General features: G+C 71.6%; 48 protein-coding genes (1 of these 48 running past the window's edge). 30 read left to right on the top strand and 18 right to left on the bottom strand.

Features of this window, described 5'->3' with window-relative positions:
* The 4 genes in view from AB0D74_RS44555 to AB0D74_RS44540 are tightly spaced (at most 28 nt apart) and all read left to right on the top strand, a layout consistent with a single transcriptional unit that may run on beyond the window.
* Positions 1–325, top strand: partial view of an LPXTG cell wall anchor domain-containing protein gene (locus tag AB0D74_RS44555; protein ID WP_362600191.1) — the final stretch only. 359 nt of this gene lie to the left of the window's left edge; only the last 325 of its 684 coding nucleotides appear in the window; its start codon lies off the left edge, out of view; the stop codon is at positions 323–325.
* Between the two features lie 28 nt (positions 326–353).
* The gene (locus AB0D74_RS44550; RefSeq protein WP_362600189.1) at positions 354–1,220 is read left to right on the top strand and encodes a hypothetical protein; all 867 of its coding nucleotides are present in this window, start codon (positions 354–356) and stop codon (positions 1,218–1,220) included.
* A 17-nt stretch (positions 1,221–1,237) separates the two neighbouring features.
* On the top strand, positions 1,238–2,281 hold the full coding sequence (locus tag AB0D74_RS44545) for a hypothetical protein (RefSeq protein ID WP_362600252.1): 1,044 nt from the start codon (positions 1,238–1,240) through the stop codon (positions 2,279–2,281).
* A gap of 2 nt (positions 2,282–2,283) precedes the next feature.
* Positions 2,284–3,576 (top strand): hypothetical protein, encoded by a 1,293-nt coding sequence (locus tag AB0D74_RS44540; protein ID WP_362600187.1) that lies wholly within the window; start codon positions 2,284–2,286, stop codon positions 3,574–3,576.
* A gap of 141 nt (positions 3,577–3,717) precedes the next feature.
* Here the strand turns inward: AB0D74_RS44540 and AB0D74_RS44535 are convergent, their stop codons facing one another.
* Positions 3,718–5,214, bottom strand: coding sequence for an oligopeptide:H+ symporter (locus AB0D74_RS44535; RefSeq protein ID WP_362600185.1), 1,497 nt, complete (start codon positions 5,212–5,214; stop codon positions 3,718–3,720).
* Between the two features lie 490 nt (positions 5,215–5,704).
* Between AB0D74_RS44535 and AB0D74_RS44530 the strand changes: the two genes are divergently transcribed.
* Positions 5,705–6,382 (top strand): response regulator transcription factor, encoded by a 678-nt coding sequence (locus tag AB0D74_RS44530; protein ID WP_016436346.1) that lies wholly within the window; start codon positions 5,705–5,707, stop codon positions 6,380–6,382.
* A gap of 153 nt (positions 6,383–6,535) precedes the next feature.
* The gene (locus AB0D74_RS44525) at positions 6,536–7,807 is read left to right on the top strand and encodes an ATP-binding protein (protein ID WP_362600180.1); all 1,272 of its coding nucleotides are present in this window, start codon (positions 6,536–6,538) and stop codon (positions 7,805–7,807) included.
* A 29-nt stretch (positions 7,808–7,836) separates the two neighbouring features.
* Here AB0D74_RS44525 and AB0D74_RS44520 read toward each other — a convergent pair whose 3' ends face one another.
* Positions 7,837–8,340, bottom strand: a complete 504-nt coding sequence (locus tag AB0D74_RS44520; RefSeq protein WP_362600179.1) for a GtrA family protein — start codon at positions 8,338–8,340, stop codon at positions 7,837–7,839.
* Between the two features lie 217 nt (positions 8,341–8,557).
* On the opposite strand from AB0D74_RS44520, the gene AB0D74_RS44515 reads away from it, so the two are divergent.
* From AB0D74_RS44515 to AB0D74_RS44500, 4 genes are all read left to right on the top strand, one after another.
* The gene (locus AB0D74_RS44515; protein ID WP_362600177.1) at positions 8,558–9,697 is read left to right on the top strand and encodes a 5-(carboxyamino)imidazole ribonucleotide synthase; all 1,140 of its coding nucleotides are present in this window, start codon (positions 8,558–8,560) and stop codon (positions 9,695–9,697) included.
* Positions 9,694–10,227 (top strand): 5-(carboxyamino)imidazole ribonucleotide mutase, encoded by a 534-nt coding sequence (gene purE / locus AB0D74_RS44510; RefSeq protein WP_362600175.1) that lies wholly within the window; start codon positions 9,694–9,696, stop codon positions 10,225–10,227. The genes AB0D74_RS44515 and purE overlap by 4 nt, the downstream gene beginning before the upstream one ends.
* 21 nt (positions 10,228–10,248) lie before the next feature.
* Positions 10,249–11,427 (top strand): dipeptidase, encoded by a 1,179-nt coding sequence (locus AB0D74_RS44505; protein WP_362600173.1) that lies wholly within the window; start codon positions 10,249–10,251, stop codon positions 11,425–11,427.
* 185 nt (positions 11,428–11,612) lie between these two features.
* Positions 11,613–12,710, top strand: a complete 1,098-nt coding sequence (locus AB0D74_RS44500; protein ID WP_362600171.1) for a dipeptidase — start codon at positions 11,613–11,615, stop codon at positions 12,708–12,710.
* A 91-nt stretch (positions 12,711–12,801) separates the two neighbouring features.
* Here the strand turns inward: AB0D74_RS44500 and AB0D74_RS44495 are convergent, their stop codons facing one another.
* On the bottom strand, positions 12,802–13,191 hold the full coding sequence (locus AB0D74_RS44495; protein ID WP_362600169.1) for a VOC family protein: 390 nt from the start codon (positions 13,189–13,191) through the stop codon (positions 12,802–12,804).
* 35 nt (positions 13,192–13,226) lie between these two features.
* Positions 13,227–13,586 carry a VOC family protein gene (locus AB0D74_RS44490; RefSeq protein ID WP_362600167.1) on the bottom strand — a complete coding sequence of 120 codons (360 nt, stop codon included), beginning with the start codon at positions 13,584–13,586 and terminating at the stop codon, positions 13,227–13,229.
* A gap of 117 nt (positions 13,587–13,703) precedes the next feature.
* Between AB0D74_RS44490 and AB0D74_RS44485 the strand changes: the two genes are divergently transcribed.
* A complete protein-coding gene (locus AB0D74_RS44485; protein WP_362600165.1) occupies positions 13,704–14,210 on the top strand; it encodes a CGNR zinc finger domain-containing protein in 507 nt (168 codons plus the stop codon).
* Positions 14,211–14,407: 197 nt separating this feature from the next.
* On the opposite strand, the gene AB0D74_RS44480 is transcribed toward AB0D74_RS44485, so the two are convergent.
* A complete protein-coding gene (locus tag AB0D74_RS44480) occupies positions 14,408–15,751 on the bottom strand; it encodes a UDP-glucose/GDP-mannose dehydrogenase family protein (RefSeq protein WP_362600163.1) in 1,344 nt (447 codons plus the stop codon).
* A 178-nt stretch (positions 15,752–15,929) separates the two neighbouring features.
* Here AB0D74_RS44480 and AB0D74_RS44475 point away from each other — a divergent pair, with 178 nt between their 5' ends.
* A complete protein-coding gene (locus tag AB0D74_RS44475) occupies positions 15,930–17,087 on the top strand; it encodes an acyl-CoA dehydrogenase (RefSeq protein ID WP_362600161.1) in 1,158 nt (385 codons plus the stop codon).
* Positions 17,088–17,228: 141 nt separating this feature from the next.
* Positions 17,229–17,594, top strand: a complete 366-nt coding sequence (locus AB0D74_RS44470) for a four-helix bundle copper-binding protein (RefSeq protein ID WP_362600159.1) — start codon at positions 17,229–17,231, stop codon at positions 17,592–17,594.
* A gap of 66 nt (positions 17,595–17,660) precedes the next feature.
* Here the strand turns inward: AB0D74_RS44470 and AB0D74_RS44465 are convergent, their stop codons facing one another.
* Positions 17,661–18,959, bottom strand: coding sequence for an LCP family protein (locus AB0D74_RS44465; RefSeq protein WP_362600157.1), 1,299 nt, complete (start codon positions 18,957–18,959; stop codon positions 17,661–17,663).
* 119 nt (positions 18,960–19,078) lie between these two features.
* On the opposite strand from AB0D74_RS44465, the gene AB0D74_RS44460 reads away from it, so the two are divergent.
* Positions 19,079–19,627: an acyl-CoA thioesterase gene (locus tag AB0D74_RS44460; protein WP_362600155.1), complete on the top strand. Its 549-nt coding sequence runs from the start codon at positions 19,079–19,081 to the stop codon at positions 19,625–19,627.
* Positions 19,628–19,759: 132 nt separating this feature from the next.
* Here the strand turns inward: AB0D74_RS44460 and AB0D74_RS44455 are convergent, their stop codons facing one another.
* The gene (locus tag AB0D74_RS44455) at positions 19,760–21,157 is read right to left on the bottom strand and encodes an LCP family protein (RefSeq protein ID WP_362600153.1); all 1,398 of its coding nucleotides are present in this window, start codon (positions 21,155–21,157) and stop codon (positions 19,760–19,762) included.
* Positions 21,158–21,406: 249 nt separating this feature from the next.
* Between AB0D74_RS44455 and AB0D74_RS44450 the strand changes: the two genes are divergently transcribed.
* On the top strand, positions 21,407–22,444 hold the full coding sequence (locus AB0D74_RS44450; protein ID WP_362600151.1) for a glycosyltransferase family 2 protein: 1,038 nt from the start codon (positions 21,407–21,409) through the stop codon (positions 22,442–22,444).
* Positions 22,445–22,462: 18 nt separating this feature from the next.
* On the opposite strand, the gene AB0D74_RS44445 is transcribed toward AB0D74_RS44450, so the two are convergent.
* The 5 genes from AB0D74_RS44445 to AB0D74_RS44425 all read right to left on the bottom strand — a co-directional run bounded on the left by AB0D74_RS44445 (position 22,463) and on the right by AB0D74_RS44425 (position 30,038).
* On the bottom strand, positions 22,463–24,013 hold the full coding sequence (locus tag AB0D74_RS44445) for an LCP family protein (protein ID WP_362600249.1): 1,551 nt from the start codon (positions 24,011–24,013) through the stop codon (positions 22,463–22,465).
* Positions 24,014–24,195: 182 nt separating this feature from the next.
* Positions 24,196–25,815, bottom strand: a complete 1,620-nt coding sequence (locus AB0D74_RS44440) for an LCP family protein (protein WP_362600246.1) — start codon at positions 25,813–25,815, stop codon at positions 24,196–24,198.
* Between the two features lie 230 nt (positions 25,816–26,045).
* Positions 26,046–27,788, bottom strand: a complete 1,743-nt coding sequence (locus tag AB0D74_RS44435; protein ID WP_362600149.1) for an LCP family protein — start codon at positions 27,786–27,788, stop codon at positions 26,046–26,048.
* Between the two features lie 242 nt (positions 27,789–28,030).
* Positions 28,031–29,152, bottom strand: a complete 1,122-nt coding sequence (locus AB0D74_RS44430; protein WP_362600147.1) for an LCP family protein — start codon at positions 29,150–29,152, stop codon at positions 28,031–28,033.
* 130 nt (positions 29,153–29,282) lie between these two features.
* Entirely contained in the window at positions 29,283–30,038 is a 756-nt protein-coding gene (locus tag AB0D74_RS44425; protein WP_362600145.1) for a TIGR03089 family protein, read from the bottom strand.
* A 111-nt stretch (positions 30,039–30,149) separates the two neighbouring features.
* Here AB0D74_RS44425 and AB0D74_RS44420 point away from each other — a divergent pair, with 111 nt between their 5' ends.
* The gene (locus tag AB0D74_RS44420; protein WP_362600143.1) at positions 30,150–31,535 is read left to right on the top strand and encodes an N-acetylmuramoyl-L-alanine amidase; all 1,386 of its coding nucleotides are present in this window, start codon (positions 30,150–30,152) and stop codon (positions 31,533–31,535) included.
* A gap of 161 nt (positions 31,536–31,696) precedes the next feature.
* The gene (locus tag AB0D74_RS44415; RefSeq protein ID WP_362600141.1) at positions 31,697–32,779 is read left to right on the top strand and encodes an NDP-sugar synthase; all 1,083 of its coding nucleotides are present in this window, start codon (positions 31,697–31,699) and stop codon (positions 32,777–32,779) included.
* A 201-nt stretch (positions 32,780–32,980) separates the two neighbouring features.
* Here the strand turns inward: AB0D74_RS44415 and AB0D74_RS44410 are convergent, their stop codons facing one another.
* The 4 genes from AB0D74_RS44410 to AB0D74_RS44395 all read right to left on the bottom strand — a co-directional run bounded on the left by AB0D74_RS44410 (position 32,981) and on the right by AB0D74_RS44395 (position 37,011).
* Positions 32,981–33,994, bottom strand: a complete 1,014-nt coding sequence (locus tag AB0D74_RS44410) for a DNA-3-methyladenine glycosylase 2 family protein (RefSeq protein ID WP_362600140.1) — start codon at positions 33,992–33,994, stop codon at positions 32,981–32,983.
* A 119-nt stretch (positions 33,995–34,113) separates the two neighbouring features.
* The gene (locus AB0D74_RS44405; protein ID WP_362600138.1) at positions 34,114–35,508 is read right to left on the bottom strand and encodes a coenzyme F420-0:L-glutamate ligase; all 1,395 of its coding nucleotides are present in this window, start codon (positions 35,506–35,508) and stop codon (positions 34,114–34,116) included.
* Positions 35,505–36,464 carry a 2-phospho-L-lactate transferase gene (cofD, locus tag AB0D74_RS44400; protein WP_362600136.1) on the bottom strand — a complete coding sequence of 320 codons (960 nt, stop codon included), beginning with the start codon at positions 36,462–36,464 and terminating at the stop codon, positions 35,505–35,507. Before cofD ends, AB0D74_RS44405 begins: the two co-directional genes overlap by 4 nt.
* Positions 36,465–36,510: 46 nt before the next feature.
* Positions 36,511–37,011: a cysteine dioxygenase family protein gene (locus AB0D74_RS44395; protein WP_362600134.1), complete on the bottom strand. Its 501-nt coding sequence runs from the start codon at positions 37,009–37,011 to the stop codon at positions 36,511–36,513.
* A 629-nt stretch (positions 37,012–37,640) separates the two neighbouring features.
* Here AB0D74_RS44395 and AB0D74_RS44390 point away from each other — a divergent pair.
* The 3 genes from AB0D74_RS44390 to AB0D74_RS44380 all read left to right on the top strand — a co-directional run bounded on the left by AB0D74_RS44390 (position 37,641) and on the right by AB0D74_RS44380 (position 43,346).
* Positions 37,641–37,904, top strand: coding sequence for a WhiB family transcriptional regulator (locus tag AB0D74_RS44390; protein ID WP_003975777.1), 264 nt, complete (start codon positions 37,641–37,643; stop codon positions 37,902–37,904).
* Between the two features lie 214 nt (positions 37,905–38,118).
* Positions 38,119–41,856, top strand: coding sequence for a glycosyltransferase (locus AB0D74_RS44385; RefSeq protein WP_362600132.1), 3,738 nt, complete (start codon positions 38,119–38,121; stop codon positions 41,854–41,856).
* Entirely contained in the window at positions 41,853–43,346 is a 1,494-nt protein-coding gene (locus AB0D74_RS44380) for a DUF5719 family protein (protein WP_362600131.1), read from the top strand. Before AB0D74_RS44385 ends, AB0D74_RS44380 begins: the two co-directional genes overlap by 4 nt.
* A gap of 39 nt (positions 43,347–43,385) precedes the next feature.
* Here the strand turns inward: AB0D74_RS44380 and AB0D74_RS44375 are convergent, their stop codons facing one another.
* On the bottom strand, positions 43,386–43,838 hold the full coding sequence (locus AB0D74_RS44375; protein WP_362600243.1) for a metallopeptidase family protein: 453 nt from the start codon (positions 43,836–43,838) through the stop codon (positions 43,386–43,388).
* A gap of 329 nt (positions 43,839–44,167) precedes the next feature.
* Here AB0D74_RS44375 and AB0D74_RS44370 point away from each other — a divergent pair, with 329 nt between their 5' ends.
* The 9 genes from AB0D74_RS44370 to AB0D74_RS44330 all read left to right on the top strand — a co-directional run bounded on the left by AB0D74_RS44370 (position 44,168) and on the right by AB0D74_RS44330 (position 55,076).
* Positions 44,168–44,542, top strand: coding sequence for a DUF3499 domain-containing protein (locus AB0D74_RS44370; protein ID WP_359213081.1), 375 nt, complete (start codon positions 44,168–44,170; stop codon positions 44,540–44,542).
* Between the two features lie 182 nt (positions 44,543–44,724).
* Positions 44,725–46,341, top strand: a complete 1,617-nt coding sequence (locus tag AB0D74_RS44365; protein ID WP_362600241.1) for an L-lactate permease — start codon at positions 44,725–44,727, stop codon at positions 46,339–46,341.
* A 257-nt stretch (positions 46,342–46,598) separates the two neighbouring features.
* Positions 46,599–47,969, top strand: coding sequence for a phosphomannomutase/phosphoglucomutase (locus AB0D74_RS44360; RefSeq protein ID WP_362600130.1), 1,371 nt, complete (start codon positions 46,599–46,601; stop codon positions 47,967–47,969).
* A 682-nt stretch (positions 47,970–48,651) separates the two neighbouring features.
* Positions 48,652–48,822, top strand: a complete 171-nt coding sequence (locus tag AB0D74_RS44355) for a Trm112 family protein (RefSeq protein WP_089102354.1) — start codon at positions 48,652–48,654, stop codon at positions 48,820–48,822.
* Between the two features lie 68 nt (positions 48,823–48,890).
* On the top strand, positions 48,891–50,018 hold the full coding sequence (locus AB0D74_RS44350) for an SIS domain-containing protein (protein WP_362600128.1): 1,128 nt from the start codon (positions 48,891–48,893) through the stop codon (positions 50,016–50,018).
* A 231-nt stretch (positions 50,019–50,249) separates the two neighbouring features.
* Complete coding sequence (manA, locus tag AB0D74_RS44345) at positions 50,250–51,401, top strand: mannose-6-phosphate isomerase, class I (RefSeq protein WP_362600126.1); 1,152 nt, start codon at positions 50,250–50,252, stop codon at positions 51,399–51,401.
* Positions 51,402–51,560: 159 nt separating this feature from the next.
* Entirely contained in the window at positions 51,561–52,541 is a 981-nt protein-coding gene (locus AB0D74_RS44340; protein WP_362600124.1) for a cation diffusion facilitator family transporter, read from the top strand.
* 258 nt (positions 52,542–52,799) lie between these two features.
* Complete coding sequence (ahcY, locus tag AB0D74_RS44335; protein ID WP_362600122.1) at positions 52,800–54,257, top strand: adenosylhomocysteinase; 1,458 nt, start codon at positions 52,800–52,802, stop codon at positions 54,255–54,257.
* Positions 54,258–54,449: 192 nt separating this feature from the next.
* Positions 54,450–55,076 (top strand): hypothetical protein, encoded by a 627-nt coding sequence (locus AB0D74_RS44330; protein WP_362600120.1) that lies wholly within the window; start codon positions 54,450–54,452, stop codon positions 55,074–55,076.
* Positions 55,077–55,115: 39 nt separating this feature from the next.
* Here the strand turns inward: AB0D74_RS44330 and AB0D74_RS44325 are convergent, their stop codons facing one another.
* The gene (locus AB0D74_RS44325) at positions 55,116–56,057 is read right to left on the bottom strand and encodes an RDD family protein (RefSeq protein ID WP_362600118.1); all 942 of its coding nucleotides are present in this window, start codon (positions 56,055–56,057) and stop codon (positions 55,116–55,118) included.
* A 163-nt stretch (positions 56,058–56,220) separates the two neighbouring features.
* Between AB0D74_RS44325 and AB0D74_RS44320 the strand changes: the two genes are divergently transcribed.
* Complete coding sequence (locus AB0D74_RS44320; protein ID WP_362600116.1) at positions 56,221–57,228, top strand: stage II sporulation protein M; 1,008 nt, start codon at positions 56,221–56,223, stop codon at positions 57,226–57,228.
* The last annotated feature ends 443 nt before the right edge of the window (positions 57,229–57,671 follow it).

Genomic DNA, 57,671 nt, shown 5'->3' with positions numbered 1-57,671 from the left:
CCCGGAGAAGTCCGGCAAGGTGACGTTCACGGCGGGCACGCTCACCATCAAGGCGCTCGGTACGACGACCACCTGCACCCCCGCCAACAACCCCGGCCCGTCCCTCACCCTGGACGTGACCGCGGCGGGCGGCGGTTCGAGCAGCTCCGGCGGTTCGGGCTCGTCGTCGTCCGGCGGCACCGGCACCGACTCCGGCGGCACTCTCCCCAAGACCGGTCCCGAGGACTCGTTCGTCGCCCTCGGCACCCTCGGCGGCACCGTGCTCCTCGCGGGCGCGGCCGGCACCCTCTGGCTGACCCGGCGGAACCAGACCGTACGCCGCTGACCTCCGGGTCCGACCGCTGGAGCCGCCCATGCCGTCCGCCCAGTCCGCCGCCCGTGTCCTCGGCCTCGCCGCGCTGACCCTGCTCGCCACCGCCCCGCCCGCGTCGGCCGCCGAGGGCTGGTCCGTCGCGCCCGCGGGCGGCGGCCGGCCGTCCTTCTACGCCGAGGGCACCCCCGGGACGGTCCTCCAGGACACCGTGTCGGTGACCAACCCCGGCGGCCACCCCGTCACGGTACGGCTGACGGGCACCGGCACGGGCACGGGCACCGGTGTTCCGGTCGCCTTCGCCGAGCAGAGCGTGCGCGTCCCTGCCCGGACCCGGGCCGACGTCCCCTTCACCGTGACCGTCCCGGCGGGCGCCACGCCCGGGGACCGTGTCGGCGGGCTCGTCGCCGAGGACCGCGCCGGGCGCACCGCCACCGTCCGGATCCGGCTGCGCGTCGGCGGCCCCGCCCTGTCCGCGCTGACCGTCGAACACCTCGCCGTGCACGGCGACCGCATCACGTACGAGCTGGTCAACAGGGGCACGACCGCGCTCGTACCCAGGCTCGCGGTGCACGCCGACGGTGTCTTCGGCCGGGTCCTCCTGGACCGGTCCCCGCGCACCCTCCCGGTCCGTCTCGCCCCCGGTACCCGTACCCGGCTCAGCGAGCCCTGGCCCGGCCACCCCGCCCTGGACGCGGCCGACGTCCGGCTGACGGCGACGGCGGCGGGCGGCGCACAGGACACGGCGAGCACGCGGGCCCGGTTCGTGCCCTGGGGCGCGGTGGCGGGGACCGCGGGCGCACTGACGGCGGGGGCCGCCGTGACGGCCGTACGACTACGCAGGCGGCGTGCCCACCGGGCGGCCGAACCCACCTCCACGGAGGTCGAGTTGACGGGAGCGGTGAGGTGAGGGTGCGGGTGTTCCTGATGCTGACGGCGGTGTGCGCGCTGCTCCTGGCGGCGCCCATGGCGGCAGCCGCCGGCGGGCCGACCGTGAAGGTGTCCGAGTCCCAGGCGGGCACCGGCGGTTCGGTCGCCGTCAGCGGCACCGGCTGGCGACCGCACACCCTGCTGATGATGCTGGTCTGCGGTCAGTCCAGCCCGTCCCGGGGCGTGATCGGCGGCACCAACTCCTGTGCCAACGCCGACGGACGGGCCGTCACCACCGACGCGAACGGCTCCTTCAGCAAGCAGCTCCCGGTCGCCGAACCGCCGGTCCCCTGCCCCTGTGTGGTGCACGTGGCCACCGTGACCGGGGCCAGTGCCGACGCGGACGCCGCGTTCCAGGTCGCCGGACACCCCGTCAAGGCGCTGCCCCCCGCGTCCACCGGCGGCCGTCTGTCGATGCTCACCGACAGCCGACTCGACGGCTCCTCCGGCCTGCTGACCTGGTTCGGCGCACCTCCCTCCCGCACCCTCGTCTTCACCATCGGCAACGCGGGCACCTCCCCCCTGAAGGACCCCGTCTTCCAGGTCGGCACCGCGCACGGCGTGTTCGCCCCCGAGTGGGACGAGCAGCAGTGGCACGGCACCCTCGCACCCGGCAAGAAGGCGCAGGTCAAACTGCCCGTCGAACTCTCCGCCGGGGCACACGGCGACTACGCCGTCTCCCTGAGGTACGACGGCAAGGTCCTCGCCGAACAGCCCTGGGGCGTCGGCCGCCCCTGGGGCGTGACCCTGTTCTGGCTCCTGCTCTGCGTGGTCGTACCGGCGGCCGTCTTCCGCATCGGCATGGCGGTGGTGGACCGGGTACGGCCGCCCCGCGCCGGCGGCATCCGGCACCGGGGAGTGCCCCTGCCCACGGTCCGCCTGCCAGGCCTGCGCACCCCGGAGCCCGCACCCGCCCCGGCCACGACCCTGCCGTGGTTCACCCCCGACACCGACCCGGGCACGACGGCCGGTCGGCTCTCCGCACCGCACGACGACAGCCCGACGAGTCCTACGACTCCCACCACGAAGGGACCCACGTGATCATGCGAAGGAGAGTGACACCGGTCAGAGCGGGCGCGGCGGCGGCTGCCCTGGTCCTCGCCGGGGCGGGCGCCCTGCTCGGCACGGCCGCGGGGACCGCCCAGGCGGCCGAGGTGTCGTACGCGACGCACTGCGTACCGCCCGCCGGGGTCGCCGACCCGGTCGACGGGACCACCAAGGTCGAGATCACCGCGCCCGCCACGGCGAAGGTCGGCGACACCGTCGACATCACCTGGAAGTTCGTGCAGGCCGCGTCCAAGAACCCGGACATCGTCGTCATCGGCAAGGACCAGGTCCAGCCGTCCGGCACGCTCAAGGCGGCCGGGGCCCAGACCGCCGACATCGCCATGCAGGGGCCGCGCGAGAACCCGGAGATTCCCAAGGGCGGCGACATGGTGCTGTCCGACATGACCGGCACGCTGAAACTGACCTCGCCCGGCGAGGTGACGCTCACGCCGGACGCGTACACGGTCAACGCGTACACGACGGACACCGTGTGCACCCCGACGGAGACCGTGCCGAAGGCGGCGACCATCGAGGTGACGGCCGGGGACGGTTCGTCGAGCGGCTCGGCCTCGCCCTCGGACACCGGATCGGCGTCCCCGTCGGGCTCGGCGAGCCCCTCCGACTCGGCGTCCCCTTCCGATTCGGCGTCGGCCTCCGCGTCCGCCTCCGACGGCACGGGCAGCGACCAGACCGACTTCACCGGCAAGGAGGTCAAGATCCCCTACGCCTGCAAGACGCCCCTCGGTGACAAGAGCGCGACCTCGCCGGTGCAGATCAACGCCAAGAAGAACGGCGGCAGTTTCGACCTCACCGTGAAGTTCAACGGGTCGGTGATGGACAGCCCCGCCCCCATCCCGGCGGACTCGGTGAAGCCGTCGATGGAGGTCGTCCTGGGCGGCGCCGACAAGGGCACGGTCCATGTGGAGGGCCCGACCAACTCCTCGGCCATCAACACCGGCGACCCGATCACGATCCCCGACCTGACAGGCACCTACAAGCCGGGGGCGAGCGGCGAGTCGACCCTGTCACCGGGCGTCCTGACGGTCACGGCACTCGGTACGACGACGACGTGCACGCCGACGAAGACCGCGGTCTCGCTGACCCTGGACACGACGGAACAGGCGAGCGGGGCGTCGGGTTCGACGAGCGGTTCGAGCAGCAGCGGTGGCCTCGCGGAGACCGGTGACAACAGCAACGGCGCCCTGAAGGCGCTCGGCCTGGTGGCGGGCACCGCGATCCTGCTGGGCGGCGCCGTGTTCACCTTCATGCCTCGAAAGAGGACGAGGTGACCAACCTGCCTTCAGGGGCGCGAGGCTGTATCTGATGTGCGGCTCTGCCGCGTGGGCGCGACCGGCCCCCACCAACCGTTAGCCGAAACGCAAGAGGGCCACCCCATCCAGAAGATGCGGTGGCCCTCTGCAAAAAGACGATCAGTGAACGTCGCCCATGAGCTCGCGTACCTTCTTCCGGTACATCCACACCGCCACACCGGCCAGCACCGCCAACGCCGCCTGGAACGCGACGATCCCCGTCTTGTTCAGGTCGACACCCGCGATGGACAGCAGCCCGGTCGTCGCGTCACCCGCGGTGACCGCCAGGAACCACACGCCCATCATCTGGGACGCGTACTTCGCCGGAGCCATCTTGGTCGTGACCGACAGACCCACCGGGGACAGCATCAGCTCACCCACGGTCTGCACGAAGTAGATCCCGACCAGCCACATCGCCGCAGCCTTGTGCCCGCCGTCGGCGATCGACAGCGGTGCCAGGAACAGGAAGAACGACGCACCGATCAGCACCAGACCACCGGCGAACTTCACGGCGGTGCTCGGCTCCTTGCCGCGCCGCGCCATCGCCAGCCACGCCCAGGCGAAGACCGGCGCGAACGCCATGATCATGACCGGGTTGACGGACTGGTACCAGGAGACCGGGAACTTCCAGCCGAAGATCGTGTTCTTCGCGGAGGCGTCGGCGAACAGGGAGACGGTCGAACCGCCCTGGTCGTAGATCATCCAGAACACGGCGGCGGCCACGAAGAACCAGATGTACGCGCTCATCTTGGACTGCTCGGCGCGGTCCAGGTCCTTGTCCCGCTTGATGCGGCCGATGACGAGGACCGGGATCACCAGACCGGCGATCGTGATCGGGACCAGCAGCCAGTTCAGCGTGTAGACGCCGGAGACACCCACGACGACGTAGAACACCGCGGCGACGGCGGCCCAGAAGGCGGCCTTCGTCAGCGTCGCCTTCTTCTCCGCGTCGGACAGCGGGGTGGGGACGATGTCCGAACGCGAGCTCAGGTGACGCGTGCCGAGCAGGAACTGGGCGAGACCCAGCGCCATGCCGACCGCGGCCAGCGCGAAGCCCAGGTGCCAGTTGTAGTTCTCGCCGACCGTGCCGATGACCAGCGGCGCGGCGAACGCGCCCACGTTGATGCCGATGTAGAAGAGCGTGAAGCCACCGTCACGGCGCGGGTCGTCCGGACCCTCGTACAGGTGGCCGACCATCGTGGAGATGTTGGCCTTCAGCAGACCGGAACCTATGGCGACCAGGCCGAGGCCCGCGAAGAAGGTGCCGGAGCTAGGCAGCGCCAGCGTCAGGTGGCCGAGCATGATGATCGCGCCCGCGACGGCGACCGTCTTGCGGGGACCGAGGACACGGTCGGCGAACCAGCCGCCCGGCAGGGCGAGCAGGTACACGAGCGACAGGTACACGGAGTAGATCGCCGTCGCCGTGGCCGCGCTCATGTGCAGGCCGCCGGGAGCGACCAGGTACAGCGGGAGCAGGGCCTTCATGCCGTAGTAGGAGAACCGCTCCCACATCTCGGTCATGAAGAGAGTGGCCAGTCCGCGGGGGTGGCCGAAGAAGGTCTTCTCGGAACCGGGGGTGCCCGGTCGGACCGAGTCCTTCGTCAGGCTGGACGCCATGGTCGTTCCTTGCTGGTCGGAGCGCGCGGTGGGGCAGTGCGCGCCCGTGGGGGGAGCGGCCGGCACCGGCGGGTCGGACCGTCCACCCCACGCCCAGGGGGAGTCCGCCCCGGATCACGGGGCGGCGGACGGCGACCACCGGGATCCACGCCCCGTGACGCTGTGTCGCGTCCGGAGCCCGGCCAGAGGTCATTCCTTTCGAGGCTGGCAGGCCAGCCCGCACACAAAAGAGACCTTCAGCGTCAAGATGCCCACCAAAGGTCCCCGGGTGTACTACAGGCGTTCACGTCACTGTACGTCAGGACACTGCCGGATATGGAAGGACTTGAGACACGGATCACAGGTGTCGAGGGAACCTCGCACCCGGTTTCGAAGGTCCCCTCTACGATCGCACCTCGCGCCCACAGGTTCGTACCACTGTGCCCCAAGGTAAGAATCCCTGGTGCCGATCACACTCCAGTACTGCGCGTAATCGGACTACCATCACCCCATGACCCGTGTACTGCTCGCAGAGGACGACGCGTCCATCTCGGAGCCGCTGGCCCGCGCACTGCGCCGGGAAGGTTACGAGGTGGAGGTGCGCGAGGACGGACCCACCGCGCTCGACGCCGGAATGCAGGGCGGCGTCGACCTGGTCGTGCTGGACCTCGGGCTGCCCGGCATGGACGGCCTGGAGGTGGCGCGCCGGCTGCGTGCCGAGGGCCACGCCGTGCCGATCCTCATCCTGACCGCGCGGGCCGACGAGGTGGACACCGTCGTCGGCCTGGACGCGGGCGCCGACGACTACGTCACCAAGCCGTTCCGGCTCGCCGAACTGCTCGCCCGGGTCCGGGCGCTGCTGCGGCGCGGCGCCGCGGAGCCGGCGCAGCCGCCGGCCACGCACGGGGTGCGGATCGACGTCGAGTCGCACCGGGCGTGGATGGGTGACGAGGAACTCCAGCTCACCGCGAAGGAGTTCGACCTGCTGCGGGTGCTGGTGCGGGACGCGGGGCGGGTCGTCACGCGGGACCAGCTGATGCGGGAGGTCTGGGACACGACGTGGTGGTCGTCGACCAAGACGCTCGACATGCACATTTCGTGGCTGCGTAAGAAGCTCGGCGACGATGCGGCGAACCCGCGGTACATCGCTACCGTGCGTGGTGTCGGGTTCCGTTTCGAAAAGAGCTAGTCGGCTACGCGCGTTGCGCCGTGGGTGGCTGATGAGATTTGTGTGACCGGCCGTCGTCGTGGGCTGGTCGCGCAGTTCCTCCCCCAGCCTTCGGCCGGGGGGACCCCCAGCGCCCCTTTCGAGCGCTGAAGTGGCCGTTTCCCGGAGAGTGCTGTGCGTCGTCGTCTGATTCAGTCCACCCTCGCCGTCGTGCTCGTCGTCATCGCTGTCTTCGGTGTCTCTCTGGTCATCGTCGAGTCGCGGACCATCAGCAACAGCGCGCAGGAACGTGTCGACTCCGAGGCGTTGCGTCTCGCCAGCATCGTCGACAGCCGGATCCTCGGGGACGAGGACGTCACCGCCGAGATACTGCGCAGCCAGGTCGGCAAGGACCAGTACGCCGTCATCCGGATCCCGGGGAAGCCGGTGATCGAGCTCGGTGTGAAGCCCGAGGGCGATGTCATCCACTACACGGCCGACGGTGAGGAAGGCGAGACGGTCACCGTCCAGGAGCCGCGCTCGACCGTGACCCGGGAGGTCGGCCGTACGCTGCTGATCATCGGGGCCGTCGCGCTGCTCGCCGTGATCGCCGCCGTGCTGCTCGCGATCCGGCAGGCCAACCGGCTGGCCTCCCCGCTCACCGACCTCGCGGAGACCGCCGAGCGGCTGGGGTCCGGTGATCCGCGGCCCCGGCACAAGCGGTACGGCGTGCCCGAACTGGACCGGGTCGCCGATGTGCTGGACTCCTCCGCCGAGCGGATCGGGCGGATGCTCACCGCCGAGCGGCGCCTCGCCGCCGACGCCTCCCACCAGCTGCGCACCCCGCTGACCGCGCTGTCCATGCGTCTGGAGGAGATCACCCTCACCGACGACCCGGACATCGTGAAGGAGGAGGCGAACGTGGCGCTCACCCAGGTGGAGCGCCTCACGGACGTCGTGGAGCGGCTGCTGACGAACTCCAGGGACCCGCGCACCGGCTCCGCCGTCTCCTTCGACCTGGACGAGGTCATCCAGCAGCAGCTCGCCGAGTGGCGGCCCGCCTACCGCGGCGTGGGCCGGGCGATCGTCAGCTCCGGCAAGCGGCACCTGCGCGCGGTCGGCACGCCGGGCGCGGTGGCGCAGGTGCTGGCCGCCCTGATCGAGAACTCGCTGATGCACGGCGGCGGCACCGTCGCCCTGCGGACCAGGGTGACCGGCAACCAGGCGGTGGTCGAGGTGACCGACGAGGGTGCCGGCGTCCCCGCCGACCTGGGCAACCGCATCTTCGAGCGGACCATCAGCGGCCGGAACTCCACCGGGATCGGGCTGGCCGTCGCCAGGGACCTCGCGGAGGCCGACGGAGGCCGCCTGGAGCTGCTCCAGGCCCAGCCGCCGGTGTTCGGTCTGTTCCTGTCCCGCACCCCGCCGCCGCACAAGCCGGACGAGGACCTGCCGATGGTCCGCTAGGACCTGCCGGGACCTGTCCTCGGTGCGTTCTACCGGACCCGCTGCGCGGGCTTCTCGGTGTCCGCGGCCCGCTCCAGGATGGCCTCCGCGTCGGCGACCGCCTCACGCGCCGGCAGCGTCTTGAACACCCACGTGCGGTACGACCAGAAACGGAACAGCGTCGCCACGCCGATGCCGGCGAACTTGAAGACGTTGCTCTGCAGCGGGCTGTCCCAGCCGAATCCGTAGGTGGCCAGGTAAAGCAGACCGTTCTCGATCACCAGGCCGACCGCGCTGAACAGCAGGAACAGGGTGAGTTCCTTGGTGCGACCGCTCTTCTCGCGGTCCCGGTACGTCCAGTAGCGGAAGCCGAGGTAATTGAAGACGATCGCGACGACCGTCGCTATGACGCTCGCCCGCACGACCGGCAGGTCGGTGACGTGCCGGACCAGGTTGAAGACACCGAGATTGACGAGAATGCCGGCCCCGCCGACCGCGCCGAATTTGGCGACCTCGCGTACGAGCCGTTGCAGCCCCGAGGAACCACGTTCCATGGTTGTGCGGGCTCCTGTCCGTAGGTATTGCGACCCAGCCACTCTAACGACCCAGTATCTCCGATGGCTGTGGATGGCGACACAGGTCGGGAAAGGCTTGGGAAGAGCTCCGGAAAGGGGCGGGAAAAGCGGGGCAAGAGACGGCGAAGCGGCGGGTAAGAGCCCAGGTCGCGGCGGTGGAAACAGGTCACCCCGGCGTGGCCGATACCCTAGGGGCGTGACGTTCCCGGTAGTCGGCATGGTCGGCGGGGGTCAGCTCGCGCGTATGACGCACGAGGCGGGCATCCCGCTGGGCATCAGGTTCAAGCTCCTCAGTGACACCCCTCAGGATTCCGCGGCCCAGGTGGTGAGCGATGTCGTCGTCGGCGACTACCGCGACCTGGAGACGCTGCGCGCCTTCGCGCGCGGCTGCGACGTGATCACCTTCGACCACGAGCACGTGCCCACCGAGCACCTGCGGGCCCTGGAGGCGGACGGCATCCCCGTGCGCCCCGGCCCGGACGCGCTGGTGCACGCCCAGGACAAGGGCGTGATGCGCGCGAAGCTCACGGAGATCGGCGTGCCGTGCCCGCGGCACCGGATCGTGGCCGACCAGGAGGACGTGGTCCGGTTCGCGGCCGAGGGCGACGGCTTCCCCGTCGTCCTGAAGACCGTGCGCGGCGGCTACGACGGCAAGGGCGTGTGGGTCGTCGAGACCGCGGAGGAGGCCACCGACCCCTTCCGGGCCGGCGTGCCGGTCCTCGCCGAGGAGAAGGTCGACTACGTCCGCGAGCTCGCCGCCAACGTCGTACGCTCCCCGCACGGGCAGGCCGTCGCCTACCCGGTGGTCGAGTCGCAGCAGGTCAACGGCGTCTGCGACACCGTGATCGCGCCCGCCCCCGACCTGGACGAGGCGCTCGCCCTGCGGGCCGAGGAGATGGCCCTGCGGATCGCCAAGGAGCTGGGCGTGGTCGGCCACCTGGCCGTCGAGCTGTTCCAGACCCGCGACGGCCGCATCCTCGTCAACGAACTGGCGATGCGCCCGCACAACTCCGGCCACTGGAGCCAGGACGGCGCGATCACCAGCCAGTTCGCCAACCACGTGCGGGCCGTCCTCGACCTGCCCCTGGGCGACCCGCGCCCGCGCGCCAGGTGGACGGTCATGGTCAACGTCCTGGGCGGCGACTACCCGGACATGTACTCCGCGTACCTGCACTGCATGGCCCGCGACCCGAAACTGAAGATCCACATGTACGGCAAGGACGTGAAGCCCGGCCGCAAGGTCGGCCACGTCAACACCTACGGCGACGACCTGGACGACGTTCTCGAGCGCGCACGTCACGCTGCCGGCTACCTGAGAGGCACGATCACCGAATGAGCACCGCCGTCGGCCCCGTCGTGGGCATCGTGATGGGATCCGACTCCGACTGGCCCGTCATGGAGGCCGCAGCCCAAGCCCTCGACGAGTTCGAGATCGCGTACGAGGTGGACGTCGTCTCCGCCCACCGCATGCCGCGCGAGATGGTGACGTACGGCGAGCAGGCCGCCAGGCGCGGCCTGAAGGTGGTCATCGCGGGTGCGGGCGGCGCCGCCCACCTCCCGGGCATGCTCGCCTCCGTCACCCCCCTCCCGGTCATCGGCGTGCCGGTCCCGCTGAAGTACCTCGACGGCATGGACAGCCTCCTGTCCATCGTGCAGATGCCGGCCGGTGTCCCGGTCGCCACCGTCTCCGTCGCGGGCGCCCGCAACGCGGGCCTGCTGGCCGCCCGCATCCTCGCCACCCACGACGAGGAACTGCTGCAGAGGATGCGCGACTTCCAGCAGGACCTCAACGACCAGGCCACCGAGAAGGGCAAGCGGCTGCGGGCCAAGGTCGAGGGCTCCAACGGCTTCGGCTTCGGCAAGTAGGACTCCGGGAAGTAACACGCAATGACGTCCCTCGATGAAGCCCGGTCCCTGCTGCGCGAGTTCCCGGTCGTCGACGGCCACAACGACCTGCCGTACGCACTGCGCGAGCAGGTCCGCTACGACCTCGACGCCCGTGACATCGCCGCTCACCAGAACGCCCACCTGCACACCGACATCCCGCGGCTGCGGGAGGGCGGGGTCGGTGCGCAGTACTGGTCGGTGTACGTCCGCTCGGACCTGCCGGGCGCCGTCCCGGCCACCCTCGAACAGATCGACTGCGTACGGCAGCTGATCGCCCGTTACCCGGCCGACCTGCGGGCCGCGCTGACCGCCGCCGACATGGAGGCGGCGCGCGCCGAGGGCCGCATCGCCTCCCTGATGGGCGCGGAGGGCGGCCACTCCATCGACAACTCGCTGGGCACCCTGCGCGGCCTGTACGAGCTGGGTGTGCGCTACATGACGCTCACCCACAACGACAACAACGACTGGGCGGACTCGGCGACCGACGAGCCGAACGTCGGCGGCCTGTCGGCCTTCGGCCGCGAGGTCGTACGGGAGATGAACCGGCTCGGCATGCTGGTCGACCTCTCCCACGTGGCGGCCACCACCATGCGGGCCGCCCTCGACACTTCCGCCGCTCCGGTGATCTTCTCCCACTCCTCCTCCCGGGCCGTCTGCGACCACCCCCGCAACATCCCGGACGACGTCCTCGAACGCCTGTCCGGCAACGGCGGCATGGCGATGGTGACGTTCGTACCGAAGTTCGTGCTCCAGGCGGCGGTCGACTGGACGGCGGCGGCCGACGACAACATGCGCGCCCACGGCTTCCACCACCTCGACACCACCGAGGCGGCGATGAAGGTCCACCGGGCCTTCGAGGAGACCACCCCGCGCCCGGTCGCCACCACCGCCACGGTCGCCGACCACCTCGACCACATGCGCGAGGTCGCCGGCATCGACCACCTCGGCATCGGCGGCGACTACGACGGCACGGCCTTCACCCCCGACGGCCTGAACGACGTCTCCGGCTACCCCAACCTCGTCGCCGAGCTCCTCGACCGCGGCTGGTCCAGGCCCGACCTGGCGAAGCTGACCTGGCAGAACGCCGTCCGGGTGCTGGGCGCGGCGGAGGACGTGGCCCGCTCCCTCCAGGAGACGCGGCGGCCGTCCCACGCGACCATCGCCGACCTCGACGGCTGAGGTCGTCCGCGGGGCCCTCCGGGAGGGGCGTCCGCAAGGGGCGTCCGGGAGCGGCGTCCGCGAGGGCCGGGCGTTCGGGGCGTACCCCCGAACGCCCCGTCCACCAGGAACCCTCCCGGCCTGCCGTGCGACGGTGAGCTACAGCCCCTTCACGACGTAGCTCAGGACGACGTACGGAGCCCTTCATGGCCGACCTCCAGCACGACATCCACACCACGACCGAGGTCGGCAGGGAGGACTACCTCCCGGACGACCCGTTCCCGCTGGAATCCGGCGCCGCGCTCCTGGAGCGGGCCCACGCGCTGCTGGAGGCGCATCCGGTCGCGGACGGCTACAGCGGGCTGCCCCGGGCGCTCGGGGCGCTGCCCTGGTACGACCTGGAGCTGGGCGAGACGGCCGTGGACACCGACGTGCCCCGGCTGCGCGAGGGGCACGTGGGCGCGCTGTTCTGGTCGCTGGACCTGCCGGCGCAGGAGTGGGGCGACCGGGCCGTGGGGGCCACTCTGGAGCAGCTGGACCTGGTGCGCCGGGTGGTCGAGATGCACCCGGAGGGGCTCCGCCTGGTGCGCACCGCCGGCCAGGTCATCGACGCCCGCAACTGCGGTCGCGTCGCCGTCGTCCTCGGCCCGGCCTCCGCCGCCGCCGTCGGCGACTCCCTCGGCATCCTGCGGGTGCTGCAGTCCCTGGGGGTGCGCGTGCTCTCCCTGGCCGGTGCCGCCTGGGCGGGGGAGGCGGGGCTGACCCGGTTCGGCGAGGAGGTGGTCCGGGAGATGAACCGGCTCGGGGTGCTCGCCGACCTCTCCGGCGCCCCGGAGGCCGCTCTCACCCGGGCGCTGGCGCTCTCCAAGACCCCGGTCCTGTGCACCCGCTCCGCCGCCGCTGCCGTACGCCCGCACCCCGCGAACCTCCCCGACGAGCTGCTCGGGCAGCTGGGGGAGCACAAGGGCGTGTGCATGGTGCCGCTGGCCGCCGAGCAGACCGGGCCGACCGTCCCGGACGTCGCCGACCACCTCGACCACGTCCGGTTGGTCGCGGGCCCCGAGTGCGTCGCCCTGTCCGGCACCTACGACTCCGGTGTCGCCCACCCCCGCGACCTCGACGACACCTCCGGCTACCCCCACCTGATCGCCGAGCTGCTCCGACGCGGCTGGTCGGAGACCGAACTGTCCCTGCTGACCTGGGGAAACGTCCAGCGGGCGCTGCGCAGCGCCGACTTCACCGCCCGCGCGACCCAGCGCCGCAGAGACCCGAACCCGCCCCGCCCGGCCGACCCCGAGGCCTGATCGGCCGGTCAGGTCACCCGGTCGGGTCAGCCGGACCGGCCGATCGATCCGGTCAGTCGATCCGGCCAATCGATCCGGTCAGTCGATCCCGTCAGCCGATCCGGCACAGGCAGAACGGATGGCCGGCCGGGTCGGCGAACACCCGGAAGTCCTCCGCCACGGGGTCCTCCTCGCGCCGCAGCAGCCGTGCCCCCAGCGCCAGGACCTTCTTCTCCGCCACGTCGACGTCCTCCCACGTCGGACCCGCGTCGAAGTCGAGATGGAACTGCTGCGAGTCGTGGTCGGCCCGCGGCCACTCCGGCGGGACGTACCCCTCCGCCAGCTGGAAGCCCAGCCGCAGCCCGTCCGGCAGCCGCAGCACCACCCAGTCGTCCTCCTCGGCCACCAGGGTGCCCCCGACGACGGCCGCGTAGAAGGCGGCCAGGGCCTGCGGATCCGGACAGTCGATCACCACGTTGCGCAAGCGCGCGACGGACGCCATGAGCACTCCCTCATCTCTCGACAGGCGCAGGTCTCTCAACAGGCACAGAGGCAGAACGGGTGCCCGGCCGGGTCGGCGTACACCCGGAAGGTGCGTTCCCGGTCCGCCGCGTCCAGCGGCTTCGCGCCCAGCTCCAGCACCCCCTTCTCGGCAGCGTCCAGGTCGTCCACCGTCAGGTCCAGGTGGAACTGCTGCGAGTCGTCGGGTGCGGGCCACTGCGGCGCCACGAATCCGGGCGCCTTCTGGAACGCCAGCGCCTGCCCGCCGGGCACCGCCAGGTCCACCCAGTCCCCGTCCCCCTCGACACTGCCGCCCAGCACCCCGGCGTAGAAACCGGCCAGCGCGGACGGGTCGGGACAGTCCAGGACGACGACACCGAGCTTGGCGAGAGCCATGACTTCCTCCTCGAAGTCGGAGTTACCTACAAAGCCGTTCAACCAGTAACTTCGGTTACCGCATGCTCCCGCAGTAGAGGTAACGCCGCAACCGGATTTCAGAGGTAACTTGCAGGGATGAGTGAGAGATCGCCCGCGCCGGGCGGCCTGGCCCTGGTCGAGGCCCTGGTGAACACCCTGGACCTGGAGTCGGGCGCCGACGCGCTCGACACGGCGGACGGCAGGGCGCGCCTCGGCATCACGGAGGCCGGCCTCTCACCTGCGCGCACCCTGCGCGAGTCCCTGCGCGCCACCCTTCTCGCGCATGCCGGGTACCCGCCGCACCAGGAGGTCACCCCCCTGGGCGAACTGCTCGCGCAGGCCCCCCTGTACGTCGCCGTCGACCCCGCCGACGGCTCGGCGTCCATCGCCCCCGCCGCCCCCGCCCCGCTGCTCTCCCGCATAGCCGCGGCCGTCGCCACCGCCGCGATCGAGGGCACCTGGACCCGCCTCAAGGCCTGCGAGGCCGACACCTGTCACTGGGCGTACTACGACCGCAGCCCGGCCGGCCGTGGCCGCTGGTGCTCGATGCAGGTGTGCGGGGCGCGCGCCAAGATGCGCCGGTACCGGGCCAAGGACCGGTAAGCCACAACCGGTTCACCGGAAAAGCGTGTGCCGGGTGGTGCAGAATGCAACAAGACACCGGTTCGGCCGACTGAGCCTCGGCCGAACCGGTGTCGTTCTTGACGCCCCGAGCGGACGCGCCCCAAAGGGGCGCGGGGCTGTATCGAATATGCGGCTACCGCCGCGTGGGCGCGCTCAGCCCCCACGCACCCGCAGTCCTACGCGGTGGGACGCCCCATGGCGCGATAAGTCCACCCCGCCCGCCGCCAGAGCTCCGGCTCCAGCGCATTCCGCCCGTCAAGGATCACCCGAGCCGCGGCCACCTCTCCCAGCACCGCCGGATCCAGCTCCCTGAACTCCCGCCACTCGGTGAGGTGCAGCACCACATCGGCCCCCCGCACACACTCCCCGGCGCTACCGGCGTAGCCGAGTGTCGGGAACAGCCGCCGCGCGTTGTCCATCCCCTTCGGGTCGTACACCGTCACCTGGCCGCCCTGCAGATGGATCTGCCCGGCGACGTTCAGCGCCGGCGAGTCCCGGACGTCGTCCGAGTCCGGCTTGAACGTCGCGCCGAGCACCGCGACCCGCTTCCCGAGGAACGACCCCCCACCCAGCGCCTCCCGGGCCATCTCGACCATCTGGCCCCGGCGCCGCATGTTGATGGAGTCGATCTCGCGCAGGAAGGTCAGCGCCTGGTCGGCGCCCAGCTCACCCGCACGGGCCATGAAGGCGCGGATGTCCTTGGGCAGGCAGCCGCCGCCGAACCCGATCCCGGCCCGCAGGAACTTCTTCCCGATCCGGTCGTCGTGCCCGATCGCCTCGGCCAGCTTGGCGACGTCGCCGCCCGCGGCCTCGCACACCTCCGCCATCGCGTTGATGAAGGAGATCTTCGTGGCCAGGAAGGAGTTCGCCGAGGTCTTCACCAGCTCGGCCGTCGGGAAGTCGGTCACCACGAACGGCGTACCCTCGCCGACCGGCGTCGCGTACACCTCGCGCAGCAGCTTCTCGGCCCGCTCGCTGCGCACGCCGACCACGATCCGGTCGGGGTGCAGCGTGTCGTTCACGGCGAAGCCCTCGCGCAGGAACTCCGGGTTCCAGGCCAGCTCGGCACCGTCCCCGGCCGGCGCGTTCTCGGCGAGGTAGGCGGCCAGCCGTTCGGCCGAACCGACCGGCACCGTCGACTTGCCGACGACGAGCGCGGGCCCGGTCAGGTGCGGGGCCAGCGAGGCGATCGCGGAGTCGACGTACGACATGTCGCAGGCGTACTCGCCGTGCTTCTGCGGGGTGTTCACACAGACGAAGTGGACGTCGCCGAAGGCACCCACCTCGGCCCAGTCGGTGGTGAAGCGCAGCCGCCCGGAGGAGCCCTCGAAGCCCGCCACGTGCCGGCGCAGCAACTCGTCCAGACCCGGCTCGTACATCGGGGTCTCGCCGCGCTCCAGCATCGCGATCTTCTCGGGTACGACGTCCAGACCGAGCACCTCGAAGCCGAGCTCCGCCATGGCCGCGGCATGCGTGGCGCCGAGATAGCCGGTGCCGATCACAGTGATCTTGAGGCTCATGGAACGCTCCAGCTCGGGGACGTGGGTGCTGCTGCGGGGCCGAGCATAACCGGGCCCCCTTGCGGGCAACTTTCCCGCTGTCGCGTACCTCACGTCACCGTTCCGTGGGCCGCGTTCTAAACTTTGAGTTACTTAACAGTAATTAGCGTCGGCACCATCTCGTCTGGAGTGAGAGACCTTGGCCGGATCGGCTGACTTCGACCTGTACCGCCCGTCCGAGGAGCACGACATGCTCCGGGACGTCGTCCGCGCGCTGGTCGAGGCGAAGATCGCCCCGTACGCCGCCGCGGTCGACGAGGAGGCCCGCTTCCCGCAGGAGGCGCTCGACGCCCTGGTCGCCAACGACCTCCAGGCCGTGCACGTCCCCGAGGAGTACGGCGGGGCCGGTGCCGACGCGCTCGCCACGGTCATCGTGATCGAGGAGGTCGCCCGCGCCTGTGTCTCCTCCTCCCTCATCCCGGCCGTGAACAAGCTGGGCTCGCTCCCGGTGATCCTCTCCGGCTCCGAGGACCTGAAGAAGAGGTACCTGACCCCGCTCGCCAAGGGCGACGCGATGTTCTCGTACTGCCTCTCCGAGCCGGAGGCGGGCTCCGACGCGGGCGGCATGACGACGAAGGCGGTCCGCGACGGCGACCACTACGTCCTCAACGGCGTGAAGCGCTGGATCACCAACGCGGGCGTCTCCGACTACTACACGGTCATGGCGGTCACCGACCCGACCAAGCGCACCAAGGGCATCTCCGCCTTCGTCGTCGAGAAGGCCGACGAGGGCGTCTCCTTCGGCGCTCCGGAGAAGAAGCTCGGCATCAAGGGCTCGCCGACCCGCGAGGTCTACCTCGACAACGTCCGCATCCCCGCCGACCGCATGATCGGCGACGAGGGCACCGGCTTCGCCACCGCGATGAAGACCCTGGACCACACCCGCATCACCATCGCCGCCCAGGCCCTCGGTGTCGCCCAGGGCGCCCTCGACTACGCCAAGGGCTACGTCCAGGAGCGCAAGCAGTTCGGCAAGCCGATCGCCGACTTCCAGGGCATCCAGTTCATGCTCGCCGACATGGCCATGAAGATCGCTGCCGCCCGCGCCCTCACCTACCAGGCCGCCGCCGCCTCCGAGCGCGGCGACGCCGACCTCACCTTCCAGGGCGCCGCCGCCAAGTGCTTCGCCTCCGACGTCGCCATGGAGGTCACCACCGACGCCGTCCAGCTCCTCGGCGGCTACGGCTACACCCGCGACTACCCCGTCGAGCGCATGATGCGCGACGCGAAGATCACCCAGATCTATGAAGGCACGAACCAGGTCCAGCGGATCGTGATGGCCCGCAACCTGCCGTAACCACCGCGGCATTCGGCGAGAAGGCGCCCTTCGGGGCGCCTTTTCCGTCTGCGTCCTCGAATGGCACTACCGGGCGGTCGGGCTTAGGACGGGAACCACACGGGGACCGCCCCGGACCCCGCCCCCCACCCTGGAGGAGCCATGACCCAGACCGGACCCATGACGGCCATGTCCAAGCAGATGCAGGAGTGCGTCAACATGTGCATGGCCACCCACACGATGTGCGAGGAGACCCTGAGCTCCTGCATGTCGATGGAGGGCGGCCAGGCCCAGATGCGCATCATGCGCGCGCTCATGGACTGCTCCGAGACGACCCGCATGTGCGCCGACATGATGATGCGGCGTTCGCCGCTCTCGCCCGAGATGTGTGCGATGTGTGCGAAAGCCTGTGACATGTGCGCCGAGGCGTGTATGTCCATGCCCGACGACCCGCAGATGAAGCGCTGCGCGGAGGCGTGTCGCCGCTGCGCCGAGATGTGCCGCTCGATGGCGACCATGGCCATGTGACGAACCGGCCCCGCACACCGGTCGAGGGCACCCACCGGGTGCCCTCGAACCGTCCGCCGGTACGGCCTAGTTGCTGCTGACGGTGACCTTCTGGTCGTTCTTCAGCTCGTCCACCAGGGTCTTGACCTTGGCCTTGTCCCAGACGAGGTTGCCGCCGGTGGAGCCGGAGATCGGCATGTTCATCGAGGTGCCGTTGCCGCCGTTGACGTCCTTCATCGCGAAGAACATCGAGCCGAGGTCCCACAGGCTCATGTCCTTGTCGACGGTGAGGGAGTCGAGGCCCGCGCCGAGGGTGGGGTAGAGCTTGAAGGGGTTGAGGATCGTCCCCGGGGTGGCCACCTGGTGGGCCAGGGCGGCCAGGAACTTCTGCTGGTTCTTGGTGCGCTGGAGGTCGGACGTGGCGAAGGCGTGCCGGGTACGGACGAAGGCCAGGGCCTCCTCGCCGTTCAGGGTCTGCTTGCCCGCCTTGAAGTCCGCGCCCGAGTACTTGTCCTTGAAGCCCTGGTCGATGTCGATCGTGACCCCGCCGACCGCGTCCACGATGTTCGCGAAGCCGGCGAAGCCGATCTCCACGTAGTGGTCGATGTGCAGACCGGTGTTGTACTCGACCGTGCGGACCAGCAGCGTCGGGCCGTCCTCGGCGTAGGCCGCGTTCAGCTTCGTGTGGCGGCCGGTGCCCTTGTAGACCTTGCCGGACGTCGACCCCTGGTACGACGGGATCTCCACGTCCGAGTCACGGGGCAGCGAGATCAGCGTGTCGCCGTTGTCGCCGACGTGCAGGATCATCATCGAGTCCGTGCGCTTGCCCTCGGCCGAACCCGTGTGCAGTTCCTTCTTCTGCGCGTCGGACAGGCCCTGGCGGCTGTCGGAGCCGACGATCAGGTAGTTGGTGCCCTTGCCCGCCGCGGGACGGTCGATGACCTTCGAGAGGTCGACGTCCCGGTGCAGCTTGGAGTCGGCCCAGAAGTAGGTCGCGACGGACGTGACGATCAGCACACTGAGGACGACGATCGCCGTCCACTTGATCCGCTTGCGCCAGTTCGGTGCGCGGCGCGGGACGGGCTCGTACGCACCGCCGCCCCCACCGCCTCCGGGGCCGCCGCCGTAGACCTGGCCGGTGTTGTAGCCGCTGTCGTAGCCGTCGTACCCGCCACCGCCGTCGTACCCGTTGTTGTACGACGGCTGCTGCGGGACCCCGGCGTACCCGCCGCCGCCCTGCTGGGGGGCGCCGTACGGCGGTGCCGACGGCTCTCCGCGCCGCACCTGGCGCATGACGCGGGCGCCCTCGGGCTGCGCGCCTGCGCTGCCGCGTCCGTATCCGTTGCCGCGGTTGCCGTCCGACCGCCCCTCGGGCCATTCGCTCATGGGCCCCAGTGTGCAGGCAGCCACGGTGTCTCTTACAAGGGTCGTAGGAAAATCAGGGCACCGCTGTTGCGAAGCCGACACAAATTCCGCGATTGTCGCGTCGGCATAAGGTGGGGGCCATGACAGACCAGGCCCCCGAGGCGGATTCCGACATACCCGGCAAGCCGACGTCCGCGTCCCGGACCACGCTGAGTCACATCATGACCCACGCCGACACCAACCTCCTCGGGACGGTGCACGGTGGTGTGATCATGAAGCTCGTGGACGACGCGGCGGGCGCGGTCGCCGGACGCCACTCGGGCGGTCCCGCCGTCACCGCGTCCATGGACGAGATGGCGTTCCTGGAACCGGTCCGCGTCGGCGACCTCGTGCACGTCAAGGCCCAGGTCAACTGGACCGGCCGGACGTCGATGGAGGTGGGGGTGCGGGTCCTCGCCGAGCGCTGGAACGAGTCGACTCCCGCCACCCAGGTCGGCTCGGCGTACCTCGTCTTCGCGGCGGTCGACGCGGACGGCAAGCCGCGCCGGGTGCCGCCGGTGATGCCGGAGACGGACCGGGACCGCCGCCGGTACCAGGAGGCCCAGATCCGCAGGACGCACCGGCTGGCGCGACGCCGGGAGATCCGCGAGCTGCGCGAGCGCAGGGTGGCGCAGGGGTACGTGGACTAGCGAGTGCCGCGCCGTCGTGGCCGTTCGCGCAGTTCCCCGCGCCCCTAGAAGAAGGGCGCTGCAGTGCGCCCCTTCAGGGGCGCGGGGAACTGCGCGACAAGCCCCCACCGGCCCGCGGCCGGCGAACGACCCTCAGCAGACCTTCTCGTCGCCCTTGATGACGGCGGTCTCCCCCTGCGGCGCCGGCTCGTCCACCCGCACCTGCCGTACCGCGCCCTTGAAGTCCGTGCCCACCGTCACCCGCAGCACAGGACCCAGCCCCGGCACGGCCCGCAGCTCGCTGCCCGGCAGGGCCGCCGCCAGGGACCGGGCCGAGCGGTCCCACCGCGGGTCGAAGGAGACCACCGTCCGCTTCACGTCGCGGTGCGCCGCGGTCACCGGCCGGTGGTTCGTCGCGAAGCCCGTCGCCGCCAGCGCCGCGTCCATCCGCCGGGCCACCCCCGCCGTGGCCGTGCCGTTCTCCACCTGGACCCGGATCGTGGCCGGCGCCACCTCCACCGTCGCCGGCGGCGGCCCCTGCGGCTTCGGCGAGGCCGCGGGCGGACGCGCGGGCGCGGGCGGCGTGAGCGGCTGGTCGTCGCGCAGCGACCGGAACAGCCGGTCCGCCCCTGCCGGGTCCCACTTCAGCGTCGAGCCGATGCCCTTCACGGGGTAGGCCAGCTGCCCGATGGGGACGGTCGTGAACTCGGACGAGGACGGGGAGAAGTTGCGCATCGCCCGGCCGAGGTCCAGCAGCTCGTCGGTGCCGAAGCCCGTGTCGGCCCGTACCGACCCCAGCACCGCCCGGGTCACGTCCCGGAACCGGATCGGGTTGAGCAGCACCCCGCTCGACGTCGCCCGCTCGATCAGCGCCGCCAGGAACCGCTGCTGCCGCTTCATCCGGCCCAGGTCGCTGGCCGCGTCGACGTGCCGGGCGCGGACGTACTGCAGGGCCTGGCCGCCGCCCAGGGTGTGCGTGCCGGGGGAGAGGTTCAGGCCGGTGTAGGAGTCCTTCATCGGCACGGCCGTACAGACCTGGACCCCGCCGAGCACGTCGACGGTCCGCATGAACGTGATGAAGTCGACCTCCAGGTAGTGGTCGATCTTCAGGTGGGTCATGTCCTCGACCGTGCGGACGGTCAGCTGCGGGCCGCCCTCCGCGTAGGCCGCGTTCAGCTTGATGGGGTGGGCCGGGTACGGGCGGTGCGTCGTCTCGTCCACGTGCGCCGGGACCTCGGCGTACGAGTCGCGGGGCAGGCTGACCACCGTCGCCCGCTCCCGGTCCGCCGAGATGTGCACGATCATGATCGTGTCGGTGCAGTGGCAGGGCGCCCCGCCCAGCCGGAACTTCCGCCGCTCCCGCTCGGTGATCTTGTCGCGGCCGTCGGTGCCGACCAGCAGCACGTTCATGCCGTGGCCGGCGGCGGGACGGTTCTTCATGTCCTTGAACGGGTCGACCCGGGCGATGTCCGCGTCCAGGCCCGCCATCACCGAGTGCCCGATCCCGGCCGACGCCAGCACCACCACCGAGAGTGTGGTCACCGCCCGCATGGCCCAGCGCGGCCGCCGGGGCCTGCTGGGTCGTACCGGCGGCCGCGGGGCCTGACGGGTGGGCTGCGGTCGGCGCTGCGGCGGGGCGGGCCGGGCGGGGGACCGGGGCGGGCTGGCGGACAAAGGACACCTCCGGACGAGGCCGTACGTGGGATCCGTGAGCACGGTAGGCCGATACGACCTTCAGCCCGCGGCACCGCCGATGCGGCGCGCACCGGTGTCCCCCGTTCGCGGTAACGTGAGCCCCCTATGAACGCCAAGCCCGACGTGCGGCACCCCGCAGTTTCTGTGATCATGCCCGTCCTCGACGAGGAGCGGCACCTGCGCGGGGCCGTCCAAGCGATCCTCGCGCAGGAGTACGCCGGCGAGCTGGAGGTCGTCATCGCCCTCGGTCCGTCCAAGGACCGCACGGACGAGATCGCCGCCGAGCTCGTGGCCGAGGACCCCCGCGTGCACACCGTCCCGAACCCGACCGGACGCACCCCGGCCGCGCTGAACGCCGCGATCAAGGCCTCCAGACACCCGATCGTGGTCCGCGTCGACGGCCACGGCATGCTCTCGCCGAACTACATCGCCACCGCGGTACGGCTCCTGACGGAGACCGGCGCGATGAACGTCGGCGGCATCATGCACGCCGAGGGCGAGAACGACTGGGAGCACGCGGTCGCGGCGGCCATGACCTCGAAGGTCGGCGTCGGCAACGCCGCGTTCCACACCGGCGGCGAGGCCGGCCCCGCCGACACGGTCTACCTGGGCGTCTTCCGGCGCGAGGCGCTGGAGCAACAGGGCGGCTACAACGAGGAGTTCATCCGCGCCCAGGACTGGGAGCTGAACTTCCGGATCCGCGAGGCCGGCGGCCTGATCTGGTTCTCGCCGGAGCTGAAGGTGTCGTACCGGCCGCGGCCGAGCGTGAAGGCGCTCGCCAAGCAGTACAAGGACTACGGCCGTTGGCGGCACGTCGTCGCCCGCTACCACGAGGGCTCCATCAACCTGCGCTACCTCGCCCCGCCGACGGCGCTGTGCGCGATAGCCGCCGGGATCGTGGTCGGGGCCCTGGTGACACCCTTCGGCTTCGTGATCCCCGGCGGGTATCTCGCCGCGATCGTCGCCGGGTCCCTCCCGGCCGGCAGGGGGCTGCCGCTCAAGGCGCGGCTGCAGATCCCGGTCGCCCTCGCCACCATGCACATGTCGTGGGGGTACGGCTTCCTGACCAGCCCCCGGTCGCTGGCGAAGCGGGTCATCGCGTCCCGCCGGCCCGCGGTGCTCAGCCCGTCCTCCACGAGCTGAGCACCGGCCCCCGGGGCGTCACCAGGTGTAGTCAGGGTCGACGTGCATGCACGCCTTGGTGTCCGAGGCGTTGAGGGCGTTCGCCGACGCCGGGGTGGTGTCATCGTCGTCGGCGGTGTATTCGGTGCCCGAGCGCCAGTCGGCGCCGACGACCACCGTGACGCCGTCGACGTCGGCGGACTTCTTCACCTGGCCGGTGGGGATGCCCAGGGCCTTCGCGACCCGCTGGGCGTCGCCGGCCAGGTCCGCGCTCGGGTAGCGCACCAGCGTCTCGTCCTCGCTCAGCAGTGCCGAGGTGTCGGCCGCCGCCTTCGTGAAGCCCTTGCCGACGAGCAGTCCGGTGACGGCGGCGGCCCGGCCGGTGACCGCGGACTCGGAGCTGCTCTTCGTGCCGTTCTGCACCTGTACGGCGATCTTGTCGTCGGCCGCCGCCTTGTCGGTGACCTTCGTCGTGGCCGTCGTCGTCTTCTTCTTGTCCTTGCCGTCCAGTGCGACGTCCTCGCGGACCAGCCGCCACAGCTTGGCCGCGTCGGTGGGCTTGGGCAGGACGCGGTTGCCGTCGGAGGAGTACACGAACGGCATCGTCGTCATGGTGATGCGGTTCGTCGGGACCTTCTTCAGCTCCTTGCTCAGGTCGTAGAGCTTGGTGACCGAGCCGAGGCCGGTGTCGACCGTGAGCGCCTTGGTGGCCGTCTCGGCGAGCCCCAGGAGCTTGTCGGGGTTGCTGAGGGTGGCGTTGGAACGCAGCTGGCGGACCATCGAGTTCATGTACATGTGCTGGGCCTTGGTCCGGGCTATGTCGCTGCCGTCCTCGAAGCCGTAGCGGGTGCGCAGCCACTGCAGGGCCTGCTTGCCCTTGACCGAGGTGGTGCCCTTCTTCAGCTTCAGGCCGGAGCCGTGGCCGGTGGAGGTGTGCGAGTAGATGTTGGCGTCCACGCACACCGGCACCCCGCCGATCGCGTCCGCCATGGACACCACGCCCGAGAAGTCGACCATCATGAAGTGGTCGATGTGGATGTCGGTGAGCTTCTCCCAGGTGGCCACCGTGCAGCCGGGCCCGCCGCGCTCCAGCGAGGCGTTGGTCATCGTGTCGTCGGTCGCCGCGTACACCTTGCCGGTCTTGGCGTCGGTGCACTTCGGGACGGACACCAGCGTGTCGCGGGGCATCGACACCACCGACATGTTGGTGCGGTCGGCCGACACATGCAGCAGCATCTGGACGTCGGCGCGGGCGGCGGTGCCGATGTCCCTGGCGCCGCCCAGCTTCTGGTTCTCGGCGGTGTCCCGGGCGTCCGAGCCGATCAGCAGGATGTTCAGGGCGGTCTGACCGGCCGCGTTCGCCTTGGTCTTCGTGGCGCGGTCCTTGGAGTCCCCGATGTTCAGGGACTCCTTCTTGATGTTGCCGTTGAGGTGCTCGTAGTACAGGTATCCGGCGGTGGCGGTGCCGGCCACGGCCAGCGTCAGGACCGCGGCCGACCAGCGCACGATCCGGCGTCTGCGGCGTCTGCGGTCACCGTCCGCCCCGCGTCTGTCCTGCCGGCCGCCACCCTCCTGGGGGGTGAGAGACATGGTGTCCTCGACCGACACCACGTCGGACACCTCCCCCCGCACACTGCTGCGCACCACCTTGCCCGCCCTCCCGCTCGCACCTGCCACCGCGCCCGGAACTCCCGGGCACTGGGCACGGCGGCAGTGTCATGCAGCGGATTAGGAGTTACCTGTGGCTACCTGTGCGGACCTGTGCACCCGCGCTACCAGCGATAGGGCGCGTACACGTCCATGCACTGCTTGGTGTCCGAGCCGTTGATCGCGTCGGCGTTCTCCGGCAGGTCACCGGCCTTCGGCGCGGACTGCTTCGGGTACGCCGTCCCGTCCCGCCAGTCGGCGCCGACGACGAGCGTGACACCCGACACATCGGTGGTCTGCTGCACCTGGCTCGTCGGGATGCCCAGCGCCTTGGCGACCGCCTGGGCGTCGCCCTGCAGATCCGCGCTCGGGTACTGGACGACCGTCTTCTCCACCGACGCGGCGGCCCCCGAGGTGTCCGCCGCCGCCCTGGTGTAGCCCTTGGCGGCCAGCGCCTGGGAGAGCGTCCGGGCCCGGCCGGGGACCGCGGCCTCGGTGGCGGTACCGGTGGCGTTGCGCACCAGTACGCCGAGGCCGCCCGCGGAGACGGACGGCTCCTTGCTGGGCTCGGTGCTCGCCGTGGTCTTCTTCCTGCTCTCCTCGGCGCCGCCGTTCTTGTCGAACGCCACGTCGTCGCGGAGCATCTGCCACATCTTGTCGGCGTTGGCACCGTCCGGCACCAGGTGGTCCCTGTTCTGCGGGTCCTGGACGTTGGGCATCGTGAGCGAGGTGATCCGGTCCGTCGGCACCGACTTGAGCTGCATGCCCAGGTCGTAGAGCTTCTTCGGGGTGCCGATCTCCTCGGAGACCGTCAGCGACTTGGTGGCCGCCTCGGCCAGGTCCATCAGCCTGCCGGTGTCGGTGAAGACGTTCTGCCCCTTCAGCGTCCGGATCATCGAGTTGAGGTACATGTGCTGGGCCTTGGCCCGCAGCGGGTCACTGCCCCAGGCGTGCCGGGTGCGCAGCCACTGCAGGGCCTGCTCGCCCTCCACCTTGTGCGTGCCGGCCGTCATCTTCAGCCCGGAGCCGCCGGGCACCGCGGCCGTCGGCCGGTCCCACACGTTCTGCTTCACACAGACGTCGACGCCGCCGATGGCGTCCGCCATGTTCACCACGCCCGAGAAGTCGATCGTGATCCAGTGGTCGATGTAGACCCCGGTGAGGTTCTCCCAGGTGGCCAGCGTGCAGCCGGCGCCGCCGCGGGCCAGCGACTCGTTGATGATGGTGTTGGTCGCCGGGTACACCTTGCCGGTCTTCGGGTCCGTGCACTTGGGGATGTCGACGCGGGTGTCCCGGGGGATGCTCACCATCGCCGCGCTCTTGCGGTCCGCCGACAGGTGGATCAGCATCTGCACGTCGCCGAGCGGCGGGCTGCCCCGGTCGTACTTCGCGCCGCCGAGCTTCACGTTCTCGTCGGAGTTACGGCTGTCCGAGCCGATCAGCAGGATGTTCAGCGGCGTCTGGCCGGCCGCGTTGGCCGCGGTTCTGTGCGCCTTGGCGTCGCCGATGTCCCGTCGGCCCTTCTGGATGTTGCCGTTCAGGTGCTGGTAGTAGAGGTAACCGGCGCCCGCCGTACCGAGGATCACCACCGACAGCACGGTCGCCGACCAGCGCAGTACGCGCCGGCCCCGTCTTCCCGGGCCGCCGTTCGGGCCGCCCTTGCGGGGCCCGTCGCCGGTGCCGCCCGGCGCGTCAGGTGCCTTCGGTGCCCGTGCTGCCTTGCGTGCCTTCGGCGCGAGGGACATCGTGTCCTCGACCGCAGGCACCTCCCCCCGCACATCGCTCTGCGTCAACGCCCTGCCCTCCCCACCCTGCGCCCTGCGCGCACAGGCCCGCCGCCACGCCCCCCGTCGGACGCCACACGGACCACACGGGTCCGCCCCGCGCCCGGTTAGACGCGTGACGGACCCATAGGGTTACCTACTTATTCGCTGTTACTTGGCGGTCGTACGGGGTAACTCTTCGTCGCGCCGCCCTACTTGGCGCAGGTCACCTTGTCCGCCGTGGTCTTGCTGTCCACGTCCGGCGCCTTTGTCGGAGTGGTGAGGGAGACACCCGCCCCCTGGAAGTCCTTGCCCAGCGTCAGGGTGATCGCGGGCAGGCCCTGGGAGTTGACCACGCTCTTGCCGGGCTTCATCGCGGAGCCGGACAGCCCCATGAGGCTCGCCAGTTCACGTGCCTGATCGGCCTGGTCGGGTGCGTACTCCAAGGTGGTCTTGCTGAGTTCGGCATCCGCGTTGCCGGCGTTCTCCGACTTGAGGACGCCCTCCTCGTTCTGGAGCCAGTTGAGGGTCTCCTGGGCGCTGCCTGCCTGGGCCCCGCCGTTGAGGATCCGCACCCGCACCTCGGCCGCCGTGGACTTGCTGCCCTCCAGGCGGGCGGCTGCCGCGTCCTTGCTGGCCTGCGCCTGCTTCTTCTTGACGGCGGTGAAGGAGACGTCGTCCTTGATCGCCTGGAAGACGGCGGGCGCCTTCGTGTCGTTGAGCACGACGGTCGCCTTCACCTTCTCCGCCGGGTTGTCCAGCACCGGGATGGTGGTGAAGGTCAGGTTCTTCGGGTTGAGCTTGCCGAGCTCCAGACCGAGGTCCTTCAGCTTGCCGATGCTGTCCAGCTGGGAGTCGACGGTGAGTGCCTTGGTGCCGACCTCCGCCAGCTTCAGCAGCTTGGTCGGGCTGGTGAGCGTCGAGTTGGAGCTGAGCTTGCGCATCAGCGCGCTCAGGAACTGCTGCTGGAGCTGGATCCGGCTCAGGTCGCCGCCGAAGCCGACCGAGTGCCGGGTGCGCACGAACGCCAGCGCGGTCTCGCCGGAGATGTTGTGGGTGCCCTTGGACAGCTTCAGGTGCGAGTCCGAGTCGTCGATGTCCTTGGCGAGACACACCTCGACCCCGCCGACGGCGTCGGTCAGCGTCTTGACCGCGTTGAAGTCGGCCACCATGAAGTTGTCGGCCTGGATCCCGGTCAGCTCGGTCACCGTGCGCACGGTGCAGCTGGCGGTACGGCCGTCCTGGCCGAGGCTGGTGTTGAACCGGACGTTCTCGGTGCCCGCGATGACCTTTTCGCTGCCGTCCGACTGCTCGGTCTGGCAGTCGGGCACGTCGACGATCAGGTCACGCGGGATGCTCAACGCGGTGGCGTTCGAGCGGTCCTTGGCGATGTGCAGCAGGATCGTGGTGTCGGCGTGCCCGACGCTGCCGGCGTCGCCGTAGCCCTCGTTGCCCGAGCCGGTCCGCTTGTCGGTGCCGATGATCAGCAGGTTGATGGCCTTGTCCTTGCTGAAGCCACCGGTGCTCGCGCCGTCGTCGGAGACGGACGTGATGTTGTCGTTGAGGTGCTTGATGTAGAGGTAGCCGGCGGCCGAGGCGGCGACCAGCACGAAGGCCATCGTCCCGCCGGTCCACAACAGGACCTTCTTGGCCTTCGACTTCTTCTTCACCGGCTGCCGCCGCGAACGCCGCCCGGCAGCCGGCTCGGGCTCGGCACGCCGCCTGCGCTGCCCCGGGATCTCCGGGCTCGCCGCGTCCCGCGTACCGCCCGGGCCGGTGTCCGGCGCGGCCGGTCTGCGCGGTCCGGGGACCGCCGACTGCGGTGACTGCGCCGCCTGCGCCGACTGCGGTGCGGAAGGTGTCAGTCGCAGTTCGTATTCACCGGTGTTCGGATTGAGTACCCACTGGTCTGCGGGATCGATGTTGTCCGCCCGCCCACGGCCTTGCGCGTCCACGGTTGTCCGAATCCTCCGTCGGGGCCACGCGGCGCCTTCCCCCCACCAAGACGCTCGGTCACGTTTCGCGGTGCGCGACCCCAGGACGGACCTCGCGGCCGGGTGCACCGGAGCGCTCACACTATCCGCCCAGTTCAGCGTCGAGTGACGCCAGTGACAAATTCGTCGTCCCTACAACCGGGCAATCCGCCTCATTTAACTGACAACGAACGGCGCGGAAGTTCGCCGCCTTGGCGCGTGCTTTACTCGCAACTGTCCTCGGCGGCGGTTTTACCGCGAAACGCGGACGCCGAGGAGTCCTCGGCGGAGGTGTTCTTCTTGGCGACCTTCACCGGGCGGTCGCCCCGCAGCAGCGCGAAGAGCGCGTCCGCCCGGCCCGCCTCCAACTGGTCCCGGTTGGAGTCGTACACGTACGGCTCCCGCGGCACGGTGAGGAACTGCACCTGGTCGGTGGGGACGTCCCGCAGCCCGCGGACCAGCTGGTAGAGACCCCGCAGACTGGCCAGCTCCGGATCGGTGGTGAGCGCGGAGGTCGCCGCGTCCAGCAGCGGGTAGAGCTTCGCCGGGTTCAGCAGTACGTCACTGCTCTGCACCTTGTTGACGAGCGCCCCCAGGAACTGCTGCTGGCGGTCCATCCGGCCGGTGTCGCTGCCGTCCCCGAGCGACTTGCGCACCCGCACGTACCCCAGCGCCTGCTCCCCGTCGAGGGTGACCCGGCCGGCGGGCAGCCGCAGCTTCGCCGCCTTGTCGTCGATCGGCTTCTTCAGGCACACCTGCACCCCGTCGATCGCGTCGACCATGTCCTTGAACCCGTTGAAGTCGACGACGACGTAGTGGTCGACGCGGATGTCCGTGAGCTTCTCCACGGTACGCACGGTGCAGGCCGAACCCCCCACCTCGAACGCCGAGTTGAACAGCGTGAACGAAGGCTCGCTGCGCCGCCCGTCGCCGCGCAGGCAGTCGGGCACGTGCACCATCAGGTCCCGGGGCAGCGAGACGGCGGTGGCACTGCGCCGGTCGCGGGCGAGGTGCAGCAGGATGGTGGTGTCGGAGCGTTCGGTGCCCGAGTCCTTGCCGTAGCGGCGGTTGCCGTCCCCGGCGCGGCTGTCCGACCCGATGAGGAGGATGTTCTGCGCGCCCCGCACCAGCGCGGTGGGCCGCTCCCGCTCGTACCGGGCGAGCTCGGCCTCGGCCGCCTCGTCGGCGGTGATGTTGTGACTGAGCTTGGCGTACAGCGCCCAGCCCCCGCCGACGGCTCCGCCGACAACCACCCCGACCCCGAGCGCCGCCCCCCGCACCCAACACCGCCGCCGCCTCCGGGCAAGCCCGTACCCGGTGGCGGATGCCCCTACGACGTCGGTCACCCCTCAACAGTGCCCGGGGTAACGGGCACAGGCGGCGGTAACTGGTCCACGCGGGTGACCGGCCCCACCTTCTTGGGGGCGCGGGGAACTGCGCGAACGGCCCCCACTCGGCCGCAGCCGAGACACGACCTCAGCGAGCGGAAGCTGTAACCCGCTCGCTCTCGATCCGCTTCGCGATCCCTTCCTCCCCCAGCTCCCCCAGATGCCGGCACAGCACCACCGACCCCCCGACCCCCAGCGGCGCGTACAACCCCGCGCTCAGCCCCTCCCACGTGTCGTACCCCAGCCCCGACAGCAACCGCGCCCCCGGCCCGGTCAGACCCAGCCCCGCCGCATCCCCGAGCGCCCGCTCCACGACCTCGGCGCCACTCATCTCCGCCCCCGCGACGATCAGCGCGGGCTCCTCCGGGTCCACCGGAGAGAACGGCACGAACCGGTCCCCCTGACTCGGCACCTCGACGGCATAGTCGACGAACCCCTCCGGCACCCGCGGGAACCGCCCACCCAGCGGCCGGAGCGCGAGCGCGACCCGCTCCCCCCGGCACGCCCGCGCCGCCTCCAGCGAGTCCGGCCCGCTGACGACCACGTCGGCCGCCGCCGGCTCCCCGGCCACGTCGGCGACCGCGCCCACCGACGAACAGGCCAGCAACCACACCGCCGTCTGCCAGTGCGCCGGCAGCAGCAGCGCGACCCGGTCACCCGGCCCCGCCGCGAGATCGGTCTGCAACAGATTCGCCGTCTTCGCCACCCAATTGGCGAAGGTGGCCACGGACAATTCGACGCGCTCGCCCGTCGCGTCGTCGTAGAAGGTCACCAGGGGGCGTCCGGGATCCGCGGCGAGCGCGGAACGCAGCAGGTCGGCAGGGGTGCGATCGGTGGCGTTCACCCGCGCAAGCGTACGCCGCGCCCGGCGCCCGCACCGGCCGGCGGGGCCACCGGTTCGGCGTAGCGGATTCCGACGGACCGTCAATTCCTCGATGGGCACGTCTGTCTGACTATGTTCAAGATCAGGGGCATGCGTGGACTCCTGACTTCCTCGATCGGCGTCACCTGCGCGGCGGCCCTCACCCTCCCGCCGCTCGTGCTGAACGTGCCGTCCGCGGCCGCCGCACCCGCGGACCGGGCCACGACGACCACCGCCCGCCCCGCCACGGCCGCCCGCCCCGCCACGACCGCCCTCTCCGGCAGCACCCGGTCGCTGCCCCTCATCCCCCGCACCCGCGAGCGCGTCCTCGGCCACGCCCCCGAACAGGGCGTGTACCGCAGCGGCGTACGGGACTTCTCGCTCGTCGGCGTCATCTGGGACAACCCCGGAACCGAACTGCTCGGCCGGGTCCAGGTACGCACCCGGTCCGCCGCCACCGGCAACTGGTCGGACTGGCAGGACATCGACCCGCACAACGCCGACCACGGCGCCGACCCGGACTCCGCGGAGGCCACCTCCGGCCGGGTGCACGGCGCCACCGCGCCCCTGTGGGTCGGCGCCTCGGACGGGGTCGACGTACGCGTGCGCGCCGAGGCCGGCCCCGGCCCCGGCGTCGGACGCGACCTGCTCCCGGCCGGCCTCCGCCTCGAACTCGTCGACCCCGGCGACGAGGCCCCGTCCGAGGGCCCGGCCGCAGAACGCCCCCGCACCGACACCGAGGCCGACACGGCGTCCGCGGTCAACGCCGACCTCGTGTCCTTCGCCGCCACCGAGATCCCCGCACTGAGCCGCGCGGACACCGAACGCGAACTCCGCGAGCTGAACGGCGGCACCACCCCGCTCGCGAAGCCGTACATCGGACCGCGCCCGCGGATCGTCACCCGCCGCGGCTGGGGCGCCGACGAGTCGCTGCGCGAGAAGGGGTTCGTCTACACCGGGAAGATCAAGGCGGCCTTCGTCCATCACACCGTCTCCGGCAACGGTTACCGCTGCTCCGACGCCCCGTCCGTCATCCGCAGTATCTACCGCTACCACGTCGTGAGCATGGGCTGGCGGGACATCGGCTACAACTTCCTCGTCGACAAGTGCGGAACCATCTACGAGGGCCGCGCCGGGGGAGCGGCGAAGGCCGTCAGGGGCGCCCACACCCTCGGCTTCAACAACAACAGCATGGGCATCGCGGTGATCGGCACCTTCGCCTCGCACAAGCCGCCCGCCGCGGCCCTGACCGCCCTCGCCAAGCTCACCGCGTGGAAACTCGGACTCTTCGGCGCCAATCCCAAGGGAAAGACATATCTGAAGTCCGGGGGTGGCAATCTCTACCCAAAGGGGAAGAACGTACGACTGAACGTGATCTCCGGTCACAGGGACGGGTACGCCACCGAATGCCCAGGCGCCAAGCTCTACGCCAAGCTCGGCTCGGCCCGGACCAGCTCCGCGCACCTTCAGGGACGCTGAGTACGGGGCCGGCGGTCGACGCCGTCGGGGGCAGTCGGGGGAAACCGCACACCCATGCCGCGTGGCACCGCGCGGCCGTCGAGGGCGCCGTCGCACGGTCTGCATACACTGGCCGGCCGACACAGAGTTCGGCCGGTCCCGGCAGGAAGCAGAGACGACAGGTGACAGAAGCGATCCTCCTGGTCGGCGGCAAAGGCACCCGGCTGCGCCCGCTCACGGTCCACACGCCCAAGCCGATGGTCCCGGCGGCCGGCGTGCCGTTCCTGACGCACCAGCTGGCCAGAGCCAGGGCGGCGGGCGTGGAGCACATCGTCCTCGCGACGAGCTACCTGGCGGACGTCTTCGAACCGTACTTCGGCGACGGCGCGGCACTCGGCCTGCACATCGAGTACGTCACCGAGGACGTGCCCCTCGGCACCGGCGGCGCGATCCGCAACGTGGCCGCCCGGCTGCACTCCGGCCCCGACGACCCGGTCCTGATCTTCAACGGCGACATCCTGACCGGACTGGACATCCGCGCCCTGGTGGCCACGCACGAGTCGACCTCGGCGGACATCTCCCTCCACCTGACCCAGGTGACCGACCCCCGCGCGTACGGCCTCGTCCCCACCGACGCCACGGGCCGCGTCCTCGCCTTCCTGGAGAAGCCGCAGACACCCGAGGAGATCGTCACCGACCAGATCAACGCGGGGGCGTACGTCTTCCGCCGCTCGGTCATCGACACGATCCCGGCGGGCCGCCCGGTGTCGGTGGAGCGCGAGACCTTCCCCGAACTCCTGGCGGCCGGTGCCCACCTCCAGGGCATGGTCGACTCCACGTACTGGCTCGACCTCGGCACGCCCGCGGCCTTCGTCCGCGGCTCGGCGGACCTCGTCCTCGGCCGTGCCCCGTCCCCCGCGGTCCCCGGCCGCTGCGGCGACCGCCTCGTCCTCCCCACCGCCCGGGTCGCGGCGGACGCGAAGCTGACGGGCGGCACGGTGGTGGGCGAGGGCGCGTTCGTGGCGGAGGGCGCGCGGGTCTTCGGTTCGACGATCCTCCCGGGCGCCGTGATCGAACCCGGCGCCGTCATCACCGACTCCCTCATCGGCAACCGCGCCCGCGTCGGCGAACGCTCGGTCCTCACCGGCACGGTCATCGGCGACGGCGCGGTCATCGGCGCCGACAACGAACTCCGCGACGGCGCGCGAGTGTGGTGCGACGCGATGATCCCGGCGGGCGCGGTGCGGTTCTCTTCCGACCAGTAGAGGTGGTGCGGGAGGTCGTTCGCCCGCGAGCGCGCGGGGGCTGCTCGCGCAGTCCCCCGCGCCCCTCACGGGGCGCCTCGCCCGCCGCCTCTACTTCCCAGCTGCGGGCAGGCGTGCCGCAGGGCGGCACGGGTGGGCGCAGCGGCACCCGGCCAGCGCCGGTGAGCGTCCCCACCCCCGGCCCCAGCCCACCCGCACGATTCACAACCGGCCGATGTCGCCCCGCGGCATCCGCGGCGCCCGCCGCGCCGGCGTCTGCCCACTCAGCAGAATCAACCGAGCCGCCCGATGCCGCTGCCCCGCATACGGCTCCAGCAACCGCAGCATCGCCTCGTCGTCCGCATGCCGGTCCCCGGCCAGCGCGAACCCGATGATCCCCGGCAGGTGCAGGTCCCCGACCGTCACCGCGTCCGCCGCCCCATGACTGCGCTGCACGGTCTCCGCCGACGTCCACGGCCCCACCCCCGGCACGACCTCCAGCCGCGCCTGTGCCGCCTCCGCCGCCATCCCCACGGCCTGCTCCAGCCGCGCGGCGACCCGCACCGCCCGCAGGATCGTCGAGGCCCGCTTGTCGTCGACCCCGGCCTTGTGCCACTCCCAGGAAGGAATCAGCGCCCAGGTACGCGGCGCCGGCATCACCCACATCGGCCGCTCACCCACCCCCGCCGGACCCGGCGCCCGCTCCCCGAACCTGCGCACCAGCAACCGCCAGGCCCGGTACGCCTCGTCGGTGGTGACCTTCTGCTCCAGGACCGACGGGATCAACGACTCCAGCACCAGCCCGGTCCGCGTCAGCCGCAGCCCCGGCCGCCGATGCCGGGCCGCAGCCACGACCCGGTGCCGGGGCACGAACAGGGACGGGTCATCGGCGGAACCGAGCATCTCCGGCAACTGCTCCAGCAGCCACCCGGCCCCCGGCCCCCAGGCCTCCCCGCGCACCTCACCGCCGTACACGGCGACCCGCAGCGTCCCGGGCCCGGCGGGCGTCAGGCTGGCCCGCCACACGGACCCGTCCCGGGTGGCCCGAAAGGTCGGATCCCCGGGCCCCCGCCGCAGCGGCCCCAGCACCAGCCCCAGATCAAGGGCCCCGTCCGGCTTCCACAGCCGAACCCGCCCGGCCGCGACAGCCTGCCTCGGAACCCCACCGGCAGGCACGACGACCTGCCCACCCCGCACCGTCGTACGCGTGGGCTTAGGAGCAAACCGACCAGCCACTCAAAGAATCCTAGGCCTCAGGCGCCCGTCTTTTAGGGGCGCGGGGAACTGCGCCACCAGCCCCCACGACATGCACTCGCCGACGGACCGGTGGACCCCCTGCAGAAGGCGGCAAAAACTCACCGCACCTCGATAAAGTCCCCGACCTCCCTCTCGGCCCTCTCCCGCGGAGCCTCCGCCGCCTTCCCCACCGCCACCGCCCCCATCGGCTCCCACCCGCCAGGAAGGGCCAGCGCACCCCGCACCACGTCCCGGCAGAACATCGTCGACGAGACCCACGCCGACCCCAGCCGCTCCCCGGCCAGCGCGACCAGAAGGTTCTGCACCGCGGCCCCCGCCGCGACCACGAACATCTCCCGCTCGGCCGCGTCCCGCCGCGCGTCCCCGTACGTGTGCGCCCCGTCCATCACGAGGCAGGGCACGACCAGGTACGGCGCGTTCCGCAGCACGTCGCCCCGCCGTACCCGCTTCGCGATCGACTCCTCCGACTTGCCGTCCTTCCGCAGGTCGGCGATCCACGCGTCCCGCATCGCGTCCAGCAGCCGGACACGCGCCTCGGCCGACTCCAGCAGCACGAACCGCCACGGCGTCGTGTGATGCGGCGCCGGCGCGGTCACGGCCGCGGCGACCGCCCGCCGTACCGCCCCGGGGTCGACGGGGTCGTCGGTGAACGCCCGCACCGTCCGCCGCAGCGTCACCGCCTCCCGGACCGCCTCGGACGTCCCGAGCCGGAACATGTCGCTGCCCGCGTCCCGGACCAGCGCCCGCGCGCCGTCCCCGTCGTCGCCGGCGTCGGCCACGACATGGGCGAGGCCCCGCACCACGGCGACCGGCATCCCCGTCGCCTTGCCCTTCACCAGATCGCCGGCGGCGGCCAGTTCGTCGGCGGTGGCGACGACCGTCGCGACCAGCGGGTTGCCGTACGCGTCCACGCCCCCGCGCAGATCGTCCAGCACCTCCACGCCGGCGGCGCCGATGGTGACGTCCGTGAGCCCCGAGCGCCAGGGTCGCCCGAAGGTGTCCGTGACGACGACGCCCACGTTGACGCCCAGCGTGTCGCGCAGGCCCGCGCGGACGGCACGGGCCGAGGCGTCGGGATCCTCGGGCAGCAACAGGACGGTCCCGGCGGGGGTGTTGGACGCGTCGACGCCGGCCGCGGCCATGACCAGGCCCTGCCGGTTCTCCACGATCCGCAGGGTCCCGCGCCGGGCCACCACCCGCACGGTCTCGGCGTCGATCGCCGCCTCCCGGTCGGTCGCCTCGACGATCCGCCCTTCGGCCTTGGAGACGATCTTGGAGGTGACGATCACCACGTCACCGTCGGCCAGCCCCGGCTCGGCCGCGGCGATCAGCTTCGCCAGGTCGTCGCCCTGCTGGACCTCGGGGATCCCGGGCAGCGCCCACACCCGGTACGCGGGCACCGCGTCGGCCGTGCCGGTGGTGCCGGTGGTGCCGGTCGTATCGGTGGTGCCGGTCGTGTCGCCCGCGCCGGGCGTGTCGATCGCGTCGGTCATGCCCCGCGCACCTCCTCGGCCAGCGCCAGCGCCTCCCGGGCCATCTGTGCGGCGGCATCCAGGTCGGTCATCATCAGCGGTACGGCCCGGCAGCGGATGCCGGCCTCCTCCACGCGCGCGACGCTGCCCGCGTCCACGGAGTCGACGAGCCAGCCGTCCAGCAGCCCGGAGCCGTAGTGCTCGGCGACCGCCGCGGCCGTCGACTCCACGCCCACCGCCGCGAGCACCTTGTCGGCCATCCCGCGCACGGGCGCGTCCCCGACGATGGGGGAGAGGCCCACCACCGGCACCCCGGCGTTCGCGATGGCCTCCCGGATGCCGGGCACCGCGAGGATCGTGCCGACGGAGACCACCGGGTTGGACGGCGGGAAGAGGATCACGTCCGCGGCGGCGATCGCCTCCAGGACGCCGGGCGCCGGCTTGGACTGCTCGGCGCCGACCGGGACGACCGCCTCGGCGGGGACGCCCGCCCGCAGCCGTACCCAGTACTCCTGGAAGTGCACGGCCTTGCGCTCGCCGTCGACCTGGACGGCCACGTGGGTCTCGACCCGGTCGTCGGTCATGGGGATGAGCTTCACGCCCGGCTTCCACCGGTCGCACAGCGCCTCGGTGACCGCGCTCAGCGGATATCCGGCGCCCAGCATCTGCGTGCGCACGATGTGCGTCGCGAAGTCCCGGTCGCCGAGCCCGAACCAGTCCGGCCCCACCCCGTAGGCGGCGAGCTCCTCCTTGAGGCGGAAGGTCTCCTCGGCGCGCCCCCAGCCCTGCTCCTCGTCGATGCCGCCGCCGAGTGTGTACATCACCGTGTCGAGGTCCGGGCAGACCTTCAGCCCGAAGAGGTGGATGTCGTCCCCGGTGTTGCCGATGACGGTCACGTCGGCGTCCGGCACGGCCTGCTTCAGACCGCGCAGGAACCGGGCACCGCCGATACCGCCTGCCAGAACCACAATGCGCATGCGCCAAGTCTTGCAGGCGGGTCCGACAACGCGTCACGCAGTCGCGTCACGCAGTCACGGGACGGGCCTCGCACGCCGCGGTGGCCGCCGTGTGCATGGGCATCTCGGTCAGGCCCGGGTAGTAGACGTGCAGGCTCACCGCCGGCTCCAGGGCGTCGTTCACGACGTCGTGCGCGTACCCCGGCGCGAACACCCGTTGTGCACCGGCGCCCAACGCGCGCGTGCCGCGCCCGGTGCGTTCGGTGAGCGTGCCCTCCAGGACGGTCAGCACGCCGGAGGAGCGGCCGTGGTCGTGCAGTCCGCTGCCCTGCCCGGGCACCCAGGACAGCAGCCACACCTCGTAGCCGGGGCCGGTGCGCAGCCGGTGGTACCAGCGGCTCGTCGCGTCGTACTCGACGAGGTGCTCCCACTGCGTGCGGTCGGCGGCGATCGCGCGGGCCAGGCCGACGAACTCGGCCACGGTGACCGGGTGCTCGCGCGGGGGCTGCAGCAGGTGCGTGACCTCAAGGAGGTCGCCGGCGATCTGGAGGTCGTTGTCGCTGTTCATGGGGGTGCGTTGGTTCCTCAGTGAAGAAGGTCAGCGGGGAACGGAATGCGAAGACCGAGTCCGGGGACTCGGTCTTCAGCTGGAGCGGGAGCAGTCGGATTCGGCTTCGACCACGGCTCAACAGCTGGAACAGCAACAGCTACAGCGAGCGCGGGCAGCACCGTGGGACCCGGCGGTGCGGGTCGAGGTGAGTGCCAAGTTCGCGAGCATGCCCACAAGGACATCGGTTCACACCTCCGGTGTCAACTCGACGCCCGGTATGTGGGACACGGTTCACCTCATCCGGTTCACCTCGCTGCCGAAAGGTTTGTTCAGTCGGCACCCGGGACACATGGCGCACAACCGGGCTCGCGAGCCGCTTCGGAACGCGATCGAACATCTGGGCGTCCTTCTCCGTACAAGCTCTGTATGGGTCGGAGGGCCCGGACCGGGCCTCGTCTGCGTGTCAAGGTTTATGCCGATTTGAACACTTTCCGCACGGCCTTGGTTCCGCAGAGTGAATAACGGGCCCAATAGCAGATCTCGGCTTGACTCGCCCGGAGCAGCACACTTGTAATTTCACTCGTGTCGTTCAGCCGAAATCGGTAACGGCCACGCACGGGGACGTGAAAGACAGACGAGGGGCGCACATGACCGAGCTGGTGCAGCAACTGCTGGTCGACGACGCGGACGAGGAACTCGGCTGGCAGGAGCGCGCGCTGTGCGCCCAGACCGACCCCGAGTCCTTCTTCCCCGAGAAGGGCGGCTCCACCAGAGAGGCCAAGAAGGTCTGCCTCGCCTGCGAGGTGCGCTCCGAGTGCCTCGAGTACGCCCTCGCCAACGACGAGCGCTTCGGTATCTGGGGCGGACTCTCCGAGCGGGAGCGCCGCCGTCTCAAGAAGGCCGCCGTCTGACCCGGGAGGGCCGCCGTCCGGCTGCCGTCCGAAGCGGACGTCCACACAACGCCACATCTGAGCTGCGCGAACGGCCCGTCGCCCATGGGTTATCCACAGGCGGCGGGCCGTCGACATGCCCAGCCGATAGTGTGGTCGCTCGTCCGAGACGCCTCGCCGCCACCAGCGGGCGCAGGAGTCCACCGCAGTCCATCGAACCGGGGCCCGTACCTCGATGTCCGTGCACAGCCACACGGCAGCCCAAGACGCCGCTGCCACACCAGAGTTTCCGCGTCATGTGGTGACCGCGGTCCTCGTCTCCCACGACGGCGCCCGCTGGCTGCCCGACGCGCTCGCCGGGCTGCTCGGCCAGGAGCGCCCCGTCCAGTACGCGGTCGCGGCCGACACCGGCAGCGCGGACGACTCCGCCCAGCAGCTCACCGCGTCCCTCGGCGACGCCAACGTCCTGCACCTCGCCCGCCGCACCGGCTTCGGCCAGGCCGTCGAGGAGGCGAGCCGCACCGCGCCCGTCCTCACCCCGGACGACCTGCCGTACCTGAAGCGGCCCAGCGGCTGGGACCCGGTCACCCGCCAGTGGCGCGACGACGCCTACGACATGCCGGAGCTGCCGCACGGCGAGCCCGTCCAGTGGCTCTGGCTGCTGCACGACGACTGCGCCCCGGAACCCGACGCCCTGGCCCAGCTGCTCCGGGTCGTGGACAACGAGATGGAGCTGGGCCGCGACGACGTGGCGGTCGTCGGCCCCAAGCTGCGCGGCTGGTACGACCGCCGCCAGCTCCTCGAGGTCGGCGTCACCATCGCCAACTCCGGCCGCCGCTGGACCGGCCTGGACCGGCGTGAGCAGGACCAGGGCCAGCACGACCACGTGCGGCCCGTACTCTCCGTCTCCACCGCCGGCATGCTGGTCCGCCGCGACGTCTTCGAGGAGCTCGGCGGCTTCGACCGCCGGCTGCCCCTGATGCGCGACGACGTCGACCTGTGCTGGCGCGCGCACAACGCGGGACACCGCGTCCTGATCGCCCCCGAGGCCGTCGTACGGCACGCCGAGGCCGCCTCCCGCGAGCGCCGCGCCGTCGACTGCGCCGGCCGCACCGCCACCTCCCCGCACAAGGTCGACAAGGCCGGGGCGATCTACACCCTGCTGGTCAACGCCCGCACGGCCGTGCTGCCCTGGATCCTGTTCCGCCTGGTCGTCGGCACCCTGCTGCGCACCGTCGCCTACCTCGTCGGCAAGGTCCCCGGACAGGCCCTCGACGAGATCCGCGGCCTCCTCGGCACCCTGCTGCGGCCCGAGCGGATCATCGCCGGGCGGCGCAGGCGGGGCCCCTCCCAGCTCGACAAGGGCGAGCTGCGCCCCCTGTTCCCGCCGCCCGGCGCCACCGTCCGGGCCACCGTCGAACAGGTCGCGGGCAACCTCTTCGGCGCCGACGACGAGATCTCCGCGGCCGGCCGGCACGGCGGCGCGGTCGAGTCCGGGCCCGGCGGCGACGACGCCGACTTCCTGGAGATCGAGCAGTTCGCCCGTCTCAAGCGCATCGCCCGCAAACCGGGCCCGGTGCTCTTCCTGGTGCTGCTGCTGATCTCGCTGGCCGCCTGCCGCGCCCTGCTCGGCTCCGGCGCCCTCGCGGGCGGCGCCCTGCTGCCCGCCCCGGGCACCGCGAGCGAGCTGTGGTCGCGCTACACGGACGCCTGGCACGCGGTCGGCGCCGGCGGCACCCCGTCCGCGCCGCCGTACCTCGCGATCGTCGCCTCGTTCGCCTCGCTGCTCTTCGGCTCCACCGGGCTCGCGGTCACCGTGCTGCTGGTCGCCTCGGTGCCGCTGGCCGGGTTCACCGCCTACTTCGCCTCCCGCCCGCTGGTCACCTCGCGCCTGCTGCGCGCCTGGGCGGCCATCGCCTACGCCTTCCTGCCCGCCGCCACCGGCGCCCTCGCGGGCGGCCGTATCGGCACCGCCGTCCTCGCGATCCTGCTGCCGCTGATCGCCCGCGCGGGCATCGCGGCCAGCGGCCTGGCGAACTCCTCCGGAGCGCGCGGCAGTTGGCGCGCCACCTGGGCGTACGCGCTGCTGCTGACCATCACCACCGCGTTCACGCCGATCGTCTGGCCGATCGCTCTGGTCCTCGGCCTCGCCGTGCTCGCCGTGCGCCGCTCCGACCTGGTCGCCTCCGGCCTGCGGCTGCTGGTCCAGCTCGGCACCCCGCTGCTGGTCCTCGCCCCCTGGTCGCTGACCCTGCTGCCGTCCGGCTTCTTCCAGGAGGCCGGCCTGGAGTACGGCTCCTCGGCCGCCTCCGCCCTGGACCTGCTCGGCGCCAGCCCCGGCGGCCCCGGCACCGTGGGCGGGCTGCTGCTCATCGGCGTCGTCCTGGCCGCGCTCGCCGCCCTGCTGCGCTCCGAGCGCCAGTCGGCGGTCCGCACCGCCTGGGCGGTCGCCCTGATCGGCCTGGTCTTCGCGGTCCTGTCCAACAAGTCCACCTGGGCCGGCCCCGCGACCCTGGTCTACGGCATCGCGATCCTCGCCGCCGCCGCGCTCGGCGCCGACGGGGCACGCTCCCGGGTCGCCGAGCAGAGCTTCGGCTGGCGCCAGCCGGTGGCCGCCCTGATCGCCTTCGCCGCCGCGGCGGGTCCGCTGCTGCTCGCGGCGGGCTGGATGATCGCGGGCGCCGACGGCCCGGTCGAGCGCCGCGACCCCACCCAGGTGCCCGCCTTCGTCGCCGAGGACAGCGACACCACCGACCAGATCCGCACCCTCGTCCTCGACAGCGACAGCACCGCGCGCGTGACCTACATGCTGGTACGCGGCTCCGGCGCCCGCATGGGCGACGCGGAGGTGGCCGCCGCCGACGGCGAGAACGCCCAGCTCGACAAGGTCGTCGCCAACCTGGTCGCCGGCTCCGGAGCCGACCAGACCGACCAGCTCGGCGGGTTCGCGGTGCGCTACGTCCTGGTCCACAAGGGCGCACCGCGCGACATCACGCGCGTGCTCGACGCCACGCCCGGCCTGTCCCGGCTCAGCCAGCAGAACGGCAGCGCCCTGTGGCGCGTCGACCAGCAGGTCTCCCGCGCGACCATCGTGTCGGCGAACGGCTCGGGCACCCCCGCCTCCGTGGCCGCCGGCCCGGTCGACATCCACACCACCGTCCCGACCGGTGCCGAGGGCCGTGTCCTGCGCCTGGCCGACTCGGCCTCCCCCGGCTGGACGGCCACCCTGGACGGCAAGCCGCTCACCCGCACCACCGTCGACGGCTGGGCCCAGGGCTTCGAACTCCCCTCCTCCGGCGGGAAGCTGGACGTCACCTACGACACCCCGTTCACCCACACCGTCTGGCTGTGGGTCCAGGGCGCGCTCGCCGTCGTCCTGGTCGTCCTCGCCCTGCCCGGCCGCCGCCGCGACGTCGACGACGACCTCCCCGAGGAGCAGCCGATCCCCGCCCAGGCCACCGAGGGCGAGGGCCGCCGCGCCCGCCGCCTGCGCGCCCAGGCGGAGGCCGAGGAGGAGCTCCCGGAGTTCCCAGAGTTCCCGGAGTCCACCGAGTCCCAGGAGTCCCACGAGTACCGGGAGACCCCGGACGACGCCGACTTCCCGGCGACGGCTCCGCAGCAGGAGACCCCGGCCGCGATCCCGCAGCAGCAGTCGTACGACGAGTGGGACCCGGCGTCCTACCCGCAGGCCGACGGCTACGACACCGGCTACGCCGACCCGTACCAGGGCGCCGGCGCCGGCGCAGGCACCGGCCAGTACCAGACCGGCGGCTACGACCAGCAGACCTACGACCCCTACCAGACCGGCCAGTACGACCCGTACGCCTACGGCGGTCAGCAGGGCCAGGGCCAGGCGGCGTACGACCCGACGTACCAGCAGGGCTACGACCCGGCCTACGATCCCGCCTACGACCCGGCCGCCCAGCACCACCGTGGCAACGGCGGCGAGCACCACGACGGGAGCCAGCAGTGAACCGCACCACCCTGTCCCTGCTCGCCGGCACGGCCGCCCTCGCGGCGGTCACCGGGTTCGCCGAGCTCAGCCAGCCGGCCGCCACCCCCGCGCACACCGCGGAGACGGCCGCCCAGCTGCCCGTGGAGCGCACCACGCTGCTGTGCCCGGCGCCCAGCCTGTCCGACATCGCGGACACCTCGTACACGTCGTTCACGCCCGTCACCCAGGGCACCACGAGCGACGGCAAGGCCGGACTCCAGGCCGCCACCGAGCAGTCGGCGGACGGGACGGGCAGCGGCGGCAAGAAGAAGGCCGCCAAGCCCGTCCTCACTCCCAAGACACCCGGCACGCCAGTCACCGGGGACACCTCCGGCGCCGACGGCCCCGCCTACGTGGGCACCGCCGAGGGCAAGTACGCCCCCGGCTGGACGGTCCAGGAGACCACCGAGGTCGCCGCGGGTACCGGGCGCGGCCTCCAGGGGGTCAACTGCACGGCGGCCGACACCGACTTCTGGTTCCCCGGCGCCAGCACCGCCGCGAGCCGCACCGACTACGTGCACCTCACCAACCCCGACGACGGCGCCGCCGTGGTCGACATCGAGCTGTACGGCAAGGACGGCCAGCTCAAGTCCACGGTGGGGGAGGGCATCACGGTCCAGCCGCACGCCAGCGAGCCGGTCCTGCTGTCCACGCTCACCGACGAGCGGCAGACCGACCTGACCGTGCACGTGAGCGTGCGCAGCGGCCGGGTCGGCGCGAGCGTGCAGGCCCTGGACGACAAGACCGGCGGCGACTGGCTGGCCGCCTCCGCCGACCCGGCCGGCAGCCTGGTGCTGCCCGGCATCCCCAAGGACGCCACCGACGTCCGGCTGATCGCCTTCACCACCGGCGACAGCGACGCGGACCTGAAGGTGCGCCTCGCCTCCCCGGACGGCACGATCACCCCGGCCGGCAACGAGACGCTGCACGTGAAGTCGGGCATGACCACCGCGACCGACCTCGGCGACGTCACGCGCGGCGAGGCGGGCTCGCTGATCCTCACGCCCACCGACCAGTCCGTCCCGGTGGTGGCGGCCCTGCGCGTCACCCGCGGCAAGGGCAGTAACCAGGAGACCGCGTACATCCCGGCGACCGCGCCCGTCGGCACGCGCGCGACGTCCGCCGACAACAGCGGCAAGGGCACCACCCTCTCCCTGACCGCGCCCACCGCGACCGCCCAGGTCAAGGTCACGGCGTCGGCGGGCAGCGGCGGCGGCACGGCGGTGTCCAAGACGTTCACGATCAAGTCCGGCACCACCCAGAACGTCGACGCCCCGGTGCCGTCCGGTCTGAAGGGCACCTACGCGCTGACCGTGGAGACGGTCTCCGGCGGCCCGGTCTACGGCGCCCGCACCCTCGCGGCCACCGAGGACGGCGTCCCGGGCTTCACGATCCAGACGCTGCCGGACGACCGCGGCACGGTGGCGGTGCCGGAGGCGGACCAGGACGTGTCGGTGCTGCAGAAGTAGGCGCGGGACGGGAGACGCGGGGTCGCCGGGAGCGGGGGCTCAGTCCTCGCCGTACCGGGGATCGACGGTCTCCGGGGTGAGGCCGAGCAGCTCGGCGACCTGCTCCACGACGACCTCGTGCACCAGCGCGGCCCGCTCGTCGCGCCCCTTGGTGCGGATCTCGACCGGCCGTCGGTAGACGACCACCCGTGCCCGGCGTCCCTCGCGGGCGGGAATGATGCCGCCCAGCGGCACCGCCTCGTCGTCCCAGTCCTCGCCGTGCCGGTCCTGCAGCCGCGGGACTTCGAGCACCAGGAAATCGATGTCGGCGAGCTGCGGCCAGCGCCGTTCCAGACGCTCCACCGAGTCCTGCACCAGGTCCGCGAACACGTCGGCGCGGCTCGCGGCCAGCGGCACCTGGGGCGGCGCGATCGGCCCGCGCATGCCCCGGCCGTGGCGGTCGCGTCGACGAGGCCCGGGGCCGGCGGCACGGGGCGGTACACGGTTGTCCATCACTGGTGAAGCGTAGTCCTCGCGGGCTCCGGCCGCGCCGCTCCACGCACCGGCACCGACCCGGGCGGCATGTCACAGGATGACCATTCCGGCCAAGGTTGGGCTCGTTTCCGTATCCCCACGAGACCGGCGAACTCAAGGCAATTGACGGTGTTTGTACCGACCCGTGACCGGATGCGGTACCGGCCGTGACCCCCGGCGATCCGTTCCGTGCAGGTCAGCAGGGCGTGTCGGGAGGGGTGTGTGGGGTGTTTCACAGTACGACACGGTGGAGTGACCTGGGGGAGAGTCGTCGCGGCCCGCTCAAGAGTGCGGTACCGTCCAACGTCGTGAGCCCTGTACGTCGCTGTTCGCGAACCGCCTGCGGCCGACCCGCCGTCGCGACGCTGACGTACGTCTACGCCGACTCGACCGCGGTCCTCGGCCCGCTCGCCACCTACGCCGAACCCCACTGCTACGACCTGTGCGCCGAGCACTCCGAGCGCCTCACCGCCCCGCGCGGCTGGGAGGTCGTCCGGCTCCTCGACGGCTCCGCTCCGGCGCGTCCGAGCGGGGACGACCTGGAAGCGCTCGCGAACGCGGTGCGCGAGGCGGCCCGCCCCCAGGAGCGGGCGGCGCAGGCGGGCGGCGGCGGCCGGGGCGCGGACCCGATGGAGGTCGCCCGGCGCGGCCATCTGCGGGTACTGCGCTCACCGGACAACTGACGGCGCGACGGCGGCCGACGTCCCGTAGAGGTCTTTCAGCAGATGTCTTTCACGGGCCCTGTAGGGCGATGAATCGTTCCTTCCCGCACACCCATTGACGCGCCCTTGTCGCGGACACGACCATTCCGGGTGACCGTCGGCGGGAAAACGCTTTCCGCATGCCGGAATCCGGGGAGGCGCCCGTGTACGTCCAGGAACTGGAACCCGTCGCCGGCTCGCTCGGCCTGTCCGCCCTCGTCGCCGCCCTGCCGCTGCTGATCGTCCTGGTCCTGCTCGGCGGGGTCCGCATGAAAGCCCACCTGGCGGGCCTGAGCGGCCTTCTCGCCGCCGTCCTCGTCGCACGGCTCGCCTACCGCATGCCGCTGGACCAGACCGTCTCCAGTGCCGTCCAAGGCGCCGCGTTCGGCCTGTTCCCCATCCTGTGGATCGTCGTCAACGCCCTGTGGGTGTACCGGATGACGATCCGTACCCGCCATTTCGACGTCCTGCGTCGCTCGTTCGGGCGACTCTCCGACGACCCGCGGATCCAGGCCCTCGTGGTCGCCTTCTGCTTCGGCGCCCTCCTGGAGGCGCTCGCCGGCTTCGGCGCCCCGGTCGCGATCTGCTCGGTGATGCTCGTCGCCCTCGGCTTCGACCCGGTCCGCGCGGCCGTCGTCTCCCTGGTGGCCAACACCGCGCCGGTGGCCTTCGGCGCGATGGGCACCCCGGTGGTGACGCTCGCCCAGGTCACCGGCCTGCCCCTGGACTCGGTCGCCGACGTCGTCGGCCGCCAGACCCCGCTCCTCGCCCTGGTGGTGCCCCTGGTGCTGGTCGGCCTGGTCGACGGCGTACGCGGCCTCCGCGAGACCTGGGTACCGGCCCTGGCGTGCGGAATCGCCTTCGCCGCGGCCCAGTTCGCCGCCTCCAACTACCTCTCCGCCCAACTCGCCGACATCTGCGCCGCCCTGGCCGGCACCGCTGCCCTGCTCGCCGTACCGCACGCACGCGTGCCGGCGGCCGAGGAGGTCCGCGCGGCCGTCCTCACGGGCGCCCGCAGCGCCGACCTGGACGAGCGCGACGAACGGCCCCAAGTCCTGCGCGCCTACGCCCCGTACGCCCTGATCGTCACGGTCTTCTCGATCGCCCAGATCCCGCCGGTCAAGGACTGGCTGGCGAAGGCGAACCGCGTCTACGACTGGCCCTTCCTGGACGTCGTCAACCCGAAGGGCGAACCGGTCGGTGGAAATCTCTTCACCTGGCCGGTCGTCTCCACCGGCGGCACGCTGGTCCTGTTCGCCGGCATCGCCACGGCGGCCGTCCTGCGCGTCCACGCGCGCGCGGCGGTCGCGGAATGGGCGGCGACCGTACGCGAGTTGAGGTTCGCGATCCTCACCGTGACGTCCGTCCTTGCCCTCGCCTACGTCATGAACCTCTCCGGACAGGCGGCGACCATCGGCCACTTCGTGGCGGCGGCGGGCGCGGGCCTGGCCTTCCTCTCCCCGGTCCTCGGCTGGTTCGGCGTCGCCGTCTCCGGCTCCGACACCTCGGCCAACGCCCTCTTCGGAGCCCTCCAGGTGAGCGCCGCCCACGAGTCGGGCCTCTCCCCGGAACTCCTGGCAGCCGCCAACAGCTCCGGCGGCGTCCTCGGCAAGATGGTCTCCCCGCAGAACCTCACGATCGCCTGCGCGGCGGTGGGCCTCGCCGGCCGCGAGGGCGACCTGCTCCGCAGGGTGCTGCCGTGGAGCCTCGGGCTGCTCCTGGTGATGTGCCTGATCGTGGTCGCACAGAGCGGCCCGGTGCTGGGCTGGATGCTGCCGTGAACCCGGCCGGGCCGGCGCCCTCCGACTCTTACCTGTCTCCGCCGACCACTGCGCTCGACAGTGATCGCCCGAGTTCGCCCGAGTCCGCTTGAGTTCGTTCGAGTTCGCTCACGTCGGATCTCCGCAGATCACAGCCAGGAGTCCGCGGCGCGCCCGCTGTCCCATCCGCCGTCGCCACCGCCGGGGGATCCGGCGTCGGACCCTCACCCGGGGCAGGTAGTTTGGGGCGACCGAAAGTATTCCAGGAGGGTTGGCCTGTGGCCGCTGCAGCTGATCTGTCGCAGATCGTGAAGGCGTACGACGTGCGCGGAGTGGTTCCGGATCAGTGGGACGAGGCGCTCGCCGAACTGTTCGGTGCCGCGTTCGTCCAGGTGACCGGTGCCGCCGCGATCGTCGTCGGCCACGACATGCGGCCCTCCTCGCCCGCGCTGTCCCGTGCCTTCGGGCGCGGCGCGGCGGCCCGGGGCGTCGACGTCACCGAGATCGGCCTGTGCTCGACCGACCAGCTGTACTACGCCTCGGGCGCCCTCGGCCTGCCCGGCGCGATGTTCACGGCCTCGCACAACCCCGCGCAGTACAACGGCATCAAGATGTGCCGCGCCGGAGCCGCGCCGGTGGGCCAGGACACGGGCCTGACGGAGATCCGGGAGCTGGCCGAGCGCTGGTTGCAGGAGGGCGCCCCCGAGCCGGCCGCCACGCCGGGAACGATCACCACCCGCGACACGTTGACGGACTACGCGGCCTATCTCCGCTCCCTCGTGGACCTCGCCTCCATCCGCCCCCTGAAGGTCGTGGTCGACGCGGGCAACGGCATGGGCGGCCACACGGTCCCGACGGTCTTCGAGGGCCTGCCGCTGACCCTGGTCCCGATGTACTTCGAGCTGGACGGCACCTTCCCGAACCACGAGGCCAACCCGCTCGACCCGGCCAACATCGTCGACCTCCAGCAGCGCGTCCGCGAGGAGTCCGCCGACCTCGGCCTGGCCTTCGACGGCGACGCGGACCGCTGCTTCGTCGTGGACGAGCGCGGCGAGCCGGTCTCGCCGTCGGCGATCACGGCCCTGGTGGCCGCCCGGGAGCTGGCGAAGAACGGCGGCAAGGGCACGGTCATCCACAACCTGATCACGTCCTGGACCGTCCCCGAGGTGGTCCGGGAGAACGGCGGCACCCCCGTCCGCACGCGCGTCGGCCACTCCTTCATCAAGGCCGAGATGGCGAGGTCCGGCGCGATCTTCGGCGGCGAGCACTCGGCCCACTACTACTTCAAGGACTTCTGGAACGCCGACACGGGCATGCTGGCGGCCCTGCACGTCCTCGCCGCCCTCGGCGGCCAGTCCGGCCCCCTCTCCGCCCTCGTCGCCCAGTACGACCGCTACACCGGCTCCGGCGAGATCAACTCGACGGTCGCCGACCAGCAGGCCAGCCTCGCCGCGATCCGCGCCGCCTACGGCGACCGCGACGACGTCACCCTCGACGACCTCGACGGCCTCACCGTCACCGCCGCCGACTGGTGGTTCAACGTCCGCCCCTCCAACACGGAACCCCTGCTCCGCCTGAACGCGGAGGCAAAGGACGAGGCGACGATGACCAAAACCCGCGACGAGGTACTGGCCCTCATCAGGTCCTGACCCCAACCCTCCGACCCGCTTCCGTCCCCGACGACCCGATCGACCTCCCACCGGAGCCCTGCCGACCTCCAAGCCACCCAGGACCCCGGACCCCGACCGGCCCCCGAGCCACCCAGGACCCCGGACCCCGACCGGCCTCCGAGCTGCCCAGGGCCCCGGACACGACCGGCCCCCGAGCTGCCCCGCGACGCCGAGCACCCACCGGCCTCCGAGCCGCCCGAGGCGCCGAGCACCCACCGGCCTCAGCCGCCCGAGGCGCCGTGCACCTATCGGCCTCCGAGCCGCTCGGCGCTCGGGGTACGCGTCGGCCTCCGATCGGACCGGCCGAGCCGCCTGGGGCTCCGGGTACGCGTCGGCCCCAGATGGGACCGGCCGAGCCGCCCGGCGCGCTGGGCACCTATCGGCCTCCGCGCCGCCCGGCGCCCCGGGCATCCATCGGCCCCCGAGCCGCCCCGTGTCCAGGGCGCCTCCCGGTCGGCCGAGTCGGCGCGCATCGCCCCGTCCTCGCTTCTCGATCGACCGAGTCGGGTGGTGGGTGGGCGAAGGTCTCGGGGGTCCAGGGGGCGGAGCCCCCTGGGCGGTCACATCGGCGGGCGGTCGGCCGTCACCCGCGGCCAGCCCAACCCACCCCACCGGCGGTAACCTGACCGCACGCGAACATCCACCCCCGAAGGGAACCCCCATGCCGCTCGAAGCCGGCCTCCTGGAGATCCTCGCCTGCCCGGCCTGCCACGCCACCCTCAAGGAGCAGGACGCCGAGCTGATCTGCACCGGCCAGGACTGCGGCCTGGCATACCCCGTCCGCGACGACATCCCCGTCCTCCTCGTCGACGAGGCCCGCCGACCGGCGTAAGCAGTACGCAAGGCACGTCAGCACGACAACCGCGGAACATCAGGACCCCGGCAACCGGAGGCCGCTCCATGCTCGACGAAACGCTGCTCGACACCCCGGAGGACCTCGCCGAGGCCGACCGCCGAGGTCTGCTGCGCGGCGCAGCCGAGGCCGGCGCCCGCGTCCGTACGGCCGCCCGGCACGCCACCGAGGCCGGTGTCCAGGAGCTGAAGCCGGACGGCCGCCCGCGCGCCGTCCTGATCGCGGGCCCCGGCGTAGCCGCCACCCACGCCGCCGACCTCCTCGGCACGCTGGCCGGCCCCGGCAGCCCGGTCACCCGCCTCGCCCCCACCGGCGTCGCCCCGGCCGCCGGCGCCCTGCGCTGGGAACTCCCCGGCTGGGCCGGCTCCGTCGACCTGCTGCTGATCGCCACCCCGGACGGCACCGAACCCAGCCTCTCCCTCCTCGCCGACCAGGCCTACCGACGCGGCTGCTCGGTCGCCGCCGTCGCCCCCGCCGACACCCCGCTCGCCGAGGCGGTGGCCGGCGCCCACGGCCTGTTCATGCCGATGGCGACGGCCCCGTACGACCACGGCGAGCCGCTCGCCGGCTCCTCCCCGGGCGTCCTGTGGGCCCTGCTCACCCCGCTGCTCGCGCTCCTCGACCGCGTCGGCCTGCTCACCGCCCCGCCGGACGCCCTGGAGAAGGTCGCCGACCGCCTCGACCAGATCGCCGAGCGCTGCGGCCCGGCCATCGTGACCTACAGCAACCCGGCCAAGACCCTCGCCGCGGAACTCGCCGACGCGCTCCCCGTCGTCTGGACGGAAGGCGACTCCGCGGGCCCGGCCGGCCGCCGCTTCGCCGCCGCCCTCGCCGAACTGGCCGGCCGCCCCGCCCTGGTCGCCGAACTCCCCGAAGCCCTGGCCGCCCACACCGCCCTGCTCGCCGGCCCGCTCGCCGCCAGCGCCGACCCCGACGACTTCTTCCGCGACCGCGTGGACGAGGCGCCCGCGCTGCACGCGCGCGTGGTACTGCTCCGCGACCGCCCCCTCGGCGGCCTCACCGCAGCTCCCGCCGCCCGCGACCTCGCCCTCAGTCACGACACCCCGATCAGCGAGCTGGAGCCCGAGGCGGGCGACGAGCTGGAGACCCTGGCGGAACTGATCGCCGTCACGGATTTCGCCGCCGTTTACCTGACGCTCGCTTCGAGGGCCTGAGGTGGACACCGGCACCGGGCCCCACGCACGACGGACGACCTGAGGGCCGTACCGAAGGCGTACCGGTGGGGGAACACACGGTGAACGCGGCCGTCGTACGACCGTACGGCGCACCACGTTCCTCCGTGCCCACGCCCGTTGCCCGCGCGCCCCGGGTCCCGTGCCCCGTGCGCGTGCCCCGCGCACCCCTGTCCGCCCCCCGCCCGCAGAGAGAACCGGCAGAGAGAAGTCATGGACCTCCTCGACAACACCGTCCGCCCCTACGCCTGGGGTTCCCCGACCGCCATCCCGGAGCTGCTCGGGACAGAGCCGAGCGGCGAGCCGCAGGCGGAGATGTGGATGGGCGCGCACCCCGGCGCCCCCTCGCGCACCGCGCGCGGCACGCTCGTCGAGGTCATCGACTCGGACCCGAAGGCCGAACTGGGCGAGGAGGCTGTCGCCAGGTTCGGCCCGCGGCTGCCCTTCCTGCTCAAGATCCTCGCCGCCGGCGCCCCGCTCTCCCTCCAGGTGCACCCCGACCTGGCCCAGGCCAGGGAGGGCTACGAGGACGAGGAGCGGCGCGGCATCCCGGTCGACGCCCCCGACCGCAACTACAAGGACGCCAACCACAAGCCCGAACTGATCTGTGCGCTCACCGAGTTCGACGGCCTGTGCGGCTTCCGCGCCCCGGAACAGACGGCCGAACTCCTCGACGGCCTCGGCGTCGACTCCCTCAAGCCGTACGTCGACCTGCTGCGCGCCCACCCCGAGGAAGCCGCCCTGCGCGAAGTCCTCACCGCGATCCTCAGCGCCGACCGCGAGGAGATGGCCCGCACGGTCGCCGAGGCCACGGCCGCCTGCACCCGCCTCGGCGGCGACTACGCGCCCTACGCGGACATCGCCCACCACTACCCGGGCGACCCCGGCGTGATCGCCGCCATGCTCCTCAACCGCGTCCGCCTGCAGCCCGGCGAGGCCCTCTTCCTCGGCGCCGGCATCCCGCACGCCTACCTCAACGGCCTCGGTGTCGAGATCATGGCCAACTCCGACAACGTCCTGCGCTGCGGCCTGACCCCCAAGCACGTCGACGTCCCCGAACTCCTGCGCGTCGTCCGCTTCGAGGCGGGCGACGCCGGTGTGCTGCGCCCCGAGGCGGCCCCGGACGGCGAGGAGGTCTACGAGACGCCGATCGACGAGTTCCGGCTCTCCCGCTACGTCCTGCCCGAGGGCACCGCCGCCCACGACCTGACGCTGCCCACCCCGCAGATCCTGCTCTGCACCGCCGGTGCGGTCCACGTCGGCGGGTACGACCTGGCCCCCGGCCGCTCGGTGTTCGTCCCCGCGGGCGAGAAGGCGGAGGTGTCCGGCGCGGGCACGGTGTTCCGCGCCACGGTGATCGTCTGAGGGGCCCGCGTCCCGCCCGGGACCGGGCTGCAAGAATGGCCCACCGGCAAAGCACGGGCAAAGACGAGCACCGGCCCGGACGGGGACACGCCCGGACGGGTACACGCCCGGACGGCGTAGACGGACGACGGCGAGAACGAGAAGGGACACCGCGAACACATGAGCGCGTCAGGCGGCACCAGGGCGATCGTGGCGGCACTCGGCGCCAACCTCGCGATCGCGGCATCGAAGTTCGTGGCGTTCGCGTTCAGCGGCTCCTCCTCGATGCTCGCCGAGGGCGTCCACTCGCTCGCCGACTCCGGCAACCAGTTCCTGCTGCTCATCGGCGGCAAGAAGGCCCAGCGCGAGGCGACCCCGCAACACCCCTTCGGCTACGGCCGCGAGCGGTACATCTACGCCTTCCTCGTCTCGATCGTGCTCTTCTCCGTCGGCGGCATGTTCGCCATCTACGAGGGCTACGAGAAGATCAGCCACCCGCACGAGGTGGAGCACTGGTACTGGCCGGTGGGCGTCCTCGTCTTCGCCGTCGTCGCCGAGGGCTTCTCCTTCCGGACGGCCATCAAGGAGTCCAACGAACTGCGCGGCAAGCTGTCCTGGTCGCAGTTCATCCGCCGCGCCAAGGCCCCCGAACTGCCCGTCGTCCTCCTGGAGGACTTCGGCGCCCTCATCGGCCTGGTCCTCGCCCTCCTCGGCGTCGGCCTCGCGGTCCTCACCGGCGACGGCGTCTGGGACGGCATCGGCACCGTCTGCATCGGCGTCCTGCTCGTCCTGATCGCCCTCGTCCTCGCCGCCGAGACCAAGTCCCTCCTGCTCGGCGAGGCCGCCGGCGTCGACGAGGTCAGGAAGATCGAGGCCGCGATCGTCGACGGCGACACCGTCACCGGCATCATCCACATGCGCACCCTCCACCTCGGCCCCGAGGAACTCCTCGTCGCCGCGAAGATCGCCGTCCAGCACGACGACACGGCCGCCGAGGTCGCCAAGGCCATCAACGCAGCCGAGGCCCGCATCCGCACCGCGGTCCCCATCGCCCGCGTGATCTACCTCGAACCCGACATCTACAACGAGGCCGAGGCCGCCAAGGGCCCCGACCCGGAAGCCACCCCGGGCGGCCCGGCCCCCCACCCCGCCGGTCACTGACCCCCTCGAACGGCGTGATCTGTTCGGAGGCGGACTGGGGACGGCCCGCTCCTCCGGTGTAGCTTGGGACGGAGCCAGACGTCGCTGCTGATGGCGGTCGGGCGGTCCCAGACGGACCGTCCGAGGGAGAGAGGGCCTCCGACGGACTGCGCTGCGCGCACGCGGGCATGCCTGTGTCCTCTTCTCGGGCACTCCTGTGTCCGCCGCCGCGCAGACCAGCCGTACCCACCCTCGACCCAACCCGAGGAGCAGCTCGCAATGACGACTGTCGACAACCGACAGGACTTCAAGGTCGCCGACCTCTCCCTGGCCGTGTTCGGCCGCAAGGAGATCACCCTCGCCGAGCACGAGATGCCCGGCCTGATGGCGATCCGCAAGGAGTACGCCGAGACCCAGCCGCTGGCCGGCGCCCGCGTCACCGGCTCCCTGCACATGACCGTGCAGACCGCCGTCCTGATCGAGACCCTGGTCGCCCTGGGCGCACAGGTCCGCTGGGCGTCCTGCAACATCTTCTCCACCCAGGACCACGCCGCCGCCGCCATCGCCGTCGGCCCGAACGGCACGCCCGACAACCCGCAGGGCGTCCCGGTCTTCGCCTGGAAGGGCGAGACCCTGGAGGAGTACTGGTGGTGCACCGAGCAGGCGCTGACCTGGCCGGACAGCCCCACCGGCGGCCCCAACATGATCCTCGACGACGGCGGTGACGCCACCCTCCTCGTCCACAAGGGCGTCGAGTACGAGAAGGACGGCAAGGTCCCCGGCCTGGAGACCGCCGAGTCCGACGAGCACCGCGTCATCCTCGAACTCCTGCACCGCACCATCACGGACGGCTCGCAGAAGTGGACCCAGCTCGCCTCCGAGATCCGCGGCGTGACCGAGGAGACCACGACCGGCGTCCACCGCCTGTACGAGATGCAGCGCGACGGCGTCCTCCTCTTCCCGGCGATCAACGTCAACGACGCCGTCACCAAGTCGAAGTTCGACAACAAGTACGGCTGCCGCCACTCGCTGATCGACGGCATCAACCGCGCCACCGACGTCCTCATCGGCGGCAAGACCGCGGTCGTCTGCGGCTACGGCGACGTGGGCAAGGGCTGCGCGGAGTCCCTGCGCGGACAGGGCGCCCGCGTCATCGTCACCGAGATCGACCCGATCTGCGCCCTCCAGGCCGCGATGGACGGCTACCAGGTCACGACGCTCGACGAGGTCATCGACAAGGCCGACATCTTCGTCACCACGACCGGCAACAAGGACATCATCATGGCCTCGGACATGGCCAAGATGAAGCACCAGGCCATCGTCGGCAACATCGGCCACTTCGACAACGAGATCGACATGGCCGGCCTCGCCAAGATCCCCGGCATCGTCAAGGACGAGGTCAAGCCGCAGGTCCACACCTGGACCTTCCCCGACGGCAAGGTGCTCATCGTCCTGTCCGAGGGCCGCCTGCTGAACCTGGGCAACGCCACCGGCCACCCCTCGTTCGTGATGTCCAACTCCTTCGCGGACCAGACCCTGGCCCAGATCGAGCTGTTCGCCAAGCCCGACGAGTACCCGGTCGGTGTCTACACGCTGCCCAAGCACCTCGACGAGAAGGTCGCCCGCCTGCACCTGGACTCGCTCGGCGTGAAGCTCACGACGCTGCGCCCCGAGCAGGCCTCCTACATCGGCGTGCAGGTCGACGGTCCGTACAAGTCGGACCACTACCGCTACTGAGTCCGAGACCCGCCCACCGGGAAGCGCACCCGTGCACCGACGCGCTCTCCCGGCGGCAGGTCCGCCGTTCCGCCGAGGCAGGCCCCCGCACCCCCGTGCCGGGGGCCTGCCCCTTTGGCCCGTCGACCGCCCGCGCGGCCGTACCACAGGTCCGAGCGCCGGACCCACGACCCGTCAAGCCCCAGGACCCCCATGCCCCGCGGCCGGTATTCGCTCCACGATCCGCACGATCACACCCCCCTCGGCGAAGAACACTTCCAGTGCGCCCCCGGCCCCTCCGGCTGGCGTTATGTCTCCCAAGTGACCACCCCCTCCGGTGACCACAGCGGCTCCGTCGATCTCGCCCTCGACGACCTCGGCCGCCCCATCCGCCTGGAACTCCACGCCGGGGGCTGGCAGGTCCGTGGCGCCGCCCTCGACGGTGTCACCTGGGTCCGTACGGACCCCACCGGCACCCATGCCACCGAAGGCAATGTGCGCGCCCACGCCTTCACCGGTACGTCCCCCGCGTTCCTCATCGCCACCGCCCGTCTCCTGCGCCTCACTCCCTCCGCCGCCGCGACCCGCGTACGCCTCGTGGCCTTCACGGACCCCGTCCTCGCCCCGCGCACCCTGGACCAGTCCTGGGCCTTGCTGAAAAGAGAAACACACGCCACTGACAACGGCCCTCTGACCGTGGACGAATACCAGGTCACAGCCCTGGACACAGGCGAACAGCACCCCGTGCACCTCGCCGGCGACGTGGTCCTGGCCGCCCCCGGCATCGAGCTGGAGGACCTGCGGTCACCGCCGACGTCCTTCACCGCCCCCGAGGACTGAGCAGCAGGCTCCCGAGGACCGGTCCGGACCGGACCGCGCCTAGGCCGGCGGCACGAACCCGGTGGCCGGCCGCTCGGCCGCCGCCGCAGGCGGAGCCACGGGCGCGGCAGGCAGGGGCGCGGCAGGCATGGGTGCGGGTGCGTGCGCCGGTGCCGGTGTGGGCCCGGGGGGCGTACCGGGTGTCGGAGAAGGCGCGTACGCGCCGGGGACACCGGCGGACGCAGAAGCATGGCCGGCAGCGAAGGCCCGCCGGGCTTCCCGGGCCTGCCGCTCCTGCACCACCGCTGCCAGATACGCGGCCGGCGGTATGTCCGAGGGCGCCGGAGTACCCGTCCGCGTCGCGAGATCGCCCGCGAGCTGCACGGCCATCGACCACGAGACCTGCGGATCGAGCTGCTGCATCCGCGTCAGGTACTGCCGTACGGCCAGCCACAGCGCGTCCGGAACGGCCGACAGGTCCAGCTCGGCGAAACGTCCCGCCAGCCAGGGCGGGGGCGGCGGAACGAAACGGGTCTGCCCGACGGGCACCCGCTCCCGCACGACGAGGGTCCCCGCGAACACGTCCCCGAGCCGCCGCCCACGCGCCGAGACCAGCGAGGCGATACAGGCGACGACCCCGAACGTCATCAGGATCTCGACCACACCCAGAGCGCCCCGCACCAGCGCATGCCGGAACCGGATGGGCCCGCCGTCGTCCCGCACGACCCGCAGCCCGCACGCCATCTTCCCGAGCGAGCGCCCGTGGCTCAGCGTCTCCACCGCGATCGGCACACCGACCAGCACCAGCAGGAAGGCCGCGATCGCCAGGGCGACCTGCGCGGCGTCGTCGAGCGAGGCCGTGGCCGCCGCCAGGCCGATCGAGACACCGATGTACACGGTGAAGTACACGATCAGGTCGAGCAGTAGGGCGAGTGCCCTGCTGGGCAGCCTCGCGGGACGCAGTTCGAGCGCCACCGCCTCGCCCGTCACCAGCTCACTCACGCCCGCCGCCTTCCCCTGGTCTGCCCTGTACAGCGCAAGTCTGCCAAGCTGAGGGCGCATCGCGCCGCAGTACGACAAGCTGACATGCGAGACATCCTTACGACGTCGCCCCGACGTCGCCACGACAGGCAGTCGACGACCAGCCGAGGAGCAGGCAGACCCGATGGACCTCGACGTCTTCGTCTCCGCACACCGAGCCGAGTGGGACCGTCTCGACGCACTCCTCCGCCGCCAGCGGCGCCTCAACGGAGCCGAGGCCGACGAACTCGTCGCGCTCTACCAGCGCACCGCCACCCATCTCTCCCTGATCCAGTCCAGCGCTCCCGACCCACAGCTCACCGGACGCCTCAGCCAGCTCGTGGCACGCGCGCGCAGCGCCGTGACAGGCACCCGCCGCGCCTCCTGGCGCGATGTCGCCCGCTTCCTCGGCCAGGGTTTCCCGGCCGCCGTCTACCGCTCCCGCCACTGGTGGGTACCCACCGCGCTCATATCCACCGCCATCGCGATCGTCCTGGGCTGGTGGATCGGCACCCACCCGGACGTGCAGGCGACCATCGCGGCCCCCAGCCAGCTCCGCGAGCTGACCCGCCCCGGTGGCGAGTACGAGACCTATTACTCCAGCCATCCCGCGGCTTCCTTCGCGGCACAGGTGTGGACCAACAACGCCAGGGCCGCCGCGATGTGCCTGGTCCTGGGCGTCTTCCTCGGTCTCCCGGTCCTCTGGATCCTCTTCGAGAACATGCTGAACCTGGGCGTCGGCTTCGGCCTGATGTCCTCGGCCGGCCGCCTGGACACCTTCCTGGGCCTGGTCCTCCCGCACGGGCTGCTGGAGCTCACCGCGGTCTACGTGGCCGCGGGCACCGGGCTCCGCCTCGGCTGGACTCTCATAGACCCGGGCCCACGCAGCCGTCGTGCGGCGCTGGCCGAAGAGGGCCGCGCCGCCGTGGGCATGGCGATCGGCCTCGCTCTCGTCCTGTTCGTCTCCGGCGCCATCGAAGGCTTCGTCACCCCGTCCGGCCTGCCGACCTGGGCGCGCATAGGCATCGGGGTCGCCGCTGAGCTGGCCTTCCTGGCCTACGTCTTCATCATCGGCGGCCGTGCCGCGCGCGCCGGCGAGACGGGGGACCTCGAGGAGACCGAGCGCAGCGCGTTCGTCCCTACGGCTGCCTGATGTGCGGAGACCTCCTGTGAGCTGCTAGTCTCCTCTTCGCCCCGGAAGACCCGTTGACACGGGTTGGACGGGGAGGTAGATTCAAACAGTTGCCTAGAACTGGACAGGTTCAGGGCCGATCGTTAGAATCGATCTGCTTCACAACGGAGAGTTCTCTCCGAGACATTGAAGCCACCCCCGATTTGCTCAGAAATGAGTGGCTGGTCAGACCGGCCAAGAACTTCTGATAAAGTCGGACTCGCCGAAAGAGAGCCGGAAGGCAATCGAAAAGGCAAAGGCCCTCCAACGGCCACCGGAAATGAATTCCGACCGGAAACGGAACGGAAAACAGATCTGGTAAGGTTGGACACACCGAAGGGAAGCCCGGAGGAAAGCCCGAGAGGGTGAGTACAAAGGAAGCGACCGTTCCTTGAGAACTCAACAGCGTGCCAAAAGTCAACGCC

Origin of the sequence: Streptomyces sp. NPDC048278, from assembly GCF_040652195.1 — a bacterium.
Classification (GTDB): Bacteria; Actinomycetota; Actinomycetes; order Streptomycetales; family Streptomycetaceae; genus Streptomyces.
Note: the sequence above shows the minus strand (reverse complement) of the source record. Positions and strands in the feature narration are given on the sequence as shown.

Coding starts and splice junctions, on each gene's coding strand:
- AB0D74_RS44550 (WP_362600189.1), top strand. CDS start 354: ATGCCGTCCGCCCAGTCCGCCGCCCGTGTCCTCGGCCTCGCCGCGCTG.
- AB0D74_RS44545 (WP_362600252.1), top strand. CDS start 1,238: ATGCTGACGGCGGTGTGCGCGCTGCTCCTGGCGGCGCCCATGGCGGCA.
- AB0D74_RS44540 (WP_362600187.1), top strand. CDS start 2,284: ATGCGAAGGAGAGTGACACCGGTCAGAGCGGGCGCGGCGGCGGCTGCC.
- AB0D74_RS44535 (WP_362600185.1), bottom strand. CDS start 5,214: ATGGCGTCCAGCCTGACGAAGGACTCGGTCCGACCGGGCACCCCCGGT.
- AB0D74_RS44530 (WP_016436346.1), top strand. CDS start 5,705: ATGACCCGTGTACTGCTCGCAGAGGACGACGCGTCCATCTCGGAGCCG.
- AB0D74_RS44520 (WP_362600179.1), bottom strand. CDS start 8,340: ATGGAACGTGGTTCCTCGGGGCTGCAACGGCTCGTACGCGAGGTCGCC.
- purE (WP_362600175.1), top strand. CDS start 9,694: ATGAGCACCGCCGTCGGCCCCGTCGTGGGCATCGTGATGGGATCCGAC.
- AB0D74_RS44505 (WP_362600173.1), top strand. CDS start 10,249: ATGACGTCCCTCGATGAAGCCCGGTCCCTGCTGCGCGAGTTCCCGGTC.
- AB0D74_RS44500 (WP_362600171.1), top strand. CDS start 11,613: ATGGCCGACCTCCAGCACGACATCCACACCACGACCGAGGTCGGCAGG.
- AB0D74_RS44495 (WP_362600169.1), bottom strand. CDS start 13,191: ATGGCGTCCGTCGCGCGCTTGCGCAACGTGGTGATCGACTGTCCGGAT.
- AB0D74_RS44490 (WP_362600167.1), bottom strand. CDS start 13,586: ATGGCTCTCGCCAAGCTCGGTGTCGTCGTCCTGGACTGTCCCGACCCG.
- AB0D74_RS44485 (WP_362600165.1), top strand. CDS start 13,704: ATGAGTGAGAGATCGCCCGCGCCGGGCGGCCTGGCCCTGGTCGAGGCC.
- AB0D74_RS44480 (WP_362600163.1), bottom strand. CDS start 15,751: ATGAGCCTCAAGATCACTGTGATCGGCACCGGCTATCTCGGCGCCACG.
- AB0D74_RS44470 (WP_362600159.1), top strand. CDS start 17,229: ATGACCCAGACCGGACCCATGACGGCCATGTCCAAGCAGATGCAGGAG.
- AB0D74_RS44465 (WP_362600157.1), bottom strand. CDS start 18,959: ATGAGCGAATGGCCCGAGGGGCGGTCGGACGGCAACCGCGGCAACGGA.
- AB0D74_RS44460 (WP_362600155.1), top strand. CDS start 19,079: ATGACAGACCAGGCCCCCGAGGCGGATTCCGACATACCCGGCAAGCCG.
- AB0D74_RS44455 (WP_362600153.1), bottom strand. CDS start 21,157: ATGCGGGCGGTGACCACACTCTCGGTGGTGGTGCTGGCGTCGGCCGGG.
- AB0D74_RS44450 (WP_362600151.1), top strand. CDS start 21,407: ATGAACGCCAAGCCCGACGTGCGGCACCCCGCAGTTTCTGTGATCATG.
- AB0D74_RS44445 (WP_362600249.1), bottom strand. CDS start 24,013: ATGTCTCTCACCCCCCAGGAGGGTGGCGGCCGGCAGGACAGACGCGGG.
- AB0D74_RS44440 (WP_362600246.1), bottom strand. CDS start 25,815: ATGTCCCTCGCGCCGAAGGCACGCAAGGCAGCACGGGCACCGAAGGCA.
- AB0D74_RS44420 (WP_362600143.1), top strand. CDS start 30,150: ATGTTCAAGATCAGGGGCATGCGTGGACTCCTGACTTCCTCGATCGGC.
- AB0D74_RS44405 (WP_362600138.1), bottom strand. CDS start 35,508: ATGACCGACGCGATCGACACGCCCGGCGCGGGCGACACGACCGGCACC.
- cofD (WP_362600136.1), bottom strand. CDS start 36,464: ATGCGCATTGTGGTTCTGGCAGGCGGTATCGGCGGTGCCCGGTTCCTG.
- AB0D74_RS44395 (WP_362600134.1), bottom strand. CDS start 37,011: ATGAACAGCGACAACGACCTCCAGATCGCCGGCGACCTCCTTGAGGTC.
- AB0D74_RS44390 (WP_003975777.1), top strand. CDS start 37,641: ATGACCGAGCTGGTGCAGCAACTGCTGGTCGACGACGCGGACGAGGAA.
- AB0D74_RS44385 (WP_362600132.1), top strand. CDS start 38,119: ATGTCCGTGCACAGCCACACGGCAGCCCAAGACGCCGCTGCCACACCA.
- AB0D74_RS44375 (WP_362600243.1), bottom strand. CDS start 43,838: ATGGACAACCGTGTACCGCCCCGTGCCGCCGGCCCCGGGCCTCGTCGA.
- AB0D74_RS44355 (WP_089102354.1), top strand. CDS start 48,652: ATGCCGCTCGAAGCCGGCCTCCTGGAGATCCTCGCCTGCCCGGCCTGC.
- AB0D74_RS44350 (WP_362600128.1), top strand. CDS start 48,891: ATGCTCGACGAAACGCTGCTCGACACCCCGGAGGACCTCGCCGAGGCC.
- manA (WP_362600126.1), top strand. CDS start 50,250: ATGGACCTCCTCGACAACACCGTCCGCCCCTACGCCTGGGGTTCCCCG.
- AB0D74_RS44340 (WP_362600124.1), top strand. CDS start 51,561: ATGAGCGCGTCAGGCGGCACCAGGGCGATCGTGGCGGCACTCGGCGCC.
- ahcY (WP_362600122.1), top strand. CDS start 52,800: ATGACGACTGTCGACAACCGACAGGACTTCAAGGTCGCCGACCTCTCC.
- AB0D74_RS44330 (WP_362600120.1), top strand. CDS start 54,450: ATGCCCCGCGGCCGGTATTCGCTCCACGATCCGCACGATCACACCCCC.
- AB0D74_RS44320 (WP_362600116.1), top strand. CDS start 56,221: ATGGACCTCGACGTCTTCGTCTCCGCACACCGAGCCGAGTGGGACCGT.